Origin of the sequence: Suipraeoptans intestinalis (genome assembly GCF_034091795.1) — a bacterium.
In the GTDB taxonomy this organism is placed as follows: domain Bacteria; phylum Bacillota; class Clostridia; order Lachnospirales; family Lachnospiraceae; genus Suipraeoptans; species Suipraeoptans intestinalis.
Map to the genome: position 1 here is coordinate 1 of NZ_JAXFXH010000023.1, position 57,671 is coordinate 57,671.

The window sequence follows — 57,671 nt, forward strand, 5'->3', positions numbered from 1 at the left end:
TGAATTACTCTTTGCAATAAAAAACAGTTGAAGATGATCAATCCAAGTAGCAGGAGTATGCTCATCCAAATTTTAGGGAGTCTGTCGTATCCGAAGCTATGCATAGAATATAAACTGTGATTGAGTGGAGATAGCCATCCACAAAGGATATTTGCATGATAACTTAACGTATCAGGGATGTGAAAAATTTTCTGGAGAATTTTAACATTTAGGAGAACTCCGTAGAGATTGACAGTTATCACGACAAGAATTCCTGTGAGGCCTTTCTTCCATAGATGAAACAAAAATAGTAAAGTAGAGATCCAGTACATATAGAGGAACACAAGAAGGAAAACGATGACCGAAACATAGTAAGGAGCAGAGTGTTCCATGGCTCTGACAGAGGTGAAAAGTGATAACTGCTCGCTAATACCCCCATAGCCAATCATAGCCGCAGTTTCACTCCATTGATTTCCCCAAAAGGACCTGCTAAAGCTGAGCAAAATAGTCATAAAAAGTAGAAAAAGTTCGTACAGGATAATAGAGATACAAAGATAGAAGAGATTTCCCCATACCCACATAGTCCTTCCCGTTCGATAAACTCTGTATGCTGTTCCGCCATTGGTAAAGGGCATGTCTGCAAACAGGATAAATATTAAAAATGTTGATATAAGTACAGAAGGACCATCTGAAAAAGTCCACACAAAAACTTCAGTAATTTGTAAAAGTGTATCATAGCGATAGGAAAAAGAGATTGCTTTATCTGTGAGCATGATACACATAACGAGCGCCAATAAAAATGTGATCATGACTTTGGGATTCCAGCGCCATTGCAAAAAATGATCAGAAACAAGGATTTGTATTTTTTTAAAGTTACGCATGATTTGTCCTCCATTTTAAAAGCCATAGATATCCGATCATAAAAAAGAAAAGTAAAAGGATAAGCCCGGTAAAGCCCCCTGCTCCGCCAATGATCCAATCCATGGGACTTATACACGTAAAGCCGGGATAGTATCTTCGCTGAAAAATAACCATTACATAACATAAGACGAAGGGGCATACGAGGGCGGCATATGTACTTTTCATCGCCAGAGCAAATAGTTCCGATGCGATTGCCCAAAGCATGGAGATCAGGAGAAGGCGTAAAAACAGGAGTACACTGTTGGAAAAAGGAGTCAAGACAAAAATGCCGGTGAATGTGCCCGCATCAAATAAAATTGCAGTGAATGTCACACCCAAAAAAACAGGAAACAGGCACATATAGATCGCTGCCACAAAGATAGGGATGAATACCTGATAAAGCAGATATCGCCTTGTCCCAATACGGGAAACAGAAAATAATAGAAAGCGACTCTCTATCTCTGCCCATGTATCTCCGCCGCATAAAATAGATATTGTCAGCGGCAGAAGCCATACAAACTCTTCTTTTTGGATAGAATAAATAATAAGATCAGCAATGCCGGCATTCTGCTCCTTGCTGGTTACGAATTGAAGAAATTCTCTTCCGTTCCAAACAGAAACAGCTGCTAGCAGGCTAAGAGAAAGAATCATACGGTGATGGAATAGCTTTTTTATAATCCGATACCACATTTTATCCCCCCTATATCCCTTTTGTTCTCGTCATTGAGTCTGCGTGATCAGGACAGCGGTGTCGGGTACAATAATGCTCCCGTCCAACGCATTGACCGTTGTATATTGTGGTAGGCGTGTCACAGAATTTCCTTGCGTTACGATCGTATCCTGGATTTTGATGAACCATGCAGGTACAAGCCATGTGTGTTCTGGTTTGTTATAAGCCGGGATATAGGTATACCCCAGTTCGATTCCCTGAATTTCAAAATGATATTCCGTATCTGTCAGATCATGGGCTGCACCCAATGTTGCAATGTAATACGTAAGTTTTGTTACTACAGTGTCAGAAACCGTCTGAAAATCCATCAGCTTTGTGTTTTCTGCTACTGTTTTGACAGATTGGGACATATTATTCCATGTGAAGCTTCTGATTTCGCCGTTACAAACTTCTATTTCAAGTGTTTCAACACCAAAGGGAGGGGTATATTGTTTTTCTCCCATTTCTGTTTTGTCGTCAAACTCTGTCCGGGAGGGTAATCCATTCACGGATCGGGAAAACACAAAACCTTGTCCGATTTTTGCATTTTCCCAGTAAGTACCGTTTGCGTCCAGAAAGGCCATCCCAGATATTTGATCAAAGGTATATTCTGGAAAAGTATCTGTGATAATATATCCATCCAATCCAAGGTCATTCAGTAATTGGTTAGCTGCCTGCTCGTTTTCCTGTGAGAAAGTCGCCTGATTTAACTGGTTAATCTTTTCATCTAACAATTTGTTCAGCTGTGGGTTTTGTTCGGCAGCTCCTCTGTTCCCGTATTCTTTTTCCTGTTCTAATTGACGCAATGACAAGAATTCTCCCTTTCGATATGAGAAATTGCTTGTCTTTCCCTTCTGACTGTCAAATGCGACAGCGCGGATGGTTTCGTTTGTTGCGCCCTCAAAGGAGCAGGAAAATCTACTTGCACTGTCGGAATCAGCAGGTTCTGCACCTAGAAAAACAGCAAACATACTGGGATCGGAAAAGGATGTTCTAAATTCAATTGGAATAGATGAAGGAGAACTGCTTGAGGAAGTTCTTTCTTCGGATAGCTTTGCAATGCATCTTTCTAAGCCGGCTCGGATTTCCTGATATCTGCCAGTGGTATAAGTATCTTTTTTTTCTTCCAGGCGGGAAAGCATATATTCATAATCTGCAAGGGAAGTGGTCTTTTCAATGATTTGTCGACCTTTTGAAAAATACTTCACTAGATGTTGCAACTCCTCTTGGGAAAATTCCTTGTTTTCCACTTCGATGATGGGAAGATTTCCCACCGAAATATGTGTGTCAGATAGATTCAGGTCAGCATGAATCGTGACCGTACCGTCTGAGGGCTGCTGTCCCTTTTTTTCTACGTTGACTTTCCACTCCTGCGGAAGTGTGACTTCGATAGTTTGTCCTGATTTCAGTAGATCTGCTTTCGCAAATTCCGCCAAATTGTCGATTTTTTTCACAACAGCTCTTTTTTCAGGAGTTTTATGGCAGGCTGTAAGAAACAGAAGACAGAATAGAATCAGTATACTTAGTAAGTAATAGATTTTTTTGAAACTACTTCTCATCATAGAACCTCCTTTTATGACGGAATATAAAATCTCATTTTTATGAAGAAAATTTGTGGGAAGTGTCACAGCTAAAATATTATTAGGTTATATTACAAAATTCAAATTCTCAAAATATTTCTTCTGGTAAGCCTTAGCTTCCCATCATGAGGGTGTTTCTTAAAGCTTTATTTTTGTCGAGAAATACAGAGTCTTTTGTGGCAGCCCACAAAGAAACACAATACGCCAAACACACCGTCGAACAGTTACAAGCATATTGCTCGATGGAATTTTGACTTGTTCTAAATTTTTTGTGTAGAACTTTTTTGTTTTTTTTATTCATATTTTCCCTCTTTTCTATCTGCTGAATGACACTTCCCACATGTGTCGAAACACCAATGTTGGAAGGTTAAATATTATTTGAATTTATTATTTGTGCAATCCTGTGTAAATTCATATCATCGTATGCTAATCCATCAATTAAAGTCTCAAGAGATATGTCATATTCTTTGGAAACATGAAATAAAAAATTTATAATTGCAACATATGAATTACTGACTTGAAACAGGTTGTCTTCTCCAGATAAACAATTAATTTCCAAATATTTTGTTGCTAATTCATACACTCTACGGGGAACTGATTCTGTCAAAGGACTTCAACTCCTTCCTCTAGTTCGCTTAATAGGTCATTTACCATGACGGTTATGTCTGAAATACTTTCACCGCTCTTGATAGTCGTGTCAATAGTTACAGAAATTGGATCGTTGATATGATAGTATTCTATTCTCTTTGCTCCTTCATTTTTTCGATAGATATAATTTGTGGTTAGTATTTGGCTGATTTCTATTCCAAATCGATATTTTACAAGCTTTTTTAGTTCCTCATAAACTTCAAGATCCGCATCTTGCAAGTAGTAGGTACAGAGGATACCTATATCACACACTACGCTATTGGAAATTATGAGTGCCAATTCGCCATAATAATTATGGCAATAATTTGCCAATGGCAACAATCCTCCAGGGCAACCAATAAGGACAATATCGGGCTTGTTTTTATAAACAATTGCTCTGACCCATTCTGAAAAAAATGCAACCTTTTTTACTAACGAGAAGTCTTCGGAGTATAGTGCAGCAGGAATACAGTACATTCCTGCGATGACTCCAAGAGGATTGGAGCAAATACTTAATACATTTATATCATTGCGCACTAACGTAGAGTAAATACCCAATTGAACAAAAAACTTACTACAATTTTCTCCCATTCCCATTACTACGATAGTTGGGATGGAATCAAAGTATGCCCGTTCAGACTCGCTCTGGGTTTTGAAATCTACCTGATCAATTATTGTATAGCTGCCAATAGTTGAAGAAGATAAATTTAGACGGTTGAATAAACGTTTTGAAAGTAAAATATCTTTCTTAAGACGGTGGGCAATTTTAATGATATCCATATACGAATGATGAAAAAATTTCATAGTGTTTTCAATTAACAATACAGAATCACAAAGACGACACCCTTCTTCAAGATTTGCAGTACAATAAATATTATAATTATTCATAACATGATGTAGCATAGGAGTGTGAGAGTCTTCAAATCCAATGCAGTGTATAGTGTATTGAGAAGACGATAAAGATGGGTATTGTAATAGTTCTTCTACCTCATTGGTGTATGGGTATATCATTAGTTTTTTCATGCTTTTCCCCCTCTTAAACGTATAACATTAAACGATCATGTTTGTGTTTGTTCCATATCCCATCTCGCAGAGCATACATAAATCTTTGAGATCATTTATAACACGACTTTTAGAGTTTTCGCATTCATTGAGAACATAAGAGGCATTTATTTCTTCGCCAGCTGTCTCAATCATGCCAGAACAAAAACTGCACCTACGCAAATTCCAACACGATAAACATTTTGATTCTAGCGGTTTACAGGGATTTAATATGTTTCTCATTGTTTCAAAATTGAATCCAGTGTCAATACATCCTATACACAGATCGCATCGATTTTCTGCTACTCTTTCACAAGGATAAAACAAACCATTTACAGTTACAAACAATTTATTGATTCCAGGTAAACAGGGTCCATTATGCGCCATGATTTTTTGCTCCGGATAATGTATACGAAGTGAATCATATAATTTGCGGAAATTTGAAAACATGTTTACAATTAGTAAAATCCGATTATCTACTTTTTTCATTCCTATTTGGGCGGCTAATAGTTTAAGATACTCATAGTTTAAATAATCTTTTTTCTTGTTATGTTTATAAATCAATTGGTCATCTTTCATATCACTGCTGTCAACGAAATTGATGGAAATATTTAGAGGAGAGAATATACCAGAATCGGCGAATAAATTGAAAGATTCTTTTAGGTCTGTTGTATTGCTGAAAACAGCATTGTAAGTCACTCTTGAATTGAAGAAATCAGGATATTCTCTTTTTATAGTTAATATATTCGTATACACTTTTGTGAATGTGTTTTGTCCGCCCTTTAATTTTCTGTTTGCATTATGTGTACTCTCATCGCCATCTAGGCTAATCATTATTCTAAAATTATGAGATACTAAAAAGTCTAAAATATGCTTGTCTAGTAAGAAACCATTGGTTGTCATTGAAAAAGATAGAAGTTTATGCTTCAATCTTTTTTCCGCATATAGGACGATTTGTGTTATTAAATTAAACTCGAGTAGAGGTTCCCCACCATAAAAAGAGATAGAAGCTTCTTGCTCATCGAATGAGTGACTTATGTAAAAGTCAACAGCACTTTTTGCCAAGTCCCATGTCATTTTTTCGTTGGAATGTTCACGGGTAAAGTAGTTTCCGCCATAGATACAATATGAACATCTGAAATTGCATTGTTGGGTAATTTGAAGCACTAAAGTGGTTAGATGGCTTTGCGCAAAGAAGCTTAAATGTGATGTGTCCATGTGAGAAACACTCTCAACGACGCTTTCTTTTAATAAACCTTGACTAGTGAGTCGTTTTAGGGAGTCCTCGTATCCAGCAAGAGTCTGTTGCTGCTCGACTTTTAGGAGTGCATTAAATTCATTTTCACTAACTTTGCAAACAACATCCATAAACCTGTCGTAGAAATAGAAATTATCAGGTGTTGCTATGCACTTGATGTAGACTTTACTCATAGAAATACCTCGATTTTAAGCTGAATTGTAATTGTAGATGAAACACAGTGAATTGAGTAATACCTCTTCAAATTCAATCTAACATTTTGCTAATTATTTGACAAGAAAAACATGACGAAAAACAAAAATATATCTAATAAAAACAAAAAATAGATAAAATATTTATTCAATATATACAATAAAGTGAACTTGCTTTTCTTGTAAGGTGTAAAAATCGTTAGCTTTGGGACAAAGGAGTCCACAGCACATTGATAAAAGCACGCATAGAGAAATGCTCCCTGGCCGTTGGGTATGACAAATATGTGATAGGCAAGGAAATGATTGTGTTTCAAAAAAGGTAGTGTTATAGTGAGAGTGCTATCTTGTGGGGAAACCTGTTTCCAAAAGAGGATGTTGTTATAGAAATTCGGCAGCATACCAGTACAGTAAAAAATATATGTAGATTATAAAAAGACAATTAGAGTAGAGAGATCATCATTTGTCGGGCAGGCAAACCTGAACAAGTTTTAGGAGAAGATATAATTTCTTGAATGTTATTACGGTAAATAAAAAGCAAAAAATCGAAGCAGAGCTGATGAGAGGAAGGACGGATTTGGTAAAAACATGGATGGCGGAAATTTCTCCGCTGTATCAGGAGGAGAGATGGAAGGCGGAGATGGAACGGCTCCCTCAGTGGAGAAAGGAAAAGGCGGCCAGACTATCTGATCCGGAGGCAAAAGCACAGAGTGTGGCAGTGTGGAGACTGTGGCAGGAAGTACAGAAAAAAGAAGGAGTGGGAGAAGAAGTAGTGTTTAACCTGTCTCATTCCGGCAACTATGTACTATGTGCTTTCAGTGACCGCCCGAGAGAAGAAGTGGGTTGTGATATAGAAGTGGTTAAAACTTATCTGCCCAGGATCGCAAAACGCTTTTTCACCGACGCAGAATATCGGCGGTTGGAAGAAGCGGATAAGGGAGAACAAAGCGATCTGTTTTTTCGCCATTGGGTGCTAAAGGAAAGCTTTATGAAAGCCACCAGGCTGGGAACCAGGCTGGATACCAGAAGTTTTGAGATCGAGTGGGAAAAAGGGATGCCGAAGCTGGCAAAAAAACCGGAACAGTTTTCAAGGGAGTACGCATACCGGGAGTTTTTTTTGGATCATACAGAGGTCAGAGCGGCGGTCTGCAGTACCGATAGAGAAATAAGAAATAAGATAGAAATTTATGTCTTTTAAAAAGAGAAGAAAAAGAAAAGATTCTTTGCAAAAAGGTCTTTTTTTTGATGGACAACATGCTATAATAAATCATTGAAAAGGATAGAAACCGACTTTGACGAAAAGGCAGGGACGGATCCGGTAGATTCCCTAAAAGGATGTTTGAGAAAAAGAGGGAAGAAAAAGAAACGAATATATTTCTGTAATTAATGAGGGACGATTCAACCACAGAACATCTATGACAGAAAAGAGAAGGAGGAGCAAGAAATGTATTTATCATTCGGGGAGCAAGTGAAAATCATTTTAAAGAGAAAAGGAATGACCATCAAAGAGCTGGCGGCAGTGATGGAAGAGCGGACAGGGAAGAAAATGTCCCGCCAGAATCTGACGCAGCGCCTGGGCAGAGATAATTTTCAGGAAAAAGATATGATCCTGATCGCAGAGATCCTGGAGCGACCGTTCCAGTTAAACATATTGGATGAAGCGGCTCTGGAAGATGAGGCGATCATCGAAAAGGTAAAGGAAAAGATAGAGAGGACCCGGAAGAAAGCAGAAACGAAGAAGAAAAAGAAGGCGGAACCGTCTCAGGAGATAAAAGAAATCAAAGAAGATCTAAAGGAGGATTCTTCGGCAGATTCCGGCAAGGAAACCGCTGTGGAAGAAAGACAGGAGCGGGAGACGGCTGCCCATGACGCGGTAAAGCAGGAAGCGGGCGTGGAAGAAGCGGTTTCGGTAAAGCAGGAAGCGGCCGCGGAAGAAGCGGCTTTGGCAAAACAGGAACCGGTTAAAAAGGAGCCGGCGAAAAAGATGTTTGGCTGGCTGACCAGACGGACAAGAAAGCAGGAAGAAGAAAAAGAAGCAAAATCGGAAAAGCCGGCAGAAGAACTTCCGGAGACGAAAAAGCGGCAGGAGAAGGAGGCAGAAATTTTGCAGCCGTCAGACTATCCGCAGAAATATCAGGTGGAGTATGAAGAAGCGCTGGAGGAAGTGCTGGCGACGACAGAAGAGGAAGACTTGGAAAAAGGGGAGGTCAATCCCTATACCGGCAGAGAATATGAAAGCAACAGCGTTCGGATCCATCCGAAACGGCTGGGTTATGTTCAGGTTTACAGCAGAAGAACCCACAGCTGGAAGGATATGACGGAATGGGCGTTTTTAGGAGAACAGGAGCGGTTAAAAGCGGAACTTGGAAAGGACTATGAAGAGCCGATCTTTCTGGACTAGAAAAGGGGAGCAGGTTTGAACTGGGAACAATTGTTATCGACAAAACGAAGAAGAGAAAGCAGCAGCAAGTACGGAAAAGGAACGGATCTGCGAAGCGAGTTTGAGAAAGACTACCACAGGATCATCGGGAGCGCATCCTTTCGGCGGCTGCAGGATAAGACCCAGGTCTTTCCCCTGGATAAAAGCGATTTTATCCGCACCCGGCTGACCCATTCTCTGGAGGTTTCTTCTTTTGCAAAGTCTCTGGGGCAAAATATCGGAGAAAATATTCTGACCTATCGGAAGGATTCGGGATTTACGCAGAAAATGAAAGAAGATATCTGCAGCATTTTGCAGTGTGCCGGACTGATCCATGATATTGGAAATCCGCCCTTTGGACATTTCGGAGAGTATGCTATTCGGCATTGGTTCAAGGAGAATCTTCCCAGACTGCAATACCACGGAAAACCGTTGGAGCAGGTACTGACGCCACGAATGATCCAGGATTTTTATCATTTTGAGGGAAATGCGCAGGCGCTGCGGCTGGTCAGCCGCCTGCATTTTCTGGTGGACGAAAATGGGATGAATCTGACCTACGGGCTGCTGTCTTCTATCATCAAGTATCCGGTGTCCTCTTTGGAGGTAAATCCGGCCTCCCGGGACATCAAGGAGAAAAAAATGGGCTATTATCTGGCGGACGAAGAACTGTTTCAGGACATTGTCAAGGAGACAGGGACGAATGGAGCGAGGCATCCGCTGGTGTATATTTTGGAAGCGGCAGACGATATTGCCTATAAAACGGCAGATATTGAAGACGCCTTTGTAAAAGGATTTATCGGGTTTGATAAGCTGTTAGAGGTCCTTAGAAAACTGGAAAGTGAAAAGCCGCCGGTATCTGGCGGGTTTAAGGGAGCGGACAAACTGGAGGAACTGTACCAGAGAGGACTGGAAAAAGGAGTGGAAGATCCCAGAGAGTATGCCATCAAAAACTGGATCGTAAGGCTGCAGGCATTTTTGATCCAGTGTGCCACTGATGGATTCAACACCCATTATCGTGAGATCATGGAGGGACGGTATCCATCAGATCTCTTTCATGGAACCTTCGCCCAGTCCCTGATGGAACTTTTGGGCAAACTGGCATACCGGGAGGTCTTTACTTCGGAGACCATTTACCGGATGGAAGTAGCAGAGTCCAGCATTCTGAATGATCTGATGGATAGATTTTTAGAGGCGGCGATCCGGTATGACGATCCGCAGGCGTCTCTGGACGCCATAGGGAAGCGGCTGATGTCCTTTGTTTCCAGCAATTACAAGAGAGCCTATCACAGACAGGCGGAAGGAAGATCGGAGGAAGAAAAGTTGTATCTTCGTCTGCTTCTGGCAACAGACTATATCTGTGGAATGACGGACAGCTACGCCAAACGGCTGTATCAGGAAATGAAAGGGATCATCTAAATGACGGAAGATACGGTAAAGTATATGAAAGAAGCCATCCGGCAGGCAAAAAAGGCTTACGCATTGGGGGAGGTTCCTATTGGCTGCGTGATCGTTTACGAGGGGAAGATCATAGGAAGAGGATACAACCGAAGGACGACAGAGAAAAATCCCCTGGCACATGCTGAGATGATCGCCATCCGAAAAGCCAGCAGGCGGCTGGGAGACTGGCGGCTGGAGGGATGCCAAATGTATGTGACACTGGAACCCTGTCAGATGTGTGCAGGCGCCATTGTGCAGGCGCGAATGGACAAGGTGGTGATCGGTTGCATGAATCCAAAAGCGGGGTGCGCCGGATCTGTCCTGGATCTGCTTCGGGAAGAAGCTTTTAATCATCAGGCGGAGGTGGAAACGGGAGTGCTGGAAAAGGAATGCAGCGAGATGATGAAAGCATTTTTTAAGGAGCTTCGGGAAAAGAAAAAAGAAGGGCAGGAGACTTCCTGTTAAAACAAAATAGGGCAATAAAAAAATCCATGAACCGGGATCACCAGATCCTTTCTGTCATGGATTTTTTATGGTCTGTTTTCTGTGCACTGTGCGTCGAACGATCGATCCCAGACGTTACCTTGGCAGCTGACTCAGTCCAGGCACCCTTACGGCACCCGGAAGATTTCACTTAGTGCTGCTTCGTTCCCGACCTGACACGGTTCATGAAGTTCCGCTGCGTAAGACCCGAACATCGGCATCAGCTGATCAAGGGCAGCTCTGCAATGCGATGCCCTCGGCACAGTATCACCCCTGCTATAGCGGATTGCAGGTACAAGGTACCGCTACCACCCCGGCTGCACAGGTCTTCATTCTAAAGGATTTTGCATAAAATGTCAATGAAAAAGGAAAGGCATCTGCATAGTGAAAATGTCAAGTGTTAATGCTCACTTTCTTCCTATCTTTTTTTTATATTTTTTTCTCCCCGAATATTTTGTGCTTTGTATGAGAAGAACACGCAAAGTGGCCACTTATACAAGTGGCTGTCGTCTCCCGAAAAAATTGTCTCCTGTGTTATGCAATCCACCCCCTTTCTGTTGCTTCCTGAATCAATTTCAGAAAGACTTCTTCTGCAGATCTCCCTCCATAGATTTTTCTGGGATATTGATTCATCCATGCTTCTATCTGTTTGATTTGATTTCTGGAAATCCCATCAAGGTTCATTCCTTTTGGCAGGTATCTTCTGATAAATCTGTTTTGATTCTCATTCCTGGAACGCTCTGTACTTCTGTATGGGTGGCAGACGTATATTTTTGTTCTGCTTTTCTTATTTCTTCGGGATCGCTCAATCCCTTTGTAATCGCTAAATTCCGCCCCATTATCTACTGTAATGCTGCGGAATAACTCCCGAAAAGCCTTTTCTCCGATTCTGCGTTCCATCCGATCCAATGCTCGCACCACTTCCGTTGCCGTATGTGCTTTCAGTGGTTCTATCACTTCCAGAAGCGTCGCTCTTTCTGTTAATACCAGAAGGCTTTTTTTGCTTCCCCTTCCACCCAGAACCGTATCCATTTCCCAATGTCCCACTTCTTCTCTGCGGTTAATCTTTTCCGGTCGCTTCTCAATACTGGTTCCTCTGCTGACCTTCTTTGCCACCTGTACCTTCTTTTTCCTTTTTTTGTGTGGCATGGGACAATCAGCCAATACGATATTAGGAAACACCCTCTTCCTGATGTAATTATAGCAAGTAGATAAGCTGATCTGTGTTTGAAACACCTGATCTGATTTCCTGGCTGCTTCTAGCGCCGCATAGGGCGACTTCTTTTCCTTTATAATCTGATGCTCCAAAAACCGAAGCAGCTTTCTATCTGTTCCGATCTTCAGCCCCCTTCCTTTCTCCTTCAGCTTCTCTCGATATTTCCTTTGTGCCTCTTCCGGATTATACCGTTCTTCTTCCGTCAGGTCTGTATTCCTGTGTAGATAAGTCGCTCGTTTTACTTCCCGATAAATGGTTGATATGTGAACTTGTAATTCTTCGGCGATCTCCCTTTTTCCAAACCCATGCCGTAACATCAATTCGATTTTAAGTCGGTCATCCCGACTTAGATGACTATAGAATTTCCCCATCCCTTTTCGATCCTTTTCCTAGAACTTCTAAGAAAACTATAACAAAAAACAGGCCAACCATTCAACGGTTTTGACCTGTTCTCCTTCACATTTCTATCCATTTTTATTGGGTTGCTCCGCAGCTGCATCGATACCCGGTGATCTGCTGTTCCTGATGTGTTACTGCTGGATGATTTATCGTATTATAATGATCCAAAACTTGGCGATATGCTGTTCCGTATCCACCACAAGGGCACCCCGTTGCCTCCTCATGTTGTCTTGAAGTTTGTCCCGTTATGTCTGCTCCACATGTATTGCATTGTTTCCATGCTTCTTGCCTATACACTGGAACTTGTTCTGTCCATGCTGCCTGATCTGTTACCGTAATCGTGGTATACACTGGCTGCCAGTTATGGCTGTGTGCTTTTGGCTCTGTCTGGGACGTGTTCCCTGAACCAGAAGTTTCCGCTGATTTTGCTGATTCTTTCTGCTTCGCCTCTACCCCGGTTACTCCAACCTTTTCTGCCTCCTCCTTCTTCTTTTCGCTTCCTTCAGTGGATGAAACTTCTGCCTTTTTCTCCTCTTCTTTGACCGTCTCCACCTCTTCTTTATCTGCAGCTTCTTCTTTCTTGACTTCTACCTTGTTTTTCGTTTTCTTTTCTTCCTTCTTTTTTTCTGTCTGTTCCACTTTCATTTTTTGCTTCGTTTCCGCCCCGGTTTCTATCTGTGCGCCAATGCCCAGAGCAACAAGAAAAGCTGCCACGCAAGCTGCCGATATCAGTCTTTTCATTTATTTTTCCCTCCTTTATTTCCTATTCTCTATCCCGTATAACTCTATCTAAAAATCCAACTCTTCCTCATTTATAAATTCTTGCTGGCCTTCTGCCTGTCTTGCTGCTCTTTCCACGGCTTTTTGCATATAAGTCTGAGGGTTTTGTTCTTTCTGTTTACAAGCATCTCTTAAAGATTCGGAAAAATCATAAGTGTCACCTATCTCTGTCGCATAAATTGTATACAATGAATCTTCCAACCAGCTAAACTGTTCTCCCATTTCTTGAATACATTCATAAACATCCAACAATGCTAGTTCTTCTTTACTGTGATAGCCTGATCCTTGCACATGAATAAATTCTTTTCCAGTTAAATATTCCCGAATATCTTCATAAGCTTTTCGCCAATTTTTGCCTGGATAGAATTTCTCTAATTTCTTTGTATCCAAATCAAAGTTCATGGAATATCGAGACTTTTTCTCCATATTCAATCTCCTATCCAAACATTATTCCTTTTTTCTCTGTGTAATATTGGATTAAATCTATATGTTCTCCTCTTGGAGCGAACCACTCTATCGATTTCACGCATTTTTCAAACCAGTCTGCATGACATAAATGATGTGCTGCATTCCCTACATGGGAAACGTCAGAGGGAACCCCTCTTCCTGTAAAAACACCATCTCCCTGATTGATGCACTGGTAATTCTCACAGGTTTTTTCTACTGCCTCTATTACTTCCCGATAGTCATACCCATATTTTTCTGTTTTTTCTGGGTCGATTCTTATAATCAGTTTAAATTCCGATTTTGCCATCTGCTCTTCCTCCTTCTTACAATTTTCTCCCATTGGTTTTACGTGTCAACATTGACACGTACTCTTCTTTTTCCTCCACACAGCTTCCCGGCGTCTTTCTCTAACCCCATAATAACCGTGCCTGCATTTCGCAGAAGTTCAGCATAGCCTGAAAGATTACTACTGTTTTCGTGGTCTTTTCGTCTGCCGCCACTTCTTCTAACGCTTCATTTTCCGCTTCTGTCAGTATGATCTGTTCCCGTACCGTTTTCCTTACATAATCCGGATCTGTGTAAGCACGGATCTTCAACCGGGGGTTCACCTTACAATCTCCTCTCAAAAAAGTAGCAATCGCCTTTTTCTGAAATGCCACCAGGCTTGCTCCCGTTTCTTTCAAAAGCCGATGCTCAATGATAAACATAGATCTGGTCACTTTATAGGTTGTGATGATTTTCTTTTGTGCTTCCAATGACACTTTCTCCATTCTTTATCAGTTCCTCCAACTGGCGAATGACATTCAGATATTGAAAGTATTGTTCCTCCTGCAGCAGCATCCCAATCCGAACCTGCTTGCGGATCCCTTCTGTATCCTGTTTCCAGTTTTCTCCGTCCAAATAGCAATACCCTTCCGGAACCTCTACTTCTCTTTTTTGTAGTGTAGCATGTTCTTTTTCACTACTCAATAGTCCCTTCTGTTCCTCCTGATATTTTTTCAAGTCCTTCCCTTCGATTTTTTTCTGCGCCTGCATTTTCTGCAGGAAATCTTCCTGTACCTCCACTGGCATATCTGCCACCTGTGCTGCCGTGTTGGAGGAAATCTTATCTTCCAACATGACATCCATTAACGCAGGGCTGCCCTGATGTTCCACTTTGTCAAACTGTGCCACCTTCCCAGTAGAGATCCCCAGGGTTTCGGAAAGCACCTCTCTTTCTCGTTTTCCTTTTAGTTCCACTTCACTTCCATCCGCTTTCTTCAGACGCTCCACTCCTTGATCTTTCAGCTTTTTGTAGATTCGTCTCAATTCCTGCAGCTCTCTTGCAATCTCTCCATCGGTATAATCCCTTTGTTCCCGGTTGGTTGTGATGATAGAATACATTTCCTTTTCTTCTTCATCCAGCGGCAGATCAATTTTATCCAGTACCGTCACCACACAGGGAATCACTTTCTGCCAGATCCCTTTTTCGATCAGCAGATCAATGGCAGTCAGCCTTCTTTCCCCACTTAATAGCTCAAATTTATTTCCCTCAATCGGCTTTACCTCCAGCGGCTGCTTGAGGCCTACGTCTGCGATAGACTGCGCCAGGCTTTCAATCTCTCCAATCTTATAAAAGTTCCGTTTATTCTTTTCAATCTGACGCCTGTCTAAATACAGAAGATCCATATCCCCTCTGGATACATCATTTAAAAGTCCAAGTCCCGCTTTCATTCCACCGTCTTCATTCAACAGGCCTTCCGTCCCTCGAATCTTTGATAAATTAAACTTTCCCATAGCTATTCTCCTTCCATGATATGCCGTGTCAGCGCCAGATATTCTCGTGTGATCTTCTCTTTCTTTTTCGGATCCCTGGCCAGTAGTGGTTGTTGCTCCAAAGTGCTTTCTTCAATCCATTTGGAGCTTCGGATCGTCACCGGAAGTAATCCTCCTTCCGGAAAAATTTCTTCCAATAACCCATACACCGCTTTTTCTATGTTTTTCCTGCCGCTATACTGGGTAAGAAAACAGCCTCCCAATTTTAGCTTGAAATTATAACGCTGCACCGTGCGGATCTGCATAGAAAGAGGAGATATCTCTGTACAAAACAGTACAAAAAAAGTAGATGAAAAAAGGCTTCCATATTGTACAAAAAAAAGTACATGTGCTATAATGGGCGTTATAGTTGGCGAAAAAGATGCGGCTGGGAAAGGCGGCGTCTGCATAGAACCAACCGGCAGAGGAAGCGGACTGCCGTAGAAAAGCAGCGGATGTTGTAACGGGAAAGAAGGAAACGAGATGAAATTTCATGACAAACGGACGAAAAGAATCATAGCGATCATTACGGTAACGGTGATCGTGGCCATGATCGCCACGATGGTGATCCCATATCTGATCGTGTAGCGTGACAGGAAGAAGAAAAGTGAGGCAATCAACATGGAACTTGCGTGGAAATCATATACCGCCTACGGAGAGGAAGAGCGTGTGGGAGATACGGCTCTTGCCATGGTGGCAAATCATCTGAAAAGTAGAGGGTGTCGGCAGCTTGCTGTAACGGCGTCGGTGGAGATCCCTTCCGGAGAATATAAGATGCTTTCTATCCGGGTGGAAAAAAGACTGCGGGATCTTTGCGGGCAAAAACAGATTCCCTGTCATGGCGTTGAACGGCGGGTGAATCCCCTGCTGAAAAGTCCGGGAGTGACTGTGACAGGAGCGGGAGAAGTCTGCGCACAGACTGCTGCGGGCAGGGAAAAGGAAACGCAGGACAGAAAAGATATCTGGGAAAAAAGGGAATCGGAAAAGTGTATACCGTACAGCCAAGGGGAAGAGGAGATTTACTGTGTAGGATTGCCTGCCTTATCTGCCGCCCTGCAGCTTAAAAGGCAGGAGAAAAAAATCTTAGAACAAAGATTTTCTTCTGCTTTTTTGGAAGAAATGGAACGGTGGAAAGAGGAGCAGTTTTTAAAGGATCGCTGTTTTTTACAGGGAAATGGGATCACCGGCTGGTATCAGACGGAAGAGGGCGGGATCTTTGCCGCTCTGTGGAAGATGGCGGAATCCAAATGCTGTGGATTTGAAGTGGAATTAAAGCAGATCCCTCTCCTGCAGGAGGTGATCGAGATTTGTGAGCATTTTCGTCTGAACCCCTACCTGATGCAGTCGGCGGGCTGCATGATAGTGACTTCCGGGACGGATCTGGAGCAGGAACTGGGAGAACAGGAGGTCTTTGTAAAAAGGATCGGTCGCCTGAAGGAGGGAAAGGAGAAGCTTTTGAAAAACGGGGAGGAGATCCGGTGTCTGGATCGCCCGGCGCCGGATGAATGGCTGAAATGGCTGGGAGGAGAAAGAGAATGATCAATATTGTACTGCTGGAGCCGGAAATACCGGCAAATACCGGAAATATCGGAAGAACCTGCGTGGCGACAGGGGCGAGGCTGCACCTGATCGAGCCGCTGGGGTTTCGGCTGACAGAAAAGAATCTGAAACGGGCAGGCATGGATTACTGGAGCCGATTGGATGTCACCACCTATGTAGACTACCGGGAGTTTTTGGACAAGAATCCGAAAGCGAAGATCTATCTGGCAACGACCAAGGCAAAACGGATCTATACAGAGGTTTCCTACGAAGAAGACTGCTATATCATGTTCGGCAAGGAAAGTGCGGGGATTCCGGAGGAGATCCTGCAGGATTCAGAGGAAACATGCATCAGGATCCCCATGCTGGAAGAGATCCGGTCCCTGAATCTGGGGAATTCTGTAGCGGTGGTCCTCTACGAGGCGCTGCGCCAGCAGGGGTTTGACGGCATGTGCAGGGAGGGAAAACTGCATCGATTGGAATGGAAGGATTAAAATGCAGGAAAATTCGTTTGACTATTCATAATATTTATAAGTACTGATAGATATAATCATTAAAAAAGCATAAATTTCATGGACTTATGAATTGGGATATATTATAATTTTAGCCAAATAGGTTCATGAAGGAAAAGAGGTGAATGAGTTGGTAGAGGAAACCATGCGGGAAATTCGGGAAACGGAAGCCCAGGCGGCAAAAGTACTGCAGGAGGCAGACGAAGCCTGTACCAGGATTCTGGAAGAGGCAAAAGAGGAAGCCAGGAAGATCCGGCAGGAAAAGGAAGAGACTGTGAGCCGGAGAGTCAAAGAGGGACTGGAGCGTCAAAAGCAACTTTCCCAGGCGGCGATTGAACAGGCGGAGGCTGCGGCGGAAGAAGAAACGAAAGAACTCACCAGACGGGCGAAAGAAAAGGAAAAAGACGCAGTTACACTTGTGAAGGAAGCATTGCTGTAACGGGCAGCAGGGGGAAAGGAGGGAGAATGTTATGGCAGTATTGCAGATGCAAAGAGTAAGTATCTGCGGGCTAAAACGGGATCGGAAAGCGATTTTGGAAACCATACAGTCTCTGGGTGTCATGGAGATGGATCAGATCCGGCAGGATGACGGCGGCTTTGAAAAGATGGACACCACAAACGCCAGACAGAGCTTTGAAAAGAAGGTGCATCTTTTTGAGCAGGCGCTGCATATCCTGGAGACGTACACACCGGAGAAAAAGTCGTTCTTATCAGGCTTTGAAGGAAAGACGCTACTGGGTAAGGAAAGACTGGAGCAGACCATCCGGCAGAGAAAACAGGCAGTGGAAACGGGAAGTGCTCTGGTGGGCATAAGCAAGGAGATCGCAGAGCTGAAAAATGAGATCCATGGACTGTACAACCAGATAGAAAGTCTGACGCCGTGGAAGAGCCTGGACATTCCCATGAACAGCAGAGGGACAGACAAGACGGCGGTGATACTGGGGACTTTAAGCGGACAGTGGACGCTGGAAATGGTAAAGGAAAGCCTGAAAGAGGCAGAGCCTGAATTGGAAGAGGTGCATCTGGAAGAGGTGTCCAGCGACCGGGACGGCATCTATCTTTTGATCATTTGTCTGAAAAAAGACGAACAAAAAATCGAAGAAGCGCTGCGCAGTCTGGGTTTTGCAAGACCAACGGTGAAAAGTTGCAAATCTCCCGGCGAGCAGATAAAAGACTGGGAAAAGAAGATCCACGGCCTGGAAGAGACCATCAAAAAGAAGGAAAAAGAGATAGAAGCGCTGGCTTCTGCCAGGGAGGAGCTTCAGATCGCCTCGGATTACTACAGGATCCGTGCAGAAAAGTATCAGGTGCTGGGGACGCTCCCGCAGTCAGAACGGGTATTTTGCATCAGCGGGTATGTGGCAAAGAAGCAGGTTCCGCTTCTCAGGGAACGGATCGAGAAGGTATACAGCTGTGTCCTGGATGAGGAAGATCTGAAAGAGGACGAGGTGCCGCCTACGGTACTGGTCAACAACCGGTTTTCCTCCAGCATGGAAGGCGTGGTGGAATCCTACGGACTTCCCGGAAAAGGAGAGATTGATCCGACAACGGTCATGTCCTTCTTTTACGTATTTTTCTTTGGGCTGATGCTTTCCGACGCGGCGTATGGAGCCATCATCTCTGTCTGCTGCTTCGTACTTCTGAAAAAGTTTCCCCGGATGGAAAAAAGTATGCAGAAATCACTGAAACTGTTTTTCTACTGCGGACTGTCCACACTGGTGTGGGGCGTTCTGTTCGGAGGGTACTTCGGAGACGTGATCACGGTGGCGGCAAAGACGTTTCTGGGAAAAACGGTAGAAGTGAAAGCCCTTTGGTTTGTTCCTTTGAACAATCCGATGAAGATGCTGGTATATTCCATGCTGTTCGGTACCATCCACCTGTTTGTGGGACTGGGAATCAAAGGCTATATCTGCCTGAAGGAAAAGCGGATACTGGACTTTTTCTGTGACGTAGTACTCTGGTATGCCTTTGTGATCGGACTGATCCTTCTTCTGATACCCAGCCAGGTATTTGTAGCGATCTCCCAGATGGAAGTGACCTTCCCACCGGCAGTCAATCTACTGGCAAAGGGACTGGCTATCGGAGGAGCGGCGGGATTGTTTCTCATGTCGGGACGGGAGAGCAAGAACCCGGCCCTGCGACTGGCGCTGGGGGCGTATGACCTGTACAACATTACCGGCTGGCTCAGTGACGTGCTTTCCTATTCCAGACTGTTGGCGCTGGGATTGGCAACGGGAGTTATCGCGTCGGTGGTGAACCAGATGGGGATCATGGCAGGAAAGAGCGTAGTAGGCGTGATAATCTTCATCATTGTATTTTTGGTAGGACACAGTCTGAATATGGCCATCAATATCCTGGGAGCCTATGTGCATACCAATCGTCTTCAATTTGTGGAATTTTTCGGTAAGTTTTATGAGGGAAGCGGAAGAGGCTTCCATCCCTTTACACAACAAACAAAATATGTAGAAATCAAGGAGGAGAAGTAAGATGAGTAGTTTAGGAATCGTTTATGCATTGTTGGGAGCAGCGGTAGCAGTATTTCTGGCAGGAGCCGGATCTGCTATCGGAGTTGGAGTCGCAGGTCAGGCAGCGTCCGGAGTCGTATCAGAAGACCCGTCTAAGTTTGGTAAGGTTCTGATCGTGCAGCTGCTTCCGGGAACCCAGGGGATCTATGGACTTCTGGTAGGCTTCATTACACTGGCGAAGGTAGGGATCCTGGGCGGAGGAGCCGCAGAGATTTCCGTACAGACAGGACTTTTGATCCTGGCGGCATGTCTTCCTATCGGGATCGTAGGATTGATCTCCGGAAAGCATCAGGGAAAAACGGCTGCGGCAGCTATCGGAATCGTAGCAAAAAAACCGGATCAGTTTGGTAAGGCGATGCTGATCCCGGCCATGGTAGAGACCTACGCCATTCTGGCGCTTCTGATCTCCGTCCTCGCAGTAACATCTATTCAGCTGTAAGCGGACAGGATCGAAAAGAAACGTGTCATTTTAAAGAAAAAGGAGAGCCAGGCAATGAGCGGATTAAACAAGATAAAAAGCCAGATCATGGATGAAGCCAGATCTTTAGCGGAAGAAAAGATTGCGGAAGCCAAACTGACGGCAGGAGAGATCATAGAACAAGCTCAGAAAGAAGCCGAAGAAAGTGAGAAGCAAATGCTCCGGAAGGCGGAGGCAGAAGAAAAGAAGCAGCAGAAAAAAACAGCTTCTTTCATCGATCTGCAGAAGCGGACAAAGATTCTGGAAGCAAAACAGGGTGTGATCGCCGATGTGCTGAAACAGGCGTATGAAGCGCTGGAAAACCTGGGCGAAGAAGAGTATTTTTCTGCACTGCTTCTCCTTGTAAAGAAATATGCGCTGCCGGAAACGGGAGAAATCCTGTTTGGAAAAACAGATCTTGGCAGACTGCCGGAGGGATTTGGAGACAAAATAGAAGAGATTGCAAAGGCAAAAGGTGGAGAACTCCGTATCTCTGAGAAGGAGGGTGCGATAAAGAACGGTTTCATTCTCGTTTACGGAGGGATTGAAGAAAATTGTACCCTGAAAGCATTGTTTGATGCCAGACAGGAGGAGCTGTCCGACAAGGTTCACCGGCTGTTGTTTGCGTAGGAGGGAAGGCATGAGGGAAGAATATACCTATGCGGTTGCACGGATCCGTGCAATGGAGGTGAATTTATTTTCAAAAGAGGTCGTAGACCAGCTGATCGCTTGTCAGACATATGAACAATGCCTTCAGTTACTGGAAGAAAAAGGCTGGGGCGACGGAGCGCTACAAAAGGATATGGAAGGGATTCTGGCCAGAGAAGAAGAGAAGATCTGGGATGTGGTAAGAGAGCTGGGTATCCCGCTGGAACGATTTGACGTGCTGATGTACCCCAAGCTGTTCCACAATCTGAAGGCGGCGATCAAAGAGGTGTGTACAGAGGAGACCAACCATCAGATCTTTTACGAAAACGGAATGGTCATGGGCAAAGAGATGCTGACACTGGTGCGGGAAAGACGGTTTGAAGAGCTTCCCGAAGTGCTGCAGGAAGTGGCAAGGGAAGCCTATGAAAGTCTTCTGCACACCAGAGACGGACAGCTGTGCGACATTATGATCGACAAGGCGACGTTGGAGGCGATCTGTCAGGCAGGAAAAGAGACGAAGGAACCGGTTATCCGGGAATACGCGGAATCCTATGTGGCGGTGGCCAACATCAAGGTGGCCGTCCGGTCTGCCAAGACAGGGAAGTCTTTGGACTTTATGGAAAAAGCAATGACAGACTGTGAAGGGATCCGCTGGGAGCGGCTTGCGAAAGCAGCGCTGGCGGGAATAGAAGGCATCTGCGAATACCTTCAGGAAACATCCTATTCCCAGGGAGCAGAAGTGTTGCGCCAGTCGATGTCGGCCTTTGAACGATGGTGCGATAACAGGATCATAGAAACTATGAAATCCCAGAAGTATGAGGCGTTTACACTGGGACCTGTCGTGGCGTATGTGATCGCAAGACAAAATGAGATCAGGACGGTGCGGATGGTGCTGTCAGGAAAGCAGAACCGGCTGCCGGAGGAGTCCATTCGGGAAAGGATAAGGGAAATGTATGTATAAGATAGCGGTAATAGGCGATTATGACAGTATTTACGGCTTTGCTGCTTTGGGGCTGGATACCTTTCCTGTTGCCGATGAAGAAGAAGGAAAGGACAGGCTGGCCAGACTGGCGGCCGGGCAGTATGGAATCATTTATATCACGGAAGCGCTGGCCAAAGAGCTGTCAAAGGAACTGGAAAAATACGAAGAACAGGTAATGCCTGCCATCGTCCGGGTACCGGGGATTTCCGGCAACACAGGAGCCGGTGTGGAAGGCGTAAAGAAAACGGTAGAGCAGGCTGTTGGATCGGACATTCTGTTTGGAAACCAATAAAGGAGGTTGATTCGTTCAAATGAGCAGAGGAACAATCAAAAAAGTAGCTGGACCGTTGGTCATCGCAAAGGGTATGAGAGACGCCAACATGTTTGACGTGGTGCGTGTAAGCGACCAGCGGCTGATCGGAGAGATCATCGAGATGCACGGAGACGAGGCATCCATACAGGTATATGAAGAAACATCAGGACTGGGCCCGGGCGAACCGGTAGAATCCATGCAGGTGCCCATGTCCGTAGAACTGGGCCCCGGGCTGATTGCCAGTATCTATGACGGAATCCAGCGTCCGCTGGACGATATCATGAAAATATCAGGAAACAGCCTGCAAAGAGGGGTGGAAGTGGCTTCTCTGAAAAGAGACCGGAAATGGGAATTTGTGCCGGTGGCAAAAGCGGGCGACAAGGTGGTTGCAGGAGATGTCCTGGGAACGGTACAGGAGACCATCGTAGTACAGCAGAAGATCATGGTTCCTTTTGGCGTAGAGGGTACGGTCAAGGAGATCAAAGCAGGAGAATTTACGGTAGAAGAGGTAGTGGCGGTCCTGGAAACAGAGGATGGAGAAAAGGAACTGACCATGATGCAAAGATGGCCGGTTCGGAAAGGACGTCCCTATGTGAAAAAGCTGCCTCCGCAGAAACCGCTGATCACAGGGCAGAGAGTGGTAGATACCTTTTTCCCGATTGCCAAGGGAGGAGTAGCGTCTGTTCCGGGACCGTTTGGAAGCGGAAAGACCGTTATCCAGCACCAGCTGGCAAAATGGGCGGAAGCGGATATCGTAGTATACATCGGCTGCGGAGAGCGTGGAAACGAGATGACGGACGTATTGAACGAGTTCCCGGAGCTGAAGGACCCGAAAACAGGGCAGTCTTTGATGGAGAGGACCGTTCTGATCGCCAACACCTCCGACATGCCGGTGGCGGCACGGGAGGCTTCCATTTACACGGGAATCACCATTGCAGAGTATTTCAGGGACATGGGGTATTCGGTGGCTTTGATGGCGGACTCTACGTCCAGATGGGCAGAGGCGCTGCGAGAGATGTCGGGACGTCTGGAAGAGATGCCGGGCGAAGAAGGATATCCGGCTTATCTGGGAAGCCGTTTGGCACAGTTTTACGAGAGAGCCGGGCACGTGATCTCCCTGGGATCTGATGGAAGAGAGGGAGCCCTGTCTGTAATCGGAGCCGTATCCCCTCCGGGAGGAGATATTTCAGAGCCGGTATCTCAGGCAACTCTTCGGATCGTGAAGGTGTTCTGGGGACTGGATTCGGCCCTGGCCTACAAGCGGCATTTCCCGGCTATCAACTGGCTGACCAGCTATTCTCTGTATGTGGATCATATGGGGCCGTGGTTTGATCAGGAAGTAGCGTCTGACTGGATGGAAAACCGCCAGAAGATGATGAGCCTTCTCCAGGATGAAGCGGAACTGGAAGAGATCGTAAAAATGGTAGGAATGGATGCGCTGTCTGCAACAGACCGACTGAAAATGGAAGCGGCGCGTTCTATCCGGGAGGACTTCCTGCACCAGAACTCTTTCCACGAGATCGATACGTATACGTCCCTGAAAAAACAGCATCTGATGATGCGGCTGGTACTGGCATTCTATGAGGAAGCCTCACAGGCGCTGGCAGAGCATCCAAGAAAGATGCAGGCGCTCATCAACATGGAGGTCAGGGAGCGGATCGGAAGATTCAAGTATACAAAAGAAGAAGAGTTAGACAAAGAGTATGAGGCCATCAAGAGCGAGCTGGAAAGAGAAGTGGCAGCCATTGCCGGGAAGGAGGACTTCTAAGCTATGCCAAAAGAATATAGAACAATACAGGAAGTTGCCGGACCACTGATGCTGGTAAAAGGGGTGGAACAGGTTGCCTATGACGAGCTGGGAGAGATCGAGCTGGCAGACGGCGAAAGAAGACGGTGCAAGGTACTGGAAGTAAACGGAAACGACGTACTGGTCCAGTTGTTTGAGAGTGCATCGGGAATCAATTTAAGTAACAGCAAGGTGCGCTTTTTGGGAAGGAGCATGGAACTGGGCGTGTCCGAAGACATGCTGGGACGCGTGTTTGACGGACTGGGACGCCCTATTGACGGAGGCCCTCAGATCCTTCCGGAAGAAAGAAGACAGATCAACGGATTGCCGATGAACCCGGCGGCAAGAAGCTATCCGGAGGAATTTATCCAGACGGGAGTTTCTTCCATCGACGGACTGAACACTCTGGTAAGAGGGCAGAAGCTGCCGATCTTCTCGGCGTCGGGACTGCCTCACGCCAACCTGGCGGCGCAGATCGCCAGACAGGCAAAGGTTCGCGGCACAGATGAAAATTTTGCGGTAGTGTTTGCTGCCATGGGAATCACCTTTGAGGAGTCCAACTTCTTCGTGGAATCCTTCAAGGAGACGGGAGCCATTGACAGAACGGTATTATTTATCAACCTGGCAAACGACCCGGCCATCGAGCGTATCTCCACGCCGCGAATGGCTTTGACGGCGGCGGAATACCTGGCGTTTGAAAAAGATATGCACGTACTGGTCATCCTGACGGACATCACCAATTACGCAGACGCCCTCCGGGAAGTGTCGGCAGCCAGAAAGGAAGTGCCGGGACGCCGTGGATATCCGGGATATATGTACACAGACCTGGCAACCCTGTATGAGAGAGCCGGACGGCAGAAGGGAAAGAAGGGAAGCATTACCATGATCCCCATCCTGACCATGCCGGAGGATGATAAGACGCATCCCATCCCCGACCTGACAGGATATATTACAGAAGGACAGGTGATCCTGAGCCGTGAGCTGTATCGAAAAGGGATCCAGCCGCCTATCGACGTACTGCCTTCTCTGTCACGTCTGAAAGACAAGGGAATCGGAGACGGAAAGACCAGAGCGGATCATTCCAATACCATGAACCAGTTGTTTGCAGCCTATGCCAGAGGAAAGGACGCCAAGGAGCTGATGACTATCCTGGGAGAGGCGGCGCTGACAGAGATCGATCTGCTCTATGCAAAATTTGCAGAGGAATTTGAAAAGAAATACGTATCGCAGGGCTATCTGGCAGACCGTTCCATTGAGGAAACGCTTACCATCGGGTGGGAGCTGTTGTCTTTGCTTCCTAGAAGCGAGTTGAAGCGAATTGATGACAAATATCTGGACGAATACTACGGAAAATAGACGGAGGTGGTAGGATATGGCATCCACACAGATTACGCCGACCCGTATGGAGTTGACGAAGACAAAAAGAAAACTGGTCACAGCCGTCAAAGGCCATAAACTTCTAAAAGACAAAAGAGATGAGCTGATGCGTCAATTTCTGGAGCTGGTCAAGGAAAACATGGAACTTCGTCTAAAGGTGGAGGCGGGAATCAAGGCCGCCAATCAGAACTTTGTGATCGCCAAGGCGGGAATGGATGAAGTGACTCTGAGAACGGCATTTATGGCGCCCAAGCAGGAAGTCAATCTGGAAGTGGGAAGTAAGAATGTCATGAGTGTAAATATTCCGGCATTCACCACCAAAACCCGTACAGCAGATGCAAATGACATCTATTCTTATGGGTTTGCATTTACATCGGGAGATCTGGACGACGCAGTAAAATCCCTGGCGGACATCCTGCCGGAGATGCTGCGGCTGGCGGAGATCGAAAAAGCCTGCCAGTTGATGGCGGCGGAGATTGAGAAAACCAGGAGGCGGGTAAACGCGCTGGAGCATGTGATCATTCCGGAGGCCAGAAGGACGATCAAGTATATCACCATGAAGCTGGACGAGAATGAAAGAAGCTCTCAGATCCGCCTGATGAAAGTAAAGGACATGATGCTGGAGGAAGCGCACAAGTATAGCGAGAGAGCCTGATTAGATCAGAAGCGTATCTTTTGAGCGTTTCGGATATTCCGGAAAAGAGAGGGCCGGGCAGCGGCTGACGTTTTCCGAAAGCGGATGCGGCGAAGGGCCGCGGCTTTTGGAAGCGACAGCGGAAAAGCAAGGCGGCGGACAAGAAAATACAGAGAAAATCGGGGCGGAGCATTCGCCCCGATTTTCTCCGGAAAAAGCATCAGACACAAGGAGCAAAAAGCATGGACAATGTAATTTTTATCGGAATGCCGTCGTCGGGGAAAAGCACGATCGGCGTGGTGGCTGCAAAACGGCTGGGATATCAGTTTTTAGATGCGGATCTTTTGATCCAGGAACAGGAGGGAAAGCTCCTGAAGGAGATTATTGCAGAGCGGGGGATTGAGGGATTTCTGGAGGTGGAAGACCGGGTCAACGCAGGCATAGAAGCGGAGAAAACGATGATTTCCCCGGGGGGGAGCGTGGTCTACTGCCCCAATGCCATGGAGCATTTCAAAAAAATCGGCCGTGTGGTCTACCTGCAGGCCTCCTATGAAACGATCGCAGCCAGACTTCAAAATGTAAAAGACAGAGGCGTGGTGTTAAGAGAAGGACAGACACTTCTGGATCTCTACCGGGAAAGAGTCCGGCTGTTTGAACGGTATGCGGACATTACCATCTGTGAAGACGGGCGGACGGTGGAAGAGACGCTGGAAGCCGTGATAACTGCACTGAAAAAGTAGAGAAATATTACAGAAAAATTACGAGTCTGTAAAAAAGATTTTACAAACAGGGATTCTGTGGTATAATGACACGGAGATAAATCTTGGCGATTGAGGTGGAGTATGGAGCAATATATTATTAAGGGCGGTCATCCGTTGGTGGGAGAGGTAGAGATCGGAGGAGCAAAAAACGCAGCTCTTGCGATTCTTTCTGCAGCTATCATGACCGACGATACGGTTTTGATAGATAACCTTCCGGATGTAAACGACATCAACGTGATGCTGGATGCCATCGCAGGGATCGGCGCGTCCGTTTCCAGAGTAGACAGGCATACGGTGAGGATCAGCGGGAAGAACATCAGCGACATGTCCATAGAGTATGAATATATCAAGAAGATCCGCGCTTCGTATTATCTGCTGGGAGCCCTTCTTGGAAAATACAAGAGAGCGGAGGTGGCGCTTCCGGGAGGCTGCAACATTGGCAGCCGTCCGATTGATCAGCATCTGAAGGGATTTCGGGCGCTGGGAGCGGAAGTGATCATCCACGGCGGAAAGATCCTGGCGGAGGTAGACAGACTTCGGGGAAAACATATTTATTTTGACGTGGTCAGTGTGGGAGCCACCATCAATGTTATGATGGCAGCGGCCATGGCCGAAGGATTGACGATCCTGGAAAATGTAGCAAAGGAGCCCCATGTGGTGGATGTGGCCAACTTCCTGAACAGTATGGGAGCGAACATCAGAGGAGCCGGAACGGACATTATCCGGATCCGTGGCGTGCAAAAGCTTCACGGGACGGAGTATTCCGTGATCCCGGATCAGATCGAGGCAGGAACGTTTATGTTTGCGGCTGCGGCTACCAAGGGAGACGTGACGGTGCTGAACGTAATTCCCAAGCATCTGGAAGCAACGGTGGCCAAGCTGGTGGAAATGGGCTGTGAGGTGGAAGAGTTTGACGATGCGGTGCGTGTGGTGGCGAAGGGCCGGCTGAACAGCACACATGTAAAGACACTGCCGTACCCGGGATTTCCAACGGATATGCAGCCACAGATCGGCGTGACGCTGGCGCTTTCCCAGGGAACCAGCACTATCGTGGAGAGTATTTTTGAAAACCGGTTCAAGTATCTGGATGAGCTGGCGAGAATGGGAGCCAGCGTGAAGATAGAGGGCAATTCCGCTACCATTGAAGGCGTGGAAAGCTTTTCGGGAGCAAGGGTCAGCGCTCCGGATCTCCGGGCAGGTGCGGCGCTTTGCATTGCAGGTCTGGCAACGGACGGAATCACTATCATCGATGATATCGTATATATCCAACGAGGCTATGAGCGGTTTGAGGAAAAGCTAAGAGGGATCGGCGGGATCATTGAGCGGGTGGATTCGGAAAAAGCGATCCAGAAGTTTTGCCTGAGAATCGGTTAGAAAAATGACAGAATCGTTTTGTGTATTTGACAAACGAAAGAAAAAATAGTATAGTTCCAGTGGAATTTAATAAAATTTCTCTTATTCAGAGCAGTGGAGGTACAAAGGACCTGTGAAGCTGCGGCAACCCCCGGAAGGGAAGGTGCCAACCTGAGCGAGTCATTCGAACAATAAGAGGATTGATTTATGTATGTAAAGCAGTCCTTTGTCGGGCTGCTTTTTTAGCGGCAACGATGCGGGATCTGCGCTTGGCGGAAAGCCTGGTGACTGTGCAGATCTGCACAATGTCAGATGAAACGGAAATAAAACAGGAAAAGACGGGAGGAAATCAAATGGAAAGACATTTATTTACATCAGAATCTGTAACGGAGGGACATCCGGATAAGATGTGCGATCAAATCTCAGACGCCATTTTGGATGCGCTGGTAGAGCAGGATCCCATGAGCCGTGTGGCATGCGAAACCTGTACCACGACAGGGCTGGTAATGGTGATGGGAGAAATTACCACCAATGCCTATGTGGATATGCAGAAGCTGGTGCGGGACACCGTGCGGGAGATCGGATATACAAGAGGAAAATATGGGTTTGATGCAGATACCTGCGGCGTGATCCTGGCTATCGATGAACAGTCCTCGGACATTGCCATGGGAGTGGATAAAGCGCTGGAGGCAAAGCAGCAGAAGCCGGAGGATGCAGACTCCATCGGGGCAGGAGACCAGGGGATGATGTTTGGGTACGCGACAGACGAAACGGAGGAACTGATGCCTTACCCCATTTCTCTGGCACACCGGCTGGCACAAAGACTGACGCAGGTAAGAAAGGACGGCACGCTGCCCTATCTGAGACCGGACGGAAAGACACAGGTAACGGTGGAGTATGATGAAGAAGGAGTACCGAAACGACTGGACGCAGTGGTGCTTTCCACACAGCATGATCCGGAGGTGTCTCAGGAGCAGATCCATCAGGACATCACCACCCACGTATTTAACCGGATCCTCCCGGAAGAAATGGTGGATGAACAGACCAAGTTCTTTATCAACCCCACAGGACGGTTTGTGATCGGAGGTCCTCACGGAGACAGCGGACTGACCGGCAGAAAGATCATCGTGGATACCTACGGCGGCATGGCAAGACACGGAGGCGGGGCGTTTTCCGGAAAGGACTGTACAAAGGTGGACCGTTCCGCAGCCTACGCAGCCAGATATGTGGCAAAAAACATTGTGGCGGCAGGGATGGCAAAGAAATGCGAGATCCAGTTGTCCTACGCCATCGGGGTGGCACATCCCACCTCCATCATGGTGGATACCTTTGGAACGGGGCGCCTGTCGGACGAAGCCTTGGTGGAGATCATCCGGGAGCAGTTTGATCTTCGGCCGGAGGGGATCATCCGGATGCTGGATCTGCGCAGGCCGATCTACAAAAAAACGGCGGCTTACGGGCATTTTGGAAGGACAGACGTGGAATTCCCCTGGGAAAAGACAGATAAGGCAGAGGTTCTGAAAGGATATTTATAAAAATTTTAGAAAAGTTTATGGGTGCTTTGTCATGAAGCACCTATTTTCATGCTATACTTTCCACGGAGGGATTGCCATGAAATTAAAAACACGCCTGATCATTGCGTTTCTGACGGTGATACTGATTCCTGTCATACTGACGTCGGTTATCGTATTCGTGCTGGGAACGCATCAGATACATTCCATTGAGAAGAATTATGAATTGAAAGGGACGACGGTAAAAAGTCTGTCCAACTCCATTGAAACCATGTCCGCCCTGACGGAAAAACCATTTCAGGAATTGAGTCAGGTGGCGGAAGAAGAGCCGGCCAGACTGGAGGAAGTTTCATATCTGGAGCAGTGGAACCGGCGGCTGCAGAAGAAGAAAAGCTTCCTGCTGGCAACCAGGGAAGGAGAGATCACTTATGTGGGTTCCGGGAAAAAGCAGGTAGACGCCATTCTTTCCCAGTTACCCGAGTACGGGGAAGCGTCGGAAGCGTCCCAGAACGGGATCTATCTGGGGGGCAAAGAGCAGGTACTGTTAAAGCAGATCGACGTAACCTATGCAGATGGTCAAAAGGGCAGCCTGTTTCTGGTGACGGATATGAAGGATATGATCCCGGAGATCGAAACATTTTTGGTGCGGATGGTATACGGAGTGATGATCGTTCTGATCCTGACCGCCGCCGTTTTAATCTACTGGATCTACAGAGGGGTGATGCGGCCGCTAGCCAAAATGCAGGTGGCGGCAAAAAATATTACCGAAGGGAATCTGGATTTTGAACTGAAGCAGGAATCCAAGGATGAGCTGGGCAGCCTGTGTCGGGATCTGGAAGCCATGCGGAAACGGCTGAAGGATACCACGGAAGAGCGGTTAAAATTTGACCAGGAAAACAAGGAACTGATCAGCAATATTTCCCACGATCTGAAAACGCCGGTCACCACCATCAAAGGCTATGCGGAAGGGATCCTGGACGGGGTGGCGGACACTCCGGAAAAAGTGGACAAATATGTAAAGACTATTTACAACAAAGCCAATGAGATGGATCTTTTGATCAATGAGCTGACCTTTTACACCAAGATCGATACCAACCGCATCCCCTATAATTTCAGCACCATTTCCGTCAACGGATATTTCAATGACTGTGCGGAGGATCTGGCAATGGAGCTGGAGCCTGCCGGGATAGAATTTGGCTATTTCAATTATGTGGAGGAAGATGTGAAGGTCATTGCCGACACAGAACAGATCAAACGAGTGGTGCACAATATCGTGAACAATTCCATCAAATACATGGATAAGAAAAAGGGAAAAATCAATCTGCGGATCAAGGACGTGGGAGATTTTGTCCAGATAGAGCTGGAGGATAACGGAAAAGGGATTGCGGCGAAGGATCTGCCCAATATTTTCGATCGGTTTTTTCGGAGCGATACCTCCAGAAATTCTTCCAAGGGAGGCAGCGGGATCGGGCTGTCTATTGTAAAAAAGATCATTGAAGAACATGGCGGAAAGATATGGGCGACCAGCAGAGAAAATACAGGGACGACCATGTATTTCGTGCTTAGAAAATATCAGGAGGTGCCGATACATGAATAGAATACTGATCGTAGAAGACGAAGAGGCGATTGCGGATCTGGAGAAAGATTATCTGGAGCTTGCGGGATTTCAGGTGGAAGTATGCAACGACGGAAGAACGGGACAGGATCGGGCGCTGAAGGAAGAGTTTGATCTGTATATCCTGGATCTGATGCTTCCGGAGGTGGATGGATTTGAAATCTGCAGGCAGATCCGTCAGATCAAGAACACCCCGATCCTGATGGTGTCTGCAAAAAAAGAAGATATTGATAAAATCAGAGGACTGGGTCTGGGAGCCGACGATTATATCACAAAGCCCTTCAGTCCCAGCGAACTGGTGGCCAGGGTAAAGGCGCATCTGGCCAGGTACGACCGGTTGACCGGAAGCGTGGCGGAACGCAACAAGGTGATCGAGATCCGGGGACTTCGGATCGACACGACTGCCAGAAGAGTCTGGGTCAATGGGGAGGAACGGGCCTTTACCACCAAGGAGTATGATTTGCTGACGTTTTTGGCCAGCCATCCCAATCATGTGTACACCAAGGATGAACTGTTCCGGGAGATCTGGGATATGGAATCGGTGGGAGATATCGCCACCGTTACGGTACACATCAAAAAGATCCGGGAAAAAGTGGAGATGGATACCTCCAATCCCCAGTATATTGAAACGATCTGGGGCGTGGGATATCGGTTTAAAGTGTAAGGAGACGGAAAATCTATGATCACCAGTACATCCAATGGGAAGGTAAAGCGACTGATACAGCTAAAGAAAAAGAAAAAATGCCGGGAGGAGGAAGGGGTATTTCTGGCAGAAGGAAGCCGTATGGCGAAAGAAACGCCGGCCGGGCTTTTAAGAGAAATCTATGTATCGGAAAGCTTTCTCAAAAAGCAGAAAGAATTGGCGAAAGATTTGGAAAACAGATGCAAGGCCGGGATAGAGATACTTGCCGACCGTGTATTTGAATATGTTTCGGACACACAGACGCCGCAGGGAGTTCTGTGTGTGGTGCAAAAACCCTGCCATGCATTGGCGGAGATCGTAAGAGGAGAGTGTCCGCAGCTGTTACTGCTGGAGGGGATCCAGGATCCGGGGAACCTGGGGACGATCCTTCGGACGGCGGAGGGAGCCGGAGTCAGCGGCGTGCTTCTGGATGAAGCCTGTGCGGATCTGTTTGCACCCAAGACGATCCGGTCCACCATGGGATCGGTATTCCGTCTTCCGTTTGTGCGGGTGGCGGATTTGAAAGAGGCGATCCATTGCGTAAAGGCGAGCGGGATCCGGCTATATGCGGCGCACCTGGAAGGCAGCCTGCCGTATTATCAACAGGATTTCACGAAGCCCTGCGGATTTTTGCTGGGAAATGAGGGGAACGGACTGAAGGAAGAAACCGCTGCGCTGGCGGATGCCCGGATCAAAATCCCCATGCAGGGACAGGTGGAATCCCTGAATGTAGGGATCGCGGCAGCGGTTCTTAGTTTTGAGGCAAGCCGTCAGCGGAGCCTGTAAGCTGCTTTTCATCCCTGTCTGTGACCTTGCAAAGGGAGAGGGGATGTAGTAAGATAAAAGCAGGAAACGGCAGATAAAAAGGAAGGGGGGAGCAGGATGCAGACAATGTATTGGCTGATAGCTTTTATTGTGTTGCTGGTGATCGAGCTCTGTACGCTGGGACTGACCACCATATGGTTTGCGGCAGGCGCGCTTCTTGCATTTGTTGCGGGACTCTTAGGACAGGGGACGGTCGTCCAGTTTGCGGTGTTCATCGTGTCATCTTTGATCCTTTTAGTTTTGACGCGACCCTGGGCCATGAAGCACTTTAACACAGAAAGAAAAAAAACGAACCTGGAGCTGATCAAAGGGGAGCACGGTCTGGTGATAGAGGAGATAGACGGCCTGACAGGTGTAGGACGCGTGCGGGTAAAGGGCCAGGAGTGGGCTGCGAGACCGGCAGGAGAAAACAGGGTGATCCCGGAAGGGCGGGAAGTCGTTGTGGTAGAGATACAGGGCGTTAAGGTTTTGGTAGAAGAGGAGGAAACAACATGTTAGGAAATTTTTTGTTTTTGGTGCTATTGATTTTGGTGTGCTTGATCCTGGTTTCCTGCGTGCGGGTGGTAAGACAGGCGCAGGCGCTGGTGATTGAAAGACTGGGAGCTTACCAGGGAACCTGGAATACCGGGATCCACTTCAAGATCCCTGTGCTGGACAGGGTGGCAAGAAGGGTGGATCTGAAGGAGCAGGTGGTGGATTTTGCGCCCCAGCCGGTGATCACCAAGGATAATGTAACCATGCGGATAGATACGGTGGTATTTTACCAGATCACGGATCCCAAGCTGTTTTGCTACGGAGTGGCAAGCCCTATTATGGCGATCGAAAATCTTACGGCAACTACCCTTAGAAATATTATCGGAGATCTGGAACTGGATCAGACATTAACATCCCGCGAGACCATCAACACCAAAATGCGGGCCTCTCTGGATGAGGCGACGGATCCATGGGGGATCAAGGTAAACCGTGTGGAATTAAAGAATATCATTCCGCCGGCAGCGATCCAGGATGCGATGGAAAAGCAGATGAAGGCGGAAAGAGAGCGGAGAGAAGCGATCCTTCGAGCAGAGGGAGAAAAGAAATCCACCATTCTGGTGGCAGAAGGAAAGAAGGAGTCCGCGATCCTGGATGCAGAGGCAGAGAAGCAGGCGGCGATCCTTCGTGCGGAAGCAGAGAAACAGGCAATGATCCGCCGGGCAGAGGGTGAAGCGGAGGCCATTATGAAGGTGCAGCAGGCGAATGCAGACGGAATCCGATTCCTGAAAGAAGCAGGAGCGGATAAGGCGGTCCTGACTATGAAGAGCCTGGAAGCATTTGAGAGGGCAGCGGACGGACAGGCTACCAAGATCATTATCCCATCAGAGATCCAGGGGCTTGCAGGGCTTGTAAAATCGTTGACGGAAGTAGGAGAGAAAGAGTAGAGATGAAACCTGTGATAGACATGGAGAAGGAATACGGTCTGGTATTTGACGGGGGCGGAGCCAGAGGGGCTTACCAGGCAGGAGCCTGGAAAGCTCTGGCGGAGGCCGGCCTGAAGATCAATGCGGTAGCAGGAACATCCGTGGGCGCCTTAAACGGCGCCCTTGTTTGTATGGGAGACGTGGAACTGGCAGAAAGCATCTGGAAGGAAATCTCCTTTTCCAAGGTCATGGATGTGGACGATGCCTGGATGGAAATCCTGTTCCAAAAGGGGCAACCGTTTAAGGAAGTGGTGAATGCGGGGCTGCGCGTGATACGGGAGGGCGGGGTGGATATTACCCCCTTAAGAAATCTGATCCGGAGCGTGGTGGAGGAAGACCGCATTCGAAATTGCGGAAAAGAATTTTGCCTGCAGACGTTTTGCCTTTCGGACATGGAGGAACTGGATCTGTCTCTTTCAGAGATTCCGGAAGGACTTCTCTGTGACTTTCTGCTGGCCAGTGCCTACCTGATCGGATTTAAAAATGAGCCGCTGCATGGCAGCCGGTATGTGGATGGAGGCGCAGTGAACAATGTTCCTGTCAATGCTCTTTTGAAAAGAGGCTACAAGGATATTATCGAAGTGAGGATTTACGGACCGGGAAGAATCCCGAAAGTCCATTTTCCGGAAGACGGAACGTTTTACCGGGTAGCGCCCCGGGTTCGTTTGGGAAGTATCCTGGAGTTTTCTGCCAAGAGGAGTGCCCAGAACCTGAAGATCGGCTATTATGACGCCAAACGGATGCTGTACGGACTGGAAGGGCACATCTATTATCTAGAGCAGTGCTGGGACGATGAATTTTACAGGGAAGTGATGAGCGGATTTCGCGACATAGAAAAGGCGGAGATCCTTCTGGAACTGAAGCTTCCGCCCAGAAGTACGGACAAAGAGCTGTTTCTTGGAATGCTGGAGGCGGCAGCGAAGCTTCTGCGGGTACAGAAGTACCACGTCTATACGGTGAAGGAACTGCTGGAAAAGGTGGAGCAGAAGCGGAGCAAGGAAGACAGAAAGCTGCCCAGGTTTACGGAATACCTGGAAAGGGCGGGAGAAATCATAAAAACACGGGAGGGACTATGAAGGCGGCTATCGTAAAGGTCCTAAGAGAGCGGAAGGGATATGTCTCGGGACAGGAATTGTGTGAAACGTTCCAGGTATCAAGGACTGCTGTCTGGAAAGTCATGGAACAGTTAAAGCAGCAGGGATATGCCATTGAGGCAGTACGCAATAAAGGCTATCGTTTACTGGGAGAGCCGGAAGAGTTTTCCAAAATAGGGATCGAAAGCAGGCGGAAAACGAAGTGGGCCGGAAAGAAGATCCTTTTTCTGGAATCCACAGATTCCACCAATATACAGGCTGCCCTGGCAGGAAGCAGAGGAGAAGAGGAAGGAGTCTTAGTGGTAGCAAAGGAGCAGGTGGCAGGCAGAGGCCGGCGGGGGCGGCAGTGGGAGTCGCCTCAGGAGGGCGGGATCTATATGTCTTTGCTTCTAAGGCCGACCGTGCCGCCGGACCATGCTTCCGGGATCACGCTCCTTATGGCGCTTTGTGTGGCAGAAAGCCTGCAGGAACTGACGACGGAGCCGGTGGAAATCAAGTGGCCCAATGACATTGTGATGAAGGGAAAGAAAGTTTGCGGGATCCTGACGGAAATGACGGCACAGGTGGATTATATCCATTACGTAGTGGTAGGGGTAGGGATGAATCTGAACCAGACACAATTTGCGGGAGAGCTGTCTGAAAAGGCAACCTCTTTCTGGCTGGAAACAGGGCTCCGGGCAGACAGAAGCCGGCTGATCGCCGCCTTGCTGGAAAAATTTGAGCAAAGCTATGAGGTCTTTTGCAAAGAGGGAGGCAGCCTGTCCCGGTTTCGAACAGAATATGAGAAGCGACTGGTCAACACAGGAAGACCGGTCAGGGTACAGGATGGCAAGGAATCCTTTGACGGCATAGCACTGGGTATTTCTCCAAAAGGGGATCTGCTGGTCCGGCTGGAAGATCAGAGTATACGGAGCGTATTTGCAGGAGAAGTTTCGGTAAGGGGGATATATGGATACATATAGAGAAGAAGACGGATACAAAAAAGTGGTGCTCTGCGGAGCCAATTCTTACGAAGAAAAATATTATTTCAATCCCGACTTTGCGCAGCTTCCCACCCATGTACAGGAAGAGCTGCAGATTCTTTGTGTGCTTTATGTGGCAGATGTGGGAGGGATTCTGACATTGGTGTTTGATGAGGAAGGAACGCTGCAGTTTGAGGTGATGAGCCAACCGGACGACTTTTCATTTGACGAGATCGGGAGTCAGCTGAAGATCAAGGAGATACAAAGGAACCAGCAGGATCTTTTGGAATCCTTACAGATGTTTTACCGGGTATTTGTTCAGAAAGAGGAGGAATAGACATGCTGCTGGTAATTGATGCCGGAAATACAAATATTACGCTGGGAGTGTTCCGGGGGGAAAAACTGTACGGGACTTTCCGGCTGACCACAAAGATCAAGAGGACTTCGGATGAGTACGGGATCACGCTGAAGGAGATGGTGGAGCGGCAGGGGCTGCCCAGCGATGAGATCGATTCGGTGATCATTGCGTCGGTGGTTCCGGATATCATGCATTCTCTGGGGAGCGCCATCATTAAATATTTTCATGTAACTCCGCTGGTGGTGTCGGCGGGGATCAAGACAGGCATCCGCATCGTCACAGAAAATCCCAGACAGGTGGGAGCGGATCGGATCGTAGACGCGGTAGCGGCCTACACGCTTCACGGCGGTCCGGTGATCGTAATTGACTACGGGACAGCCACCACCTATGATCTGGTAGGACCGGACGGTACGTTTGAATCGGCAGTGATCGCACCGGGGATCCGTACCTCTGCGCAGGCGATGTGGGGGCAGGCGGCGCTTCTTCCTGCCATAGAGATCAAAAAGCCGGAGTCCATCCTGGCAAAGGAGACGATCTCCAGTATGCAGGCCGGACTGGTCTACGGTCAGATCGGACAGACAGAATACATTGTCAGCCGGATCAAGAAAGAATCGGGCTACCAGCAGGCAAAGGTTGTTGCCAGCGGCGGACTGGGACGAATCATTGCGGCGGAGACAGACTGTATTGACATCTATGACGCAGAGCTGACACTGAAGGGTCTCAGGATCCTGTATGAAAAAAACAAGGGACTCAGAAAAAACCGTTAAAGGGCAGGGGCAAGGAAAAAACCGGAAAGAGCGGGGATATGTATGGCTCCGGGGGAAACGGACAAAGATCAGGACAAAACAAGAAAAAAGAGATGAAGAAGGATAAAACGATGCTGCAGATTGGAACGGTTACATTAAAACATCCCTATATATTGGCGCCGATGGCGGGAGTGACGGATCTGCCCTTCCGCCTTTTGTGTGCGGAGCAGGGAGCGGGTCTTTTGTGTATGGAAATGATCAGCGCCAAAGCGCTGAAATACAAAAATGCCAATACCAGGCTGCTGCTTTCCATTCATGAAAAGGAACGGCCGGTATCCTTGCAGCTGTTTGGCTCGGAACCGGATACCATCAGTATGGTGGCAAAGGAGATCGAGGAGCTGCCCTTTCAGATCCTGGACATCAATATGGGATGCCCGGTGCCAAAGATCGTAAAAAACGGAGAGGGATCCGCTCTGATGAAGCAGCCTAAACTGGTGTATCAGATCGTGTCTCAGACAGTTCGGGCGTTGAAAAAGCCGGTAACGGTAAAAATCCGAAAAGGATTTGATGAGGACTGCATCAATGCACCGGAGATTGCCAGGGTAATAGAAGAGGCAGGAGGAGCGGCGGTCGCCGTCCACGGAAGGACCAGAGAACAGTATTATTCCGGAAAGGCGGACTGGGATATTATCCGAAAGGTGAAGGAGGCGGTATCCATACCGGTCATTGGGAACGGAGACGTAACGTCCGCAGAAAAAGCGGTGCAGATGCAAAAAGAAACGGGCTGCGATGGAGTGATGATCGGGCGTGCGGCCCAGGGGAATCCCTGGATCTTTCGGGAATTAAAAGCATACAGCGAGACGGGGAGAATCCCGGACAGACCTACAAAATGTCAGATCCGGGATATGATGCTGCGGCATATGGAGCTTTTAATGGAACAGAAGGGAGAGTATTTGGCAGTGCGGGAAATGCGAAAGCATGTGGCGTGGTATACCAAAGGACTGGAGGGCTCCTCCAAGCTTCGGGATGAGATCAACCATACGGAAAGCAGGGAAGCACTGGAAGAACTGCTGTATAAAAGACTGTAGGGAAAAGCCTGTGATGCCAAGAGAAAGGGAAAGAAAAGAGGGGAGGATCCGGGAAAAAGCAGAGAGAAAAAAGATGGAGAAAGAGCCTTGACAGAAGAAAATAATTTGTGTTATCCTTAAAAATGCACTATTGTGGAAAGTTATGCCATAATTTTGCGTGATTTATAAAAACTCAAGATATTTTAAGGGTTTTTGCTTTACGTTAAAGCCACCTGTCGGCCACGAAAAAATAGATGAGGAGTGAAACGTTCATATGGAGAAAAACAGAATTTATCCCATTAAAAGCGGAAAAAGTTCACGCATGAGTTATTCCAGACAAAAGGAAGTGCTTCAGATGCCCAATCTGATAGAAGTCCAGAAGGATTCTTATCAGTGGTTTCTGGATGAAGGACTGAAAGAAGTCTTTGAAGACATTTCCCCGATTGCTGATTACAGCGGTCATTTGAGTCTGGAATTTGTTGATTTTACCTTGTGTGAGAACGATGTGAAGTACACCATCGAGGAATGCAAGGAAAGAGATGCGACTTATGCGGCGCCTCTTAAGGTCAGAGTCAGGCTTCACAACAGAGAAGCGGAAGAGATCAACGAGCATGAGATCTTTATGGGAGACCTGCCGCTTATGACAGACACGGGAACCTTCGTGATCAACGGAGCAGAGCGTGTTATCGTAAGCCAGCTGGTGCGTTCTCCAGGGATCTATTATGCGGTTGCACATGATAAGGTCGGGAAGAAGCTGTATTCCTCAACAGTGATTCCCAGCAGAGGAGCGTGGCTGGAGTACGAGACGGATTCCAATGACGTTTTCTATGTGCGTGTAGACAGAACGAGAAAAGTACCCATCACCGTATTGATTCGTGCATTAAACGTAGGGACAAACCCGGAAATCATAGAACTGTTCGGCGAGGAGCCGAAGATTTTGGCGAGCTTTGAAAAGGATGCGGCTACCAATTACCAGGAAGGGCTTCTGGAGCTTTATAAGAAGATCCGGCCGGGAGAGCCTCTGGCGGTGGACAGTGCAGAAAGCCTGATCAACAGTATGTTTTTTGACCCTCGCCGCTATGATCTGGCAAAGGTGGGAAGATATAAGTTCAATAAGAAGCTGGCGTTGAAGAACCGTATTACGGGCCGGGTCCTGGCAGAGGATGTGGCAAGCCGTGTGACAGGCAAAGTGATCGCACAGGCAGGAGATAAGGTGACGCTGGAACTGGCAGATCAGATTCAGAACGAGGCAGTTCCCTATGTGTGGATCAAAAATGAAGAAGAGGAGAGAAACATTAAGGTTCTTTCCAATATGATGGTGGATCTGTCTGCCATTGTGGATGTGGATCCGGCGGAGCTGGGCGTGACAGAGCTGGTATACTATCCGGTGCTGGAGGGCATTCTGCAGGAAACGGCAGGAGACATAGAAGAGCTGAAGGCGGCTATCAGAAGAGACATTCACGACCTGATACCAAAGCATATCACAAGGGAAGATATCTTTGCTTCCATTAACTATAACATGCATCTGGAGTACGATCTTGGTACCGACGATGATATCGACCATCTGGGCAACAGAAGGATCCGTTCAGTAGGAGAGCTTTTGCAGAACCAGTACAGGATCGGTCTGTCCAGACTGGAGAGGGTAGTCAGAGAAAGAATGACGACGCAGGATCTGGAGGGGATCTCTCCCCAGTCTCTGATCAATATCAAGCCGGTGACGGCAGCGGTGAAGGAATTTTTCGGATCTTCCCAGCTGTCCCAGTTTATGGATCAGAACAACCCGCTGGGCGAGCTGACCCACAAGAGGCGTCTGTCCGCCTTGGGACCGGGAGGACTTTCCAGGGACCGGGCAGGATTCGAGGTGCGTGACGTACACTATTCCCATTATGGAAGAATGTGTCCGATCGAGACGCCGGAAGGTCCCAATATCGGTTTGATCAACTCCCTGGCAACTTACGCAAGGATCAATCAATATGGCTTTATTGAGGCGCCTTATCGTAAGATCAACCGGGAGGATCCGGAAAATCCGGTGGTAACGGAAGAAGTTGTCTACATGACAGCAGACGAAGAAGACAAGTACCATGTGGCACAGGCCAATGAGCCGCTGGATGCGGAGGGACACTTCCTTCATAAGAACGTTTCCGGACGTTATCGTGACGAAACGCAGGAGTATGAGAAAAAGCGGTTTGAATACATGGACGTATCACCCAAGATGGTATTTTCCGTGGCGACAGCGCTGATTCCTTTCCTGGAAAACGACGATGCCAACCGTGCGCTGATGGGATCCAACATGCAGCGTCAGAGTGTGCCGCTTCTGGTGACGGAAGCACCGGTAGTGGGAACGGGAATGGAAGAAAAAGCGGCCGTTGACTCAGGGGTATGTGTGATCGCAGAGAAGGCGGGCGTGGTGGAAAGATCCACTTCTTCAGAGATTACCATTCGTGAAGAAGACGGCAATTTGAGAAAATACAAGCTGACCAAGTTCCTGCGAAGCAACCAGAGCAACTGCTACAACCAGAGACCGATCGTGCTGAAAGGGGATCAGGTAGAGGCAGGAGAAGTGATCGCAGACGGACCGTCTACTTCCAACGGAGAGATGGCGCTGGGAAAAAATCCGCTGATCGGATTTATGACCTGGGAAGGTTACAACTACGAAGATGCAGTCCTGCTCAGTGAGAGACTGGTGCAGGAGGATGTATATACTTCTGTGCATATCGAAGAGTATGAAGCAGAAGCCAGGGATACCAAGCTGGGATCCGAGGAGATCACCAGAGATATTCCGGGAGTGGGAGACGACGCCCTCAAGAACCTGGACGAGAGAGGAATCATCCGCATCGGTGCCGAAGTGCGTGCGGGAGACATTCTGGTAGGAAAGGTAACGCCGAAGGGAGAAACGGAGCTGACGGCAGAGGAAAGACTGCTGCGGGCCATCTTTGGAGAAAAAGCAAGAGAAGTCCGGGACACTTCTTTGAAAGTGCCACATGGAGAATACGGAATCGTGGTGGACGCCAAGATCTTTACCCGGGAAAACGGAGATGAGCTGTCTCCGGGAGTCAATCAGGCGGTGCGCATTTACATCGCCCAGAAGAGAAAGCTTTCTGTGGGAGACAAGATGGCGGGACGTCACGGAAACAAGGGTGTAGTTTCCCGGGTGCTGCCGGTGGAAGACATGCCGTTTTTGCCAAACGGGCGCCCGCTGGATATCGTGCTGAACCCGCTGGGAGTGCCGTCTCGTATGAACATCGGACAGGTGCTGGAGATCCATCTGTCACTGGCTGCCAAGGCGCTAGGATTCAATATCGCAACGCCGGTATTTGACGGAGCCAACGAAAATGATATTATGGACACGCTGGATCTGGCAAACGATTATGTCAACCTGACCTGGGAGGAGTTTGAAGCAAAGCATAAAGACGAACTGCTGCCGGAGGTACTGCAGTATCTGTCGGACAATAGAGAACACAGAAAGCTCTGGAAGGGCGTACCCATTTCCAGAGACGGAAAGGTTCGCTTAAGAGACGGACGTACCGGGGAATACTTTGACAGTCCGGTTACCATTGGACACATGCACTACCTGAAGCTCCACCACCTGGTAGACGACAAGATCCATGCCCGTTCTACCGGCCCGTACTCTCTGGTTACACAGCAGCCGCTGGGAGGAAAAGCCCAGTTTGGCGGACAGCGTTTCGGAGAGATGGAAGTATGGGCGCTGGAGGCTTATGGCGCTTCTTACACCTTGCAGGAGATCCTGACCGTGAAGTCTGACGACGTGATCGGACGTGTAAAGACATACGAAGCGATCATCAAGGGAGAAAACATTCCGGAGCCGGGTATCCCCGAATCCTTCAAGGTACTGCTAAAGGAACTGCAGTCGCTGGGACTGGATGTCAGAGTTCTGCGCGAGGACAACACGGAGGTGGAGATCGTGGAGACGGTAGAGATCGAAGAGTCAGACCTGCGTTCCGTGATCGAAGGAGACTGGAAGCAGACCCGAGAGGAAAACTTCGGAGCACAGGGATTTACCGAGCAGGAATTCCAGAATGAAGAGTTGGTAGACATCGAATCAGAAGAACTGTTCCAGGAGGATGCAGACTTTGACGACGTGTCAGATATAGAGTAGGAAGGGGTGCCAGTATGCCAGAAACTAACAGAGAACAATCCTATCAGCCGATGACGTTTGATGCGATCAAAATCGGATTGGCATCGCCGGATAAGATTTTGGAATGGTCCAGAGGTGAAGTGACAAAGCCTGAGACCATCAACTACAGAACGCTGAAGCCGGAGCGGGACGGACTGTTCTGCGAGCGGATCTTCGGACCCAGCAAGGACTGGGAATGCCACTGCGGCCGCTACAAAAAAATCCGCTATAAAGGCGTGGTTTGTGACCGCTGTGGAGTAGAGGTGACGAAAGCAAGTGTAAGACGTGAAAGAATGGGACACATTGCCCTGGCAGCCCCGGTGTCACATATCTGGTATTTTAAGGGAATCCCCAGCCGTATGGGACTGATCCTGGATCTGTCTCCCAGAACACTGGAAAAGGTTCTGTATTTTGCTTCCCATATCGTACTGGAAAAAGGAGAGACAGACCTTCAGTACAAGCAGGTACTTTCTGAGCAGGAGTATCAGGAGGCCAGAGAAAAATGGGGAAGCGGTTTCCGTGCAGGGATGGGAGCCGAGGCGGTACAGGAGCTTTTGGCGGCCATTGACCTGGATAAGGAATATCACGAACTTCAGGAAGGCTTAAAGGGCGCTACCGGGCAAAAGCGCGCAAGGATCGTAAAGCGCCTGGAAGTAGTGGAAGCGTTCCGAGAGTCCGGAAACAAGCCGGAGTGGATGATCATGACGGCAGTACCGGTGATTCCGCCGGATCTGAGACCGATGGTACAGTTGGACGGAGGTCGGTTTGCCACGTCCGATCTGAACGACCTGTACAGAAGGATCATCAACCGCAACAACCGGTTGAGAAGACTTCTGGAGCTGGGAGCGCCGGATATTATTGTCCGCAATGAAAAGAGAATGCTGCAGGAAGCGGTAGACGCTCTGATTGACAACGGAAGAAGAGGCCGTCCGGTGACGGGGCCGGGAAACCGTGCGCTGAAATCCCTGTCAGATATGCTGAAAGGAAAATCAGGAAGATTCCGTCAGAACCTTCTTGGAAAACGTGTGGACTACTCCGGACGTTCCGTTATCGTAGTAGGCCCCGAGCTGAAGATCTACCAGTGCGGTCTGCCCAAGGAAATGGCGATCGAACTGTTTAAACCATTTGTAATGAAAGAACTGGTACAAAACGGTACCGCGCACAATATCAAAAATGCAAAGAAGATGGTAGAGAGGCTGCAGCCGGAAGTCTGGGATGTGCTGGAAGATGTGATCAAGGAGCATCCGGTTATGCTGAACCGTGCCCCTACCCTGCACCGTCTGGGAATCCAGGCGTTTGAACCCATCCTGGTAGAAGGAAAGGCCATCAAGCTGCATCCGCTGGTATGTACCGCTTATAATGCGGACTTTGACGGAGACCAGATGGCAGTCCATCTGCCGCTGTCGGTGGAGGCGCAGGCAGAGTGCCGCTTCCTTTTGTTGTCTCCCAACAACCTGCTGAAACCTTCCGACGGAGGTCCGGTGGCAGTACCGTCTCAGGACATGGTTCTGGGCATCTATTACCTGACGCAGGAAAGACCGGGCGTAAAGGGAGAGGGAAAAAACTTTAAAAATGTGAACGAGGCGATCTTGGCTTACGAAAATGAAGCCATTACCCTTCATTCGATCATTAAGGTACGGGTATCCAAAAAGATGCCGGACGGCACCGTGAAATCCGGTGTGATCGAGTCTACGCTGGGAAGATTCCTGTTTAACGAGATCATTCCGCAGGATCTGGGCTTTGTAGATCGTGAGGTGGAAGGCAATGAGCTGCTGCTGGAGGTGGATTTCCACGTAGGAAAGAAGCAGCTGAAGCAGATTCTGGAGAAGGTTATCAATACCCACGGATCCACAGCGACGGCAGAGGTGCTGGACGCAGTGAAATCCATCGGATACAAATATTCTACCAGGGCGGCCATGACCGTTTCCATTTCAGATATGACGGTACCGCCACAGAAGCCGGAGATGATCGGAAAGGCAGAAGAGATGGTGGATCAGATCACCAAAAACTTCCGCCGTGGTCTGATCACAGAGGAAGAGCGTTACAAAGAAGTGGTAGAAACCTGGAAAGCCACTGACGACGCCCTGACAGAGGCGCTTCTGACAGGACTGGATAAATACAACAACATCTTTATGATGGCGGACTCCGGAGCCCGTGGTTCCGACAAGCAGATCAAACAGCTGGCGGGTATGCGTGGATTGATGGCAGATACGACGGGACGGACCATCGAGCTTCCTATCAAGTCCAACTTCCGTGAAGGACTGGACGTACTGGAATACTTCATGTCTGCCCACGGAGCAAGAAAAGGTCTGTCGGATACGGCGCTTCGTACAGCGGACTCGGGATATCTGACCAGACGTCTGGTAGACGTATCCCAGGAATTGATCATTCACGAGATCGATTGCCGGGAAGAAGGAAAAGAGATTCCGGGTATGTATGTAAAGGCTTTCATGGATGGAAACGAAGAGATCGAAAGCCTGCAGGAGAGAATCACCGGACGTTATCTGTGCGAAGATATCAAAGATGCAGAAGGAAACGTTCTGGTAAAGGCAAACCATATGGTGACGCCGAAACGCGCAGAGCTGATCATGAAGAAGGGTGTAGACGAAAAGGGCGAGACCTTGAAGAAGATCAAGATCCGTACCATCCTGACCTGTCGTTCCCACAGCGGCGTGTGTGCAAAATGCTACGGAGCCAATATGGCGACGGGAGAGCCGGTGCAGGTGGGAGAAGCTGTTGGTATTATTGCGGCACAGTCCATCGGAGAGCCAGGAACCCAGTTGACCATGAGAACCTTCCATACAGGAGGTGTGGCAGGAGACGATATTACCCAGGGTCTTCCCCGTGTGGAGGAGCTGTTTGAGGCGAGAAAGCCCAAGGGACTTGCTATTATTACGGAGTTTGCAGGAACGGCGACCATCAACGACACCAAGAAAAAACGGGAGATCATCGTAACCAACAACGAGACGGGCGAATCCAAGGCTTACCTGATTCCCTACGGTTCCAGGATCAAGATCCAGGACGGAGCGGAGTTGGAGGCAGGAGACGAGCTGACGGAAGGAAGCGTAAATCCGCATGATATCCTCAAGATCAAAGGACTTCGTGCCGTACAGGATTATATGATCCAGGAAGTACAGCGCGTATACCGCCTGCAGGGTGTAGAGATCAACGACAAGCATATTGAAGTGATCGTGCGCCAGATGCTGAAGAAGGTTCGAGTGGAAGAGGCGGGAGATACCGAATTCCTGCCGGGTATCAACGTAGATCGGCTGGAGTTCGAGGATGTCAATGCCGAAATGGAAAAAGACGGAAAAGAGCCGGCGACAGGCGAACAGATCATGCTTGGTATTACCAAGGCATCTCTGGCAACCAATTCCTTCCTGTCGGCAGCATCCTTCCAGGAAACCACCAAGGTGCTTACGGAAGCGGCCATCAAGGGAAAAGTAGACCCGTTGATCGGTCTGAAGGAGAATGTCATCATCGGAAAGCATATCCCGGCAGGAACGGGTATGCGGAAATACCGGGATGTAAAACTGACCTCCGAAGGAGCCCAGGAGAGAAGCGACTGGGACGACATTCTGGAAGAAGTAGATGCACAGACGGAAGAAATACTGATAGAAGAATAGAGCAGATAAGAAATCGTAAAAAAGCGGAGCAGAGTCGAACCGACTCTGCTCCGCTTTGCGTGTGGATATGAATTAAGAAACGTTTTCAAAACATTTCTTTCGGCAGATTTCTTCGGGTTCTGGTTGACAAACGGGAAAGATTCCACTACAATATCTTCGTAAATGATAATCAGTATCAAGTTATTGAGAATAAAAAGGCTGCCCAGCGACGGTAAAGCGGGAATACCTCCCGGACAGCAAAGGCGCAGGGATTCATGAAAAATGGATGGTACTTGAAAAGACAAAAAAGAAAGGAAGTGGATAAAGTGCCATTGACACTGTTAAAAGAAGGCGAGAGTGCTGTCATTCAGAGAGTGCAGGGGGCAGGGGAAACAAAGAAATTTCTGGAAAATCTGGGGTTTGTACCAGGAGAGGAAGTGACGGTCATATCCAGTAATGGAGGAGACATTATCGTACAGGTAAAAGGATCCCGGGTTGCCATCAGCAAGGGGATTGCCAATAAGATCATGGTGTAGGAGGAGAGTAAGATGAAAACGTTAAGAGACGTAAAATGTGGGGAAACCGTTTCGGTGGTAAAGCTCCACGGGGAAGGTGCGACAAAAAGAAGGATCATGGATATGGGAATCACGAAAAAGACTTCCATTTTTGTTCGTAAGGTGGCGCCTTTGGGAGATCCTGTTGAGGTAACAGTCCGTGGCTATGAACTGTCTTTGCGAAAAGCAGATGCAGAAATGATAGAAGTACAGTAATCGAGAAATTTAGGAGGAATGAAAATGGGAGTAACAATCGCTCTGGCAGGAAATCCGAACAGTGGAAAGACGACACTGTTTAACGCACTGACAGGATCCAATCAATTTGTAGGAAACTGGCCGGGTGTAACGGTGGAAAAAAAGGAAGGGAAATTAAAAGGGAATAAAGAGGTAACCATCACAGACCTTCCCGGGATCTATTCCCTGTCACCGTACACGCTGGAAGAGGTAGTGGCAAGAAATTATCTTCTGCAGGAAAGGCCGGACGCCATCTTAAACATCGTGGATGGAACCAATCTGGAAAGAAATCTGTATCTTAGCACCCAGCTTCTGGAGCTGGGAATCCCGGTCGTGATGGCTGTCAATATGATGGACATTGTAAGAAAATCGGGAGACGAGATCCGTATTGAAAAGCTGGCAGAGCATCTGGGATGTGAAGTGGTAACGATTTCTGCCCTAAAAGGGGAAGGGGTCATGGAAGCTGCAAACAGGGCAAAAAAACTGGCAGAAAGCAAACAGAAGCAGAAACATGTCCATGGGTTTGCGCCGGAAGTGGAAGCCGTACTGGAGACGATCGAGCGGCAGCTGTCAGGGGTGCCACAGGAACAGCAGAGATTTTTTGCAGTGAAGCTGTTTGAACGGGACTCCAAGATCACCGAGACAATGGAACAGGTGCCGGAAGTAGAGGATCTGATCGCAAAATTGGAAGCGGCGATGGATGATGATGCGGAAAGCATCATCACGAATGAGCGGTATGAATACATCACAGACGTGATTGAAAAAAGTCTGGTAAAAAAACAGGCGAAGGGAAAGCTGACGACATCCGATAAAATAGACAGGATCGTAACCAACCGTTTTCTGGCGCTTCCGATTTTTGCGGCAGTCATGTGGCTGGTTTACTATATCTCCGTGTCTACGGTAGGCGGATGGGCCACAGACTGGGCCAATGAAGGCGTGTTTGGGGACGGCTGGAAGTTGTTTGGGCTGGTAGATGTCCCGGGCATTCCTGTGCTGGTAGAGAATTTTCTGACGTCTGTCAATTGTGCTGCATGGCTGAAGAGTTTGGTTCTGGATGGAATCGTAGCCGGAGTCGGTGCGGTTCTGGGATTTGTACCACAGATTTTGGTGCTGTTTATCATGCTGGCGTTTTTGGAAGGCTGTGGATATATGGCAAGAGTTGCATTTATTATGGACAGGATCTTCCGCAAATTCGGGTTGTCCGGAAAGTCCTTTATTCCCATGCTGATCGGAACAGGATGCGGAGTTCCCGGAGTGATGGCGTCTCGGACCATTGAAAATGACAGAGACAGAAAGATGACCATCATCACCACAACCTTTATTCCATGTGGGGCGAAGCTGCCGATCATTGCGCTGATTGCAGGAGCCTTGTTCAACGGAGCGTCCTGGGTTGCCCCCAGCTCTTACTTTGTGGGGATCGCAGCCATCATCTGCTCCGGAATTATTCTGAAGAAAACAAAGATGTTTGCGGGAGATCCCGCACCGTTTGTGATGGAGCTTCCGGCCTATCATATGCCTACAGTAGGCAATGTGCTCCGCAGTATGTGGGAAAGAGGCTGGTCCTTCATTAAAAAAGCCGGAACCATCATCCTTTTGTCCACCATTTTTATCTGGTTTACATCCAGCTTTGGAATGGTAGGTGGAAAGATCAAGATGGTAGAAAGTCTGGATCAGGGCTTTTTGGCAAACATTGGAAAAGGGATCGCATGGATCTTTACTCCTCTTGGCTGGGGCAACTGGAAAGCGGCCGTGGCAGCCATCACCGGACTGGTAGCGAAAGAAAACGTGGTAGGTACCTTCGGAATCCTTTATGGATATGAGGAAGTGGCGGAAAACGGATCGGAAGTATGGGGAAATCTGGCGGCAAGCTTCACAACGATAGCGGCGTATTCCTTCCTGGTGTTCAACCTGCTGTGTGCCCCCTGCTTTGCGGCAATGGGAGCAATCAAAAGAGAGATGAACAATAAAAAGTGGTTTTGGTTTGCCATCGGCTATCAAACGATCCTGGCATATGCAGTATCCCTGTGTGTGTACCAGTTTGGAACAGTGCTGACAGGCGGAAGCTTTGGAGTGGGAACGATCGTGGCGATCCTGCTGACCGTTATCTTTTTGTACCTGCTGTTCCGTCCGCAGCCGAAGGAAAGAAGTACAAGTAAAAATCTGTCCAGTGTAAGCGTGGATGGAGCAAGAGTGTAGAAAGAAGGGATGAACATGGCATTAGCGGCAAGCAGTGTGCTGTCTACCGGGATCATTGGCGGAATCCTGGTGATTGCAGTCATCGCCATTGTACGAAGTATCTGGAAAAAGAAAAAATCGGGTGGATGTTGTGGAGATTGCGGCGGAGGCTGCTGCTCCTGCCCTTCCCATACGCAGGAAGAAGAACAGGAATAACGGCTTCTTCGGCGTTTTACCCGGAAATAGAGGAAGCAAAGGCTCCGGCTTGTGTCACAAGCCGGAGCTTTTTGTGTTAGGAAAACCATGTGGTAGTCGCGTGGTTCTATAGGAGTTTTGGCGATGTATGCAGATATTCATACTGTGTTATAGGACAAAATGTGTTGGTCTAGCTCGCCTCAACCCCTTTGTTTAAATGGGGAGAGGGCGTGAGAGGCCAGGACTGTCAGTGCCGGGATTTTTCTGTGAACAGAAAGAGGGTGAGAAAAGAGGAAAGTTGGCAAAAAAGATGACGGCAGAGGATAAAAATGGTATGATAGCAGCAAATGTCAATTCATTCACAAAGAAGAAGCCGGCAGAAGAATGCGAAAAAAGCGGAGATAACTGCTCAACAAAGAGCCGCCGGGAAAAAGCGCATCAGACAGGCATGGAAAAAGGAGGAAGAACTATGACACGGGAAGAGGCACATACTATTTTGATGAAGTATATGGAAGGAGAAAACTATATCCTCCATTCCTACGCAGTAGAGGCGATCATGAGAGGGCTGGCAAAGCGGTTGGCTCCGGATTCTGTGGAAAAATGGGGGATTGCCGGACTTCTCCACGATCTGGATGAGGAGCAGTGCGACTGGCGAAATGACATGAAGGTACACGGCCCCACTTCGGTGGAGATCCTGAAGAAAGAAGGAGTGGAGGATCAGGAATTGTTTGGCGCCATCTGTGCGCATAACCCCAAATGCGGCGTGAAAGCAAAGACGCCGATCCAGTATGCGCTTTTGGCGGCAGATCCCATGAGTGGATTTGTGAAGGCGGTGGCACAGATCTATCCGGACAAAAAGATTGCAAGTGTGAAGCCAAAATCCGTGTTAAAACGATTTAATGAGATGCGATTTGCAGCCGGGGCGAACAGGGACTATATGGAGGCGATTGAATTTACCGGACTGCGTCTGGAGGATCTGGTGGATGTGGCGCTGGAGGAGATGGGTGCCATTTCGGATACGCTGGGACTGTAAGCAACAAAGATACGTGGCGAATGTACATGACGAAATATAGGTGACAAATGTATGTGACAAAACAGGAAACTCTTGACAAGACGGAAAAATCGTAATACACTGAACAAGCGTGCAAAATTATGCATAGCATTTTTTGTATGCCAATATTCAGTAAATGAATATGCAACTTATTATAATCATAGGAGGTGAAAAGAATGCCAACATTTAATCAGTTAGTGAAAAAGGGACGTCAGACATCTGTAAAGAAGTCTACCGCACCGGCACTTCAAAAAGGTTACAACTCTTTGAGAAAGAGAAGTACAGATCTTTCTGCTCCTCACAAAAGAGGCGTGTGTACAGCTGTAAAGACTGCTACACCAAAGAAGCCGAACTCCGCTCTTAGAAAGATCGCCAGAGTTCGTCTGTCCAACGGAATCGAGGTAACAAGCTACATTCCGGGAGAAGGACACAACCTTCAGGAGCATAGTGTGGTTCTGATCCGTGGAGGAAGAGTAAAAGACCTTCCGGGTACCAGATACCATATCGTCAGAGGTACACTTGATACAGCGGGTGTTGCAAAGAGAAGGCAGGCACGTTCAAAATACGGTGCTAAGAGACCGAAAGACGCCAAAAAGTAAAGTGTAACCAGATCGTTATCACAAACGTAAACTATGATTAAGTAAGTTGCAAGGTATAGATCGTATGCCTGGCACTGCACGATCAGTGGAAGCTATGTGAGTGAGTACCGATGAATTAATCTGCGTGACCTGCAGGTTGCGCCACTATGTTTAAGGAGGGAAGGACCGTGCCACGTAAAGGACATACTCAAAAAAGAGATGTATTAGCAGATCCGTTGTACAACAACAAGGTGGTTACCAAGCTCATCAACAACATTATGCTGGATGGGAAAAAGGGTGTAGCACAGAAGATTGTATACGGAGCATTTAACAGAGTTGAAGCAAAAGCTGAAAAGCCGGCTGTAGAAGTATTTGAAGAGGCAATGAACAACATCATGCCCGTACTGGAAGTAAAAGCAAGGCGTATCGGTGGAGCGACTTATCAGGTGCCGATCGAGGTAAGAGCCGACAGAAGACAGGCGTTAGCGCTTCGTTGGCTGACATTGTTCTCACGTAAAAGAGGCGAGAAAACAATGGAAGAAAGACTGGCAAATGAGATTCTGGATGCAGCCAACAACACAGGCGCATCTGTGAAGAAGAAAGAAGATATGCACAAGATGGCTGAGGCAAACAAGGCGTTTGCTCACTATCGTTTCTAAGGATTTAGGAGGAAGTAATGGCTGGAAGACAATATCCATTAGATAAGACCAGAAATATTGGTATTATGGCCCATATCGATGCGGGAAAGACGACGCTGACAGAGCGTATCCTGTATTATACCGGTGTGAACCATAAGATCGGTAATACCCATGAAGGAAATGCTACCATGGACTGGATGGAGCAGGAGCAGGAAAGAGGTATTACCATTACGTCTGCCGCTACGACCTGCCACTGGACACTTCAGGAAAACGCAAAGCAGAAAGCCGGTGCTGCGGAACATCGTATCAATATCATCGATACTCCGGGACACGTTGACTTTACGGTAGAAGTAGAGCGTTCCCTTCGTGTATTAGACGGGGCTGTGGGTGTATTTTGTGCAAAAGGCGGAGTAGAGCCGCAGTCAGAAAACGTATGGCGTCAGGCAGACACCTATAATGTACCGAGAATGGCATTCATCAACAAGATGGACATTTTGGGTGCTGATTTTTACAATGCCGTGGAGCAGATCAAGACAAGACTGGGAAAGAACGCCATTTGTCTGCAGCTGCCTATCGGAAAAGAGGACGATTTCCAGGGCGTCGTAGATTTGATGGAGATGCAGGCGTATATCTATCGTGACGACAAAGGAGACGACATCTTTGTGGGAGAGATCCCGGCGGACATCAAAGAGGATGCAGAGCTGTACCGGGCTGAACTGGTAGAGAAGATCTGTGACCTGGACGATGATCTGATGATGGAATATCTGGAAGGAAATGAACCGTCTGTGGAAGACCTGAAGAGAGTTTTGAGAAAGGCCACCTGTGAGTGTCAGGCGATCCCGGTTTGCTGCGGATCTGCTTACAGAAATAAGGGTGTGCAGAAGCTTTTGGATGCGATCCTGGAGTATATGCCGGCACCGACCGACATCCCGGCGATCGAGGGTGTAGACGGAGACGGAAACGACACTGTCAGACATTCTTCTGACGAAGAGCCGTTTGCAGCGCTTGCATTTAAGATCATGACAGACCCGTTCGTAGGAAAGCTTGCTTATTTCAGAGTGTATTCCGGTACGATCAACTCCGGTTCCTACGTACTGAATGCAACGAAGGGCAAGAAAGAGCGTGTGGGACGTATCCTTCAGATGCACGCAAATAAGAGAGAAGAGCTGGACAAGGTTTATGCCGGAGATATTGCGGCTGCGATCGGATTCAAGGTAACAACGACAGGAGATACCATCTGTGATGAGCAGAATCCGGTAATCCTGGAGTCCATGGAGTTTCCGGAGCCGGTTATCGAGCTGGCGATCGAGCCCAAGACAAAAGCATCTCAGGGCAAACTGGGAGAATCTCTTGCAAAACTGGCAGAAGAGGATCCGACCTTTAGAGCACACACCGATCAGGAGACAGGACAGACGATCATCGCCGGAATGGGTGAGCTTCATCTGGAGATCATCGTAGACAGACTTCTCCGTGAGTTTAAGGTGGAGGCAAACGTGGGCGCGCCTCAGGTTGCGTACAAGGAAGCATTTACCAAGGCGGTGGATGTGGACAGCAAGTATGCAAAGCAGTCCGGTGGACGTGGACAGTACGGACACTGTAAGGTGAAGTTTGAGCCTACCGATGTCAATGGCGAGCAGGTGTTCTTCTTTGAATCTACCGTTGTAGGTGGAGCGATCCCGAAGGAGTATATCCCGAAGATCGGAGAGGGTATCGAGGAAGCTATGAAGTCCGGTGTGCTGGGAGGATTCCCGGTAGTTGGACTGAAGGCAAATGTTTACGATGGTTCCTACCATGAGGTAGACTCCAGTGAAATGGCATTCCACATTGCAGGTTCTCTGGCATTTAAGGATGCTATGAAAAAAGCTGCACCGGTGCTTCTTGAGCCGATCATGAAGGTGGAAGTGACCATGCCGGAAGAGTACATGGGAGACGTAATCGGAGACATCAACTCACGTCGTGGCCGTATCGAAGGAATGGACGACCTGGGCGGCGGAAAGATCGTAAGAGGTTATGTGCCCTTGTCTGAGATGTTCGGATACTCCACAGACCTTCGTTCCAGGACACAGGGACGTGGAAACTACTCTATGTTCTTTGAGAAATACGAGCCGGTTCCGAAGTCTGTACAGGAGAAGGTACTGGCAGGGAAGAATCAATAATAAATAGCCGAAAAGGCTTGAAAAAAGGCGGGCTTTGAAATATAATCAAAGTCAGGCTAGATATGTAGAATAAAAATGCCTTTGCGGCACCATGAATAAGGAGGACATTCAAAATGGCTAAAGCTAAATTTGAAAGAACAAAACCACACTGTAATATTGGTACCATCGGACACGTTGACCATGGTAAGACAACTCTGACAGCAGCTATCACAAAGACTCTGTCCGAGAGAGTAGCAGGAAATGCAGCAGTTGATTTTGAGAACATCGACAAGGCTCCGGAAGAGAGAGAGCGTGGTATCACGATTTCTACCGCTCACGTAGAGTACGAGACAGAAAACCGTCACTATGCTCACGTAGACTGCCCGGGACATGCTGACTACGTTAAGAACATGATCACAGGAGCGGCTCAGATGGACGGAGCTATCCTGGTAGTTGCTGCTACCGACGGAGTTATGGCTCAGACCAGAGAGCACATCCTGCTTTCCCGTCAGGTGGGTGTACCGTACATCGTAGTATTCATGAACAAGTGCGATATGGTAGACGACGAAGAGCTTCTTGAGCTGGTAGAGATGGAAATCCGTGAGCTTCTGGATGAGTATGAGTTCCCGGGAGATGATACTCCGGTTATTCAGGGATCTGCTCTGAAAGCACTGGAAGATCCTTCCGGAGCTTGGGGAGACAAGATCATGGAGCTGATGGCTGCAGTTGACAGCTACATTCCGGATCCGATGCGTGCTACAGATCAGCCGTTCCTGATGCCGATCGAGGACGTATTCTCCATCACAGGACGTGGAACAGTTGCTACCGGTAGAGTAGAGCGTGGAGTTCTTCATGTATCTGACGAAGTAGAAATCGTTGGTATCAAAGAAGAGAGCAAGAAGACAGTTGTAACTGGTGTTGAAATGTTCCGTAAGCTTCTGGATGAGGCTCAGGCAGGAGACAACATCGGAGCACTGCTTCGTGGAGTTCAGAGAGACGAGATCGAAAGAGGACAGGTTCTGGTAAAACCAGGTTCTATCACCTGCCATCGTAAGTTTACTGCTCAGGTTTATGTACTGACAAAGGATGAAGGTGGACGTCATACTCCGTTCTTCAACAACTACAGACCGCAGTTCTACTTCAGAACAACTGACGTTACAGGTGTTTGCAACCTGCCGGACGGTGTAGAAATGTGCATGCCTGGAGATAACGTAGAGATGACTATCGAGTTGATTCACCCGGTAGCAATGGAGCAGGGTCTTCGTTTCGCTATTCGTGAAGGTGGACGTACTGTAGGATCTGGTAGAGTAGCTACCATCATCGAGTAATATACGCGAAAACAATAAATAAAGTGCCAATTCAGGCGCCAAAAAAGAGACTGCAAGCTTGCTTGCAAGTCTCTTTTTTGGTGTCTGGAAGCGAGCATTTTGCGAGTTATTTCAAGAGTGATAGACCAATACGTTTTATCCTATAAGCCTATTTCAAACTAATGCGACAGTACCTTTGCAATAGACGGATTTATTGGAAAATTGGCAACTCGGTAAACAAAAGGATAGTTTGAATACCAGTTTGGGATTACGGGATAAAATATGCGGATTTTAAGGGAGAAGTTTCTAAATTAGTTGATATTGGAAAATCTTTGAAGTAAAATTGAATTAGCAACTTATCGGAAGTGTTAAAACGGTACGCCCAGAGATGTGAGTGGTTGTTAGCACAAAAAAAGACTTCGAATCGAAGTCTTAATGCACACACTGTGCAGCTGGACGAACCAGCGAGTTGAGTAAACTTTTATTTGAACTCGCAGTGCTAATTCGTAGGGGAACTACAAATAAGCACCCTTATAATAATACAAATAAGGAGAATTGTCAAATGAATGCAGGAAAAAAAGTTTATTTAGGATTGGACATTGGAACAGATTCGGTTGGATATGCGGTTACGGATGACGAATATAATTTACTCCGTTTTCGTGGAAGTGACGCATGGGGAAGCATACTTTTTGACAGTGCATCATTAAGCGATGAAAGGAGAGGATTCAGATCTGCTCGTAGGAGGCTGGACCGCAGACAACAAAGAGTCCAACTGTTGCAGGAACTATTCGCAAAAGAGATTGCAAAAACAGATCCGCGATTTTTTGTTCGCTTATCCGAAAGCTTTCGTTGGAGAGATGAAACAGAAGACAGATATGTTTTCTTTAATGACGAGACATATACAGACGTACAGTATATGTCTGAATATCCAACCATACATCATTTGATTTGTGAATTGATGAACAACAGACAGCCACATGATGTACGTCTGGTTTATTTGGCGTGTGCATGGCTTATCGCTCACAGGGGACATTTTCTAAGTAACGTCAATGTAGAAAAATTGGATGAAATTACAGATGTAGAATCCGTATACAGCCGGTTTCTGCAATTTTTTGAGGAACGAGGATTTCATGCGCCATGGGATAAAACAGAGGCGAAGGAGTTAGGCGAAGCACTTAAGAAAAAAGAAGGTGTGACTGCCAAGTATGGAAATTTAAAATCCCTTCTTCTTAACGGGAAGAAGCCTGAAAAGATGATTTGTGATGAATTTCCTTATAGTCAAGATGGGCTGATCCAACTTTTGGCCGGAAAAAGCTGCAAGTTAAAGGATGTATTTGGAAAAGAAGAGTATACAGATTTGGGATCTATCACCTTAGGAATGGAAGAAGAAAAATTTGCGGAGCTGATGGCCAACATTGGGGAAGATTATGAGATTATTGCAGAGCTGCGAATGCTGTATGACTGGAGCATATTAGCTGATATTTTAGAAGGAGGATCCGGAATATCCACTATATCAGAGTCTAAGGTGACGGTGTATGAGCAGCACAAAGCAGACTTAAAGGCTTTGAAGTTTCTGATTCGGAAATATTTGCCGGAGCGGTATGATGAAATTTTTCGTGAAGCAAAAGCAGACAATTATGTGGCCTATTCCTACCATGCAGAGGGCAGTGCTGCAGAGGAGATAAAGAAAAAAGCAAATATAGAAGACTTTTCTAAATTCTTGCTCAAGGTTATAAGAGAGATAAAACCGGAGGAGGAAGATGAAGCTATTTATACGGATGTGGAAACCCGGCTTGAATTACGTTTATTTATGCCTAAGCAAAAAAACACAAATAACCGGGTAATTCCGCGACAGTTGTACGAATATGAATTGAAAAAAATCCTGGATCATGCATCGAACTATTTGCCGTTTTTGCAAGAGGAAGACAAAGATCATATAGTGGTAAAAGACAAAATTTTGTCCATTTTCAGATTTAAAATCCCCTATTATGTGGGACCTTTAAATAAAAATTCTGATCATGCTTGGATCGTGCGTAAGCAGGGAAAAATTACACCATGGAACTATTCGGAAATGATTGAGGATGACGAGAGCGAAGAAGCATTTATCAAGAGGATGACAAACAAGTGCAGTTATCTTCCGGGAGAGGATGTTCTTCCAAAAGACTCTTTGTGCTATCAGAAATTTATGGTGTTGAATGAAATTAACAATCTGAAAATTGATGGACGAAAGGTGTCGGTAGAGATCAAACAAGAAATCTACAAAAATCTTTTTGAAAAAAAGAAGAAAGTCCGTAGAAAAGACATTGAAGAGTATTTGATCAGCAATAACTACCTTGACAAAAATGCAAAAGAATCTATTAGCGGAATTGATGAACAAATACATACCAGTCTGTCATCGCATCTTGCATTTAGAAGATTGATGGAAAGTGGACTTTTATCGAAAGAAGATGTGGAGAGGATCATAGAGAGAGCATCCTATGCGGAGGATAAGAGTCGTGTGGCAAAGTGGATCCGGAAGGAATATTCTCACCTTTCGGAAGAAGATGTAAGCTATTTATGCAAAATCAAAGTGAAAGATTTTGGGCGATTGTCCAGAAGCCTAC

53 protein-coding genes, 1 other RNA gene and 1 riboswitch (1 of these 55 running past the window's edge) are annotated in these 57,671 nt (G+C 47.4%); of the genes, 40 read left to right on the forward strand and 14 right to left on the reverse strand.

Going from position 1 to position 57,671, the window contains the following annotated elements:
• From SOW26_RS07975 to SOW26_RS08000, 6 genes are all read right to left on the reverse strand, one after another.
• Positions 1 to 860: hypothetical protein (locus SOW26_RS07975; RefSeq protein WP_320652200.1), on the reverse strand; the 860-nt coding region annotated here is incomplete at its 3' end.
• Entirely contained in the window at positions 853 to 1,569 is a 717-nt protein-coding gene (locus SOW26_RS07980; protein ID WP_320652201.1) for a hypothetical protein, read from the reverse strand. The genes SOW26_RS07975 and SOW26_RS07980, both read right to left, overlap by 8 nt.
• 30 nt (positions 1,570 to 1,599) lie before the next feature.
• The gene (locus tag SOW26_RS07985) at positions 1,600 to 3,150 is read right to left on the reverse strand and encodes a DUF6034 family protein (protein ID WP_320652202.1); all 1,551 of its coding nucleotides are present in this window, start codon (positions 3,148 to 3,150) and stop codon (positions 1,600 to 1,602) included.
• 385 nt (positions 3,151 to 3,535) lie between these two features.
• Positions 3,536 to 3,775, reverse strand: a complete 240-nt coding sequence (locus tag SOW26_RS07990; RefSeq protein WP_320652203.1) for a hypothetical protein — start codon at positions 3,773 to 3,775, stop codon at positions 3,536 to 3,538.
• Positions 3,772 to 4,818 carry a TIGR04066 family peptide maturation system protein gene (locus SOW26_RS07995; RefSeq protein ID WP_320652204.1) on the reverse strand — a complete coding sequence of 349 codons (1,047 nt, stop codon included), beginning with the start codon at positions 4,816 to 4,818 and terminating at the stop codon, positions 3,772 to 3,774. The genes SOW26_RS07990 and SOW26_RS07995 overlap by 4 nt, the downstream gene beginning before the upstream one ends.
• A 27-nt stretch (positions 4,819 to 4,845) precedes the next feature.
• Positions 4,846 to 6,267, reverse strand: coding sequence for a radical SAM protein (locus tag SOW26_RS08000; protein ID WP_320652205.1), 1,422 nt, complete (start codon positions 6,265 to 6,267; stop codon positions 4,846 to 4,848).
• 592 nt (positions 6,268 to 6,859) lie between these two features.
• Between SOW26_RS08000 and SOW26_RS08005 the strand changes: the two genes are divergently transcribed.
• From SOW26_RS08005 to tadA, 4 genes are all read left to right on the forward strand, one after another.
• Positions 6,860 to 7,480 (forward strand): 4'-phosphopantetheinyl transferase family protein, encoded by a 621-nt coding sequence (locus tag SOW26_RS08005; protein WP_320652206.1) that lies wholly within the window; start codon positions 6,860 to 6,862, stop codon positions 7,478 to 7,480.
• Between the two features lie 246 nt (positions 7,481 to 7,726).
• The gene (locus tag SOW26_RS08010; RefSeq protein ID WP_320652207.1) at positions 7,727 to 8,683 is read left to right on the forward strand and encodes a hypothetical protein; all 957 of its coding nucleotides are present in this window, start codon (positions 7,727 to 7,729) and stop codon (positions 8,681 to 8,683) included.
• 15 nt (positions 8,684 to 8,698) lie between these two features.
• Positions 8,699 to 10,117, forward strand: a complete 1,419-nt coding sequence (locus SOW26_RS08015; protein ID WP_320652208.1) for a deoxyguanosinetriphosphate triphosphohydrolase — start codon at positions 8,699 to 8,701, stop codon at positions 10,115 to 10,117.
• Positions 10,118 to 10,603: a tRNA adenosine(34) deaminase TadA gene (tadA, locus tag SOW26_RS08020; RefSeq protein WP_320652209.1), complete on the forward strand. Its 486-nt coding sequence runs from the start codon at positions 10,118 to 10,120 to the stop codon at positions 10,601 to 10,603. It begins immediately after the preceding gene.
• Positions 10,604 to 10,682: 79 nt separating this feature from the next.
• Here tadA and ffs read toward each other — a convergent pair.
• The 8 genes from ffs to SOW26_RS08060 form a co-directional block, all read right to left on the reverse strand.
• An RNA gene (ffs, locus tag SOW26_RS08025) (signal recognition particle sRNA large type) lies at positions 10,683 to 10,946 on the reverse strand.
• Between the two features lie 209 nt (positions 10,947 to 11,155).
• On the reverse strand, positions 11,156 to 12,208 hold the full coding sequence (locus tag SOW26_RS08030; RefSeq protein ID WP_154476938.1) for an IS30 family transposase: 1,053 nt from the start codon (positions 12,206 to 12,208) through the stop codon (positions 11,156 to 11,158).
• Between the two features lie 103 nt (positions 12,209 to 12,311).
• Positions 12,312 to 12,881, reverse strand: a complete 570-nt coding sequence (locus tag SOW26_RS08035) for a hypothetical protein (RefSeq protein WP_276960115.1) — start codon at positions 12,879 to 12,881, stop codon at positions 12,312 to 12,314.
• Positions 12,882 to 13,025: 144 nt separating this feature from the next.
• Positions 13,026 to 13,442, reverse strand: coding sequence for a VapD family protein (gene vapD, locus SOW26_RS08040; RefSeq protein WP_154476934.1), 417 nt, complete (start codon positions 13,440 to 13,442; stop codon positions 13,026 to 13,028).
• A 10-nt stretch (positions 13,443 to 13,452) separates the two neighbouring features.
• Positions 13,453 to 13,770, reverse strand: a complete 318-nt coding sequence (locus SOW26_RS08045) for a hypothetical protein (RefSeq protein WP_154476932.1) — start codon at positions 13,768 to 13,770, stop codon at positions 13,453 to 13,455.
• A 100-nt stretch (positions 13,771 to 13,870) separates the two neighbouring features.
• Positions 13,871 to 14,218 carry a hypothetical protein gene (locus SOW26_RS08050; protein WP_154476930.1) on the reverse strand — a complete coding sequence of 116 codons (348 nt, stop codon included), beginning with the start codon at positions 14,216 to 14,218 and terminating at the stop codon, positions 13,871 to 13,873.
• Complete coding sequence (locus tag SOW26_RS08055; protein ID WP_154476928.1) at positions 14,184 to 15,239, reverse strand: ParB/RepB/Spo0J family partition protein; 1,056 nt, start codon at positions 15,237 to 15,239, stop codon at positions 14,184 to 14,186. The genes SOW26_RS08050 and SOW26_RS08055 overlap by 35 nt, the downstream gene beginning before the upstream one ends.
• 2 nt (positions 15,240 to 15,241) lie before the next feature.
• On the reverse strand, positions 15,242 to 15,508 hold the full coding sequence (locus SOW26_RS08060) for a hypothetical protein (protein ID WP_154476926.1): 267 nt from the start codon (positions 15,506 to 15,508) through the stop codon (positions 15,242 to 15,244).
• A gap of 370 nt (positions 15,509 to 15,878) precedes the next feature.
• Here SOW26_RS08060 and SOW26_RS08065 point away from each other — a divergent pair, with 370 nt between their 5' ends.
• The 36 genes from SOW26_RS08065 to cas9 form a co-directional block, all read left to right on the forward strand.
• Entirely contained in the window at positions 15,879 to 16,796 is a 918-nt protein-coding gene (locus SOW26_RS08065) for an AIR synthase family protein (protein ID WP_154476924.1), read from the forward strand.
• Complete coding sequence (locus SOW26_RS08070) at positions 16,793 to 17,290, forward strand: tRNA (cytidine(34)-2'-O)-methyltransferase (protein ID WP_154476922.1); 498 nt, start codon at positions 16,793 to 16,795, stop codon at positions 17,288 to 17,290. Before SOW26_RS08065 ends, SOW26_RS08070 begins: the two co-directional genes overlap by 4 nt.
• A gap of 139 nt (positions 17,291 to 17,429) precedes the next feature.
• Positions 17,430 to 17,747: an ATP synthase subunit B family protein gene (locus tag SOW26_RS08075; RefSeq protein ID WP_154476920.1), complete on the forward strand. Its 318-nt coding sequence runs from the start codon at positions 17,430 to 17,432 to the stop codon at positions 17,745 to 17,747.
• A gap of 31 nt (positions 17,748 to 17,778) precedes the next feature.
• The gene (locus SOW26_RS08080) at positions 17,779 to 19,794 is read left to right on the forward strand and encodes a V-type ATP synthase subunit I (RefSeq protein ID WP_276960113.1); all 2,016 of its coding nucleotides are present in this window, start codon (positions 17,779 to 17,781) and stop codon (positions 19,792 to 19,794) included.
• 1 nt (position 19,795) lies between these two features.
• Positions 19,796 to 20,272: a V-type ATP synthase subunit K gene (locus SOW26_RS08085; protein ID WP_154476916.1), complete on the forward strand. Its 477-nt coding sequence runs from the start codon at positions 19,796 to 19,798 to the stop codon at positions 20,270 to 20,272.
• Between the two features lie 54 nt (positions 20,273 to 20,326).
• On the forward strand, positions 20,327 to 20,920 hold the full coding sequence (locus SOW26_RS08090; RefSeq protein ID WP_320652210.1) for a V-type ATP synthase subunit E: 594 nt from the start codon (positions 20,327 to 20,329) through the stop codon (positions 20,918 to 20,920).
• 10 nt (positions 20,921 to 20,930) lie between these two features.
• A complete protein-coding gene (locus tag SOW26_RS08095) occupies positions 20,931 to 21,899 on the forward strand; it encodes a V0D/AC39 family V-type ATPase subunit (RefSeq protein WP_154476912.1) in 969 nt (322 codons plus the stop codon).
• Entirely contained in the window at positions 21,892 to 22,212 is a 321-nt protein-coding gene (locus SOW26_RS08100; RefSeq protein WP_154476910.1) for a V-type ATP synthase subunit F, read from the forward strand. Before SOW26_RS08095 ends, SOW26_RS08100 begins: the two co-directional genes overlap by 8 nt.
• A 19-nt stretch (positions 22,213 to 22,231) precedes the next feature.
• On the forward strand, positions 22,232 to 24,001 hold the full coding sequence (locus SOW26_RS08105) for a V-type ATP synthase subunit A (RefSeq protein ID WP_154476908.1): 1,770 nt from the start codon (positions 22,232 to 22,234) through the stop codon (positions 23,999 to 24,001).
• A gap of 3 nt (positions 24,002 to 24,004) precedes the next feature.
• Positions 24,005 to 25,375, forward strand: coding sequence for a V-type ATP synthase subunit B (locus SOW26_RS08110; RefSeq protein WP_154476906.1), 1,371 nt, complete (start codon positions 24,005 to 24,007; stop codon positions 25,373 to 25,375).
• A gap of 16 nt (positions 25,376 to 25,391) precedes the next feature.
• Positions 25,392 to 26,051, forward strand: coding sequence for a V-type ATP synthase subunit D (locus SOW26_RS08115; RefSeq protein ID WP_154476904.1), 660 nt, complete (start codon positions 25,392 to 25,394; stop codon positions 26,049 to 26,051).
• A 221-nt stretch (positions 26,052 to 26,272) separates the two neighbouring features.
• Positions 26,273 to 26,770: a shikimate kinase gene (locus SOW26_RS08120; RefSeq protein WP_154476902.1), complete on the forward strand. Its 498-nt coding sequence runs from the start codon at positions 26,273 to 26,275 to the stop codon at positions 26,768 to 26,770.
• Between the two features lie 102 nt (positions 26,771 to 26,872).
• Positions 26,873 to 28,165: a UDP-N-acetylglucosamine 1-carboxyvinyltransferase gene (locus SOW26_RS08125; RefSeq protein WP_276960111.1), complete on the forward strand. Its 1,293-nt coding sequence runs from the start codon at positions 26,873 to 26,875 to the stop codon at positions 28,163 to 28,165.
• Positions 28,166 to 28,243: 78 nt separating this feature from the next.
• A riboswitch (SAM riboswitch) is annotated at positions 28,244 to 28,342 on the forward strand.
• 155 nt (positions 28,343 to 28,497) lie between these two features.
• Positions 28,498 to 29,679 (forward strand): methionine adenosyltransferase, encoded by a 1,182-nt coding sequence (gene metK, locus SOW26_RS08130; protein WP_276960110.1) that lies wholly within the window; start codon positions 28,498 to 28,500, stop codon positions 29,677 to 29,679.
• A gap of 76 nt (positions 29,680 to 29,755) precedes the next feature.
• The gene (locus SOW26_RS08135) at positions 29,756 to 31,252 is read left to right on the forward strand and encodes a HAMP domain-containing sensor histidine kinase (RefSeq protein WP_276960109.1); all 1,497 of its coding nucleotides are present in this window, start codon (positions 29,756 to 29,758) and stop codon (positions 31,250 to 31,252) included.
• Positions 31,245 to 31,934 carry a response regulator transcription factor gene (locus SOW26_RS08140; RefSeq protein WP_154476894.1) on the forward strand — a complete coding sequence of 230 codons (690 nt, stop codon included), beginning with the start codon at positions 31,245 to 31,247 and terminating at the stop codon, positions 31,932 to 31,934. The genes SOW26_RS08135 and SOW26_RS08140 overlap by 8 nt, the downstream gene beginning before the upstream one ends.
• 15 nt (positions 31,935 to 31,949) lie before the next feature.
• Positions 31,950 to 32,738: a TrmH family RNA methyltransferase gene (locus tag SOW26_RS08145; protein WP_154476892.1), complete on the forward strand. Its 789-nt coding sequence runs from the start codon at positions 31,950 to 31,952 to the stop codon at positions 32,736 to 32,738.
• A gap of 105 nt (positions 32,739 to 32,843) precedes the next feature.
• A complete protein-coding gene (locus SOW26_RS08150; RefSeq protein ID WP_320652211.1) occupies positions 32,844 to 33,275 on the forward strand; it encodes an NfeD family protein in 432 nt (143 codons plus the stop codon).
• Positions 33,269 to 34,195: an SPFH domain-containing protein gene (locus SOW26_RS08155; RefSeq protein ID WP_154476888.1), complete on the forward strand. Its 927-nt coding sequence runs from the start codon at positions 33,269 to 33,271 to the stop codon at positions 34,193 to 34,195. Before SOW26_RS08150 ends, SOW26_RS08155 begins: the two co-directional genes overlap by 7 nt.
• Before the next feature lie 2 nt (positions 34,196 to 34,197).
• A complete protein-coding gene (locus SOW26_RS08160; protein WP_320652212.1) occupies positions 34,198 to 35,310 on the forward strand; it encodes a patatin-like phospholipase family protein in 1,113 nt (370 codons plus the stop codon).
• Positions 35,307 to 36,290, forward strand: a complete 984-nt coding sequence (locus SOW26_RS08165) for a biotin--[acetyl-CoA-carboxylase] ligase (RefSeq protein WP_320652213.1) — start codon at positions 35,307 to 35,309, stop codon at positions 36,288 to 36,290. The genes SOW26_RS08160 and SOW26_RS08165 overlap by 4 nt, the downstream gene beginning before the upstream one ends.
• Positions 36,277 to 36,627 carry a DUF6145 family protein gene (locus SOW26_RS08170; protein ID WP_276960107.1) on the forward strand — a complete coding sequence of 117 codons (351 nt, stop codon included), beginning with the start codon at positions 36,277 to 36,279 and terminating at the stop codon, positions 36,625 to 36,627. The genes SOW26_RS08165 and SOW26_RS08170 overlap by 14 nt, the downstream gene beginning before the upstream one ends.
• Positions 36,628 to 36,629: 2 nt before the next feature.
• On the forward strand, positions 36,630 to 37,415 hold the full coding sequence (locus tag SOW26_RS08175; RefSeq protein ID WP_154476880.1) for a type III pantothenate kinase: 786 nt from the start codon (positions 36,630 to 36,632) through the stop codon (positions 37,413 to 37,415).
• Between the two features lie 92 nt (positions 37,416 to 37,507).
• Positions 37,508 to 38,482: a tRNA dihydrouridine synthase DusB gene (dusB, locus tag SOW26_RS08180; protein ID WP_235899265.1), complete on the forward strand. Its 975-nt coding sequence runs from the start codon at positions 37,508 to 37,510 to the stop codon at positions 38,480 to 38,482.
• Between the two features lie 253 nt (positions 38,483 to 38,735).
• Positions 38,736 to 42,578, forward strand: coding sequence for a DNA-directed RNA polymerase subunit beta (gene rpoB / locus SOW26_RS08185; RefSeq protein ID WP_276960106.1), 3,843 nt, complete (start codon positions 38,736 to 38,738; stop codon positions 42,576 to 42,578).
• A gap of 14 nt (positions 42,579 to 42,592) precedes the next feature.
• Complete coding sequence (gene rpoC, locus SOW26_RS08190) at positions 42,593 to 46,222, forward strand: DNA-directed RNA polymerase subunit beta' (RefSeq protein ID WP_320652214.1); 3,630 nt, start codon at positions 42,593 to 42,595, stop codon at positions 46,220 to 46,222.
• 254 nt (positions 46,223 to 46,476) lie between these two features.
• A complete protein-coding gene (locus SOW26_RS08195; RefSeq protein ID WP_154476874.1) occupies positions 46,477 to 46,737 on the forward strand; it encodes a FeoA family protein in 261 nt (86 codons plus the stop codon).
• Positions 46,738 to 46,749: 12 nt separating this feature from the next.
• Positions 46,750 to 46,971 carry a FeoA family protein gene (locus SOW26_RS08200; protein ID WP_154476872.1) on the forward strand — a complete coding sequence of 74 codons (222 nt, stop codon included), beginning with the start codon at positions 46,750 to 46,752 and terminating at the stop codon, positions 46,969 to 46,971.
• A gap of 24 nt (positions 46,972 to 46,995) precedes the next feature.
• Positions 46,996 to 49,185 (forward strand): ferrous iron transport protein B, encoded by a 2,190-nt coding sequence (gene feoB / locus SOW26_RS08205; RefSeq protein ID WP_276960104.1) that lies wholly within the window; start codon positions 46,996 to 46,998, stop codon positions 49,183 to 49,185.
• A gap of 15 nt (positions 49,186 to 49,200) precedes the next feature.
• Positions 49,201 to 49,380 carry a FeoB-associated Cys-rich membrane protein gene (locus tag SOW26_RS08210; RefSeq protein ID WP_276960103.1) on the forward strand — a complete coding sequence of 60 codons (180 nt, stop codon included), beginning with the start codon at positions 49,201 to 49,203 and terminating at the stop codon, positions 49,378 to 49,380.
• A gap of 277 nt (positions 49,381 to 49,657) precedes the next feature.
• A complete protein-coding gene (locus SOW26_RS08215; protein ID WP_330683608.1) occupies positions 49,658 to 50,392 on the forward strand; it encodes an HD domain-containing protein in 735 nt (244 codons plus the stop codon).
• A gap of 194 nt (positions 50,393 to 50,586) precedes the next feature.
• A complete protein-coding gene (rpsL, locus tag SOW26_RS08220) occupies positions 50,587 to 51,009 on the forward strand; it encodes a 30S ribosomal protein S12 (protein ID WP_154476866.1) in 423 nt (140 codons plus the stop codon).
• Positions 51,010 to 51,176: 167 nt separating this feature from the next.
• Positions 51,177 to 51,647 carry a 30S ribosomal protein S7 gene (gene rpsG, locus SOW26_RS08225; RefSeq protein ID WP_276960102.1) on the forward strand — a complete coding sequence of 157 codons (471 nt, stop codon included), beginning with the start codon at positions 51,177 to 51,179 and terminating at the stop codon, positions 51,645 to 51,647.
• Between the two features lie 17 nt (positions 51,648 to 51,664).
• A complete protein-coding gene (fusA, locus tag SOW26_RS08230; protein WP_276960101.1) occupies positions 51,665 to 53,782 on the forward strand; it encodes an elongation factor G in 2,118 nt (705 codons plus the stop codon).
• Between the two features lie 113 nt (positions 53,783 to 53,895).
• Positions 53,896 to 55,089, forward strand: a complete 1,194-nt coding sequence (gene tuf, locus SOW26_RS08235) for an elongation factor Tu (protein ID WP_154476860.1) — start codon at positions 53,896 to 53,898, stop codon at positions 55,087 to 55,089.
• 448 nt (positions 55,090 to 55,537) lie between these two features.
• A protein-coding gene (gene cas9, locus SOW26_RS08240) for a type II CRISPR RNA-guided endonuclease Cas9 (protein ID WP_320652215.1) crosses the window boundary here: on the forward strand, positions 55,538 to 57,671 show its 5' portion. Its footprint extends 2,039 nt past the window's final position; 2,134 of the gene's 4,173 nt are visible here — the first part of the coding sequence; it begins with the start codon at positions 55,538 to 55,540; its stop codon lies beyond the right edge, outside the window.

Bases quoted from the DNA above. Each gene is read 5' to 3' on its own strand.
- SOW26_RS08170 (WP_276960107.1), top strand. From the start codon at position 36,277: ATGGATACATATAGAGAAGAAGACGGATACAAAAAAGTGGTGCTCTGC.
- metK (WP_276960110.1), top strand. From the start codon at position 28,498: ATGGAAAGACATTTATTTACATCAGAATCTGTAACGGAGGGACATCCG.
- SOW26_RS08085 (WP_154476916.1), top strand. From the start codon at position 19,796: ATGAGTAGTTTAGGAATCGTTTATGCATTGTTGGGAGCAGCGGTAGCA.
- SOW26_RS08035 (WP_276960115.1), bottom strand. From the start codon at position 12,881: ATGAAAGTGGAACAGACAGAAAAAAAGAAGGAAGAAAAGAAAACGAAA.
- SOW26_RS08120 (WP_154476902.1), top strand. From the start codon at position 26,273: ATGGACAATGTAATTTTTATCGGAATGCCGTCGTCGGGGAAAAGCACG.
- SOW26_RS07995 (WP_320652204.1), bottom strand. From the start codon at position 4,818: ATGAAAAAACTAATGATATACCCATACACCAATGAGGTAGAAGAACTA.
- SOW26_RS08175 (WP_154476880.1), top strand. From the start codon at position 36,630: ATGCTGCTGGTAATTGATGCCGGAAATACAAATATTACGCTGGGAGTG.
- SOW26_RS08105 (WP_154476908.1), top strand. From the start codon at position 22,232: ATGAGCAGAGGAACAATCAAAAAAGTAGCTGGACCGTTGGTCATCGCA.
- SOW26_RS08045 (WP_154476932.1), bottom strand. From the start codon at position 13,770: ATGGCAAAATCGGAATTTAAACTGATTATAAGAATCGACCCAGAAAAA.
- SOW26_RS08110 (WP_154476906.1), top strand. From the start codon at position 24,005: ATGCCAAAAGAATATAGAACAATACAGGAAGTTGCCGGACCACTGATG.
- vapD (WP_154476934.1), bottom strand. From the start codon at position 13,442: ATGGAGAAAAAGTCTCGATATTCCATGAACTTTGATTTGGATACAAAG.
- SOW26_RS08065 (WP_154476924.1), top strand. From the start codon at position 15,879: ATGGAACTTGCGTGGAAATCATATACCGCCTACGGAGAGGAAGAGCGT.
- SOW26_RS08150 (WP_320652211.1), top strand. From the start codon at position 32,844: ATGTATTGGCTGATAGCTTTTATTGTGTTGCTGGTGATCGAGCTCTGT.
- SOW26_RS08000 (WP_320652205.1), bottom strand. From the start codon at position 6,267: ATGAGTAAAGTCTACATCAAGTGCATAGCAACACCTGATAATTTCTAT.
- SOW26_RS08145 (WP_154476892.1), top strand. From the start codon at position 31,950: ATGATCACCAGTACATCCAATGGGAAGGTAAAGCGACTGATACAGCTA.
- SOW26_RS08070 (WP_154476922.1), top strand. From the start codon at position 16,793: ATGATCAATATTGTACTGCTGGAGCCGGAAATACCGGCAAATACCGGA.
- SOW26_RS08135 (WP_276960109.1), top strand. From the start codon at position 29,756: ATGAAATTAAAAACACGCCTGATCATTGCGTTTCTGACGGTGATACTG.
- dusB (WP_235899265.1), top strand. From the start codon at position 37,508: ATGAAGAAGGATAAAACGATGCTGCAGATTGGAACGGTTACATTAAAA.
- fusA (WP_276960101.1), top strand. From the start codon at position 51,665: ATGGCTGGAAGACAATATCCATTAGATAAGACCAGAAATATTGGTATT.
- SOW26_RS08195 (WP_154476874.1), top strand. From the start codon at position 46,477: ATGAAAAATGGATGGTACTTGAAAAGACAAAAAAGAAAGGAAGTGGAT.
- tuf (WP_154476860.1), top strand. From the start codon at position 53,896: ATGGCTAAAGCTAAATTTGAAAGAACAAAACCACACTGTAATATTGGT.
- rpoC (WP_320652214.1), top strand. From the start codon at position 42,593: ATGCCAGAAACTAACAGAGAACAATCCTATCAGCCGATGACGTTTGAT.
- SOW26_RS08090 (WP_320652210.1), top strand. From the start codon at position 20,327: ATGAGCGGATTAAACAAGATAAAAAGCCAGATCATGGATGAAGCCAGA.
- SOW26_RS08010 (WP_320652207.1), top strand. From the start codon at position 7,727: ATGTATTTATCATTCGGGGAGCAAGTGAAAATCATTTTAAAGAGAAAA.
- tadA (WP_320652209.1), top strand. From the start codon at position 10,118: ATGACGGAAGATACGGTAAAGTATATGAAAGAAGCCATCCGGCAGGCA.
- feoB (WP_276960104.1), top strand. From the start codon at position 46,996: ATGGGAGTAACAATCGCTCTGGCAGGAAATCCGAACAGTGGAAAGACG.
- SOW26_RS08155 (WP_154476888.1), top strand. From the start codon at position 33,269: ATGTTAGGAAATTTTTTGTTTTTGGTGCTATTGATTTTGGTGTGCTTG.
- SOW26_RS08200 (WP_154476872.1), top strand. From the start codon at position 46,750: ATGAAAACGTTAAGAGACGTAAAATGTGGGGAAACCGTTTCGGTGGTA.
- SOW26_RS08125 (WP_276960111.1), top strand. From the start codon at position 26,873: ATGGAGCAATATATTATTAAGGGCGGTCATCCGTTGGTGGGAGAGGTA.
- SOW26_RS08160 (WP_320652212.1), top strand. From the start codon at position 34,198: ATGAAACCTGTGATAGACATGGAGAAGGAATACGGTCTGGTATTTGAC.
- rpsL (WP_154476866.1), top strand. From the start codon at position 50,587: ATGCCAACATTTAATCAGTTAGTGAAAAAGGGACGTCAGACATCTGTA.
- SOW26_RS08055 (WP_154476928.1), bottom strand. From the start codon at position 15,239: ATGGGAAAGTTTAATTTATCAAAGATTCGAGGGACGGAAGGCCTGTTG.
- SOW26_RS07985 (WP_320652202.1), bottom strand. From the start codon at position 3,150: ATGATGAGAAGTAGTTTCAAAAAAATCTATTACTTACTAAGTATACTG.
- SOW26_RS08080 (WP_276960113.1), top strand. From the start codon at position 17,779: ATGGCAGTATTGCAGATGCAAAGAGTAAGTATCTGCGGGCTAAAACGG.
- SOW26_RS08095 (WP_154476912.1), top strand. From the start codon at position 20,931: ATGAGGGAAGAATATACCTATGCGGTTGCACGGATCCGTGCAATGGAG.
- SOW26_RS08165 (WP_320652213.1), top strand. From the start codon at position 35,307: ATGAAGGCGGCTATCGTAAAGGTCCTAAGAGAGCGGAAGGGATATGTC.
- rpoB (WP_276960106.1), top strand. From the start codon at position 38,736: ATGGAGAAAAACAGAATTTATCCCATTAAAAGCGGAAAAAGTTCACGC.
- SOW26_RS08100 (WP_154476910.1), top strand. From the start codon at position 21,892: ATGTATAAGATAGCGGTAATAGGCGATTATGACAGTATTTACGGCTTT.
- SOW26_RS07980 (WP_320652201.1), bottom strand. From the start codon at position 1,569: ATGTGGTATCGGATTATAAAAAAGCTATTCCATCACCGTATGATTCTT.
- SOW26_RS08140 (WP_154476894.1), top strand. From the start codon at position 31,245: ATGAATAGAATACTGATCGTAGAAGACGAAGAGGCGATTGCGGATCTG.
- SOW26_RS08030 (WP_154476938.1), bottom strand. From the start codon at position 12,208: ATGGGGAAATTCTATAGTCATCTAAGTCGGGATGACCGACTTAAAATC.
- SOW26_RS08115 (WP_154476904.1), top strand. From the start codon at position 25,392: ATGGCATCCACACAGATTACGCCGACCCGTATGGAGTTGACGAAGACA.
- SOW26_RS08210 (WP_276960103.1), top strand. From the start codon at position 49,201: ATGGCATTAGCGGCAAGCAGTGTGCTGTCTACCGGGATCATTGGCGGA.